This is a genomic window from Candidatus Eisenbacteria bacterium (genome assembly GCA_026388185.1).
In the GTDB taxonomy this organism is placed as follows: Bacteria; Eisenbacteria; RBG-16-71-46; order JAFGJU01; family JAFGJU01; genus JAPLKG01.
In genome coordinates, this window is record JAPLKG010000002.1 from 115344 (window position 1) to 166029 (window position 50686).

A 50686-nucleotide genomic window follows, 5' to 3' on the forward strand; every position below is an offset into this window, starting at 1 on the left:
CCCACCCGGGCTTCCTCGTCCGGCTCACTCTTTGTTCTTCTCGAAAACGAATTGCAGACCGCAATGCTTCTTGCTTTTTGCGAGGGCCTACATCAGTTTAAGCCTGCCTGTCCCGATGTTTTGGGCCCTGTCCCGGGCTCGGACAACGATCGTGTGCTCTCCAGGTGCAAGCGCCGGTCCGTGCGCGACCTCGCCGAGCACAAAGGAAAACTCTTCGCGCGGAGAGTCAAGTAGCCCGTCCGAGGACTGGACATTCCGCCACTCGCCTCCGTCCAGAGAATAGTCGAGCCCCACTATCGGACTCATGTTGTCTGAGACCCTGCCGCCTATTCTGACGCCGGCCTCTTCTCTCGCATACTTGAGGCCGGAAACAGTCGGAGGGGTGTTGTCTATCTCGAAAGGCAGACTCACGCCCTCGGCAGTCAGCGCCTCCGAAGTCGTGTTGTCTGGTAAGTCACTCGCCACTACCTTGAGCAGGTAGGTCCCGTCGGCAAAGGATCCGCTATTCCACGTGAAAATCGGCTCCTTGAAATCCTTTTCCAAAAGTCTCCAATTTGCCTCGTCGATTCCGCGACAGAAGATCGAGAAGATGAGCCTGTCACCATTGGCATCAGAAGCCTGCCAGACTGCGGTACGAAAAACCCTCGCCCAGGTCGCGTCCTCTGGGGCGCGTTCTTCCTCATCCGAGGTCAGAGAGTATTCCACCTTGATCCCGCCCGGAAGCGTCTGGGAAATCCTCTCCGGTATCTTGTCCATGCCGCCCCTCGAAAAAGCCACGCCCTGGGGTAACACCTGAACGGAGGTCACCGTAGGTGCGACATTCTTCTCGAGGTAGGATAGAGTCACCTTTCTGAACGAGGGCGAAGGTCTTCCGCTCGACGAACGCAGTGCGGCCTTCCATTGCAGAAATCTTCCCGGAAACGACTTCCCAACTTCTCCAGACGATGACAGCTCTTCACCCCATTCACTCCAAGTCTTGTCCGGCTTCTCACAATTGCCCGATCTGACGGAAAACGCGAGAGAGGTCCCGGGCGGAACTTGCCCCTCCCAAGTGAGACCCCCGCATCGTGAGACGCCGACGGCATCAAAAACATTGGACACAAGCGTGCCCTCTCTGCAAAAGGACGGTCCGGCAGAATAGACTCTGGCTCTGTTGCCCGTCGAGAAGACGAGGGCACGACCCACTCCAACAATGTCCAGAATCTGCGAATCGGCGACCTTCTCGAGAAGCTCCACCTTTCCGTTCACCAGGCCGTAAATGGTCCCCTCATCGCCGGTCCCCACGATCAGACTGTCCTTTCCGGCAAGATAAAGCGAATAGACGCTCGAACGCGAAGTCGTCCAGAGCTTGAGTGCAGTCCCGTCCTGCCATATCTTGTAGATGGCTGACATCAACTTCGTTTGCTCCTGGACCTCGGAGCCGGTGTCGTCCGACCCCGAATCTGTCTGCTGCGCGACGCCTTTCCTGCTCTGAGACACCGCGACAGCGTACACCACTCCGTCTCCGTCCACCACAAGGTCTCGCACTTCCTTCTCGTCGCAATCGTAGAGAACCTGTCCCTTGCCCTGGTAGGAGACGGATATCACAAGGCCGCTTCCCTCCGTTCCCAGGATCAACTTTCCATCGACATACTTGGCACACATGACGTGCCTCTCGCCCGTCTCGTAGAAGAGCTCTCCTGAGCCGTCGGGCGTTATCCTGTAGACCCTGCCGTGATCGCCGGTCCCGGCGTACAGATTTCCTTTCTCATCGATGGCCAGACACCAGACGTAGCTTTCTCCGGTCTTGAAGAAGACGGAGCTCTCTCCGTTTGGGCTTATCTTGTAGACCAGACCTCCCGGCGAAGTACCTGCGTACACGGCGCCGTTCTTGTCAACCGCAAGACTCAGGACTTCGAGCTCAGGGCTGTCCAGAACGAGAGACGTCTCGCCGCGTGCGTCAAATTTGTACACGTTGCCGCCGTCGCCGCTCCCTGCGTACAAGTTTCCCCTCGCATCCCTCGCGACGCACCAGAAGTAGCTTTCGTCGCCGCTAATGAGGCTGTCCAACTCGAGGGCGAGCGACACGACGTCGGATTGTCTGATGGACACGCATTCGGGAGTGCCGCTCAGAAATTCCGACGCCTTCTCGGTGGTCCAGAAGGACGTCTCTCTTGCCGCGATGGTGCCGGGCAGGCCCGCCACAACAGCGACCAGGATCAGAGATATTGACAGCGCTAGTTCCCAAGAACGAAGCTCTTTTGGCCTCACGTCTACCTCCCGGCCTTTTGATGCTTAATCTTCAAGCTCACCGATCGGCGCCCCTCCAGCGCGTAGTCGGTGTCCGACGCGACTGCGCCGAGTATTCCCAGCGGCGTCTCGGTGAGTGCACCTGAACGAGTCGAGCTATCCAGCACGCTGGAGAAAGAGGAAGGCGGCGATGGGAACGGCTTGCCTTCAATCCCTGCCTCCTCACTCCGCGCAGAAAGCACGCACTCGAGTCGATCCCCTCTCCCGGAACTCTCGATCTGTGACATCAACTGCTCCAGATTCGCCGGAGGAAGTCTCCTGTTCGTCGACTGCTCTTCCCACACCCTCATTTCTGGAGCGGAACACACCAGGATTCGAGCGCGCTCCGCCTCGCACGTCAAGGGAACGACCAGACTGAACCGCCTCAAGAACACTTCCCCCCTGAACGGTTTTAGCTTGACGGTGACGCGTATCGAATCGCCGGGCATTACTTCCTCGGGGCGAACGGACACCTCTTCAATCGAAGCCACCCTCTGCTCTCGCCGGACGAGCAGCGTGCAATCTATGCGACGGACGTCGGCCTCTTCGAACTGGTTGTTAAGGAGAGTTTCTACCGGCGCAGAAACCATTTTCGAGATTGCCGAGGCAGGATCGGTAGTGAAAAGGACGTTCTCGTATTCCACCTCGTGTGTCGCCCCGTGCTTGTCGACGAACTCAATCTCGCCGGCTGCCTTTATGGTCATGTCTCCGACGGCGCCGCACAACGTGAGCGCCGCGCTGGTCGCGCTCCATCCCACAAGCATTCCGGTGAGGAGCTTGTTTTTCACTACGTCGAAGTGAAACGTCCTTTCGCCCCCCGTCCCGGTCTTCACAACGACGCCCACCGGTACTAGAGAAGGAACGGATCCAATCTCGCCTAAGACCCCCGAGAGACTCTCACCGGTTATCTTTCCCACCATCCGCAACGGAGACGCAAGTTTCACCGAGCCCGCAAGGCTCGGGAGCACCGTGTGCACGTACGCGGTACTCATGGGGATCCCGGCGAGATTTCCGAGCATGAGCCCGTGGCCGAAACCAAGTACTCTTGCCCCTTCCGTGTACGTCACGGTCCCTATGGCCGCCACGACACCGTCTCCCCTCACGAACTGCGCCGCCATCGCGGCCCCCGGGACGAGCGTATCGCCTTCGACCGATCCTCCGGCGCCGCCGGTTTGTGCCACCACCATGTTGAGGCCGCTCGCCTCCTGTTCTATCACGCGCAGAACCGCTGGATGAAAGCCCGAAACCAGGAGCGGCGTCTCAATCGCCTTCATCGTCCCCGCAGGGATTTCCCAGTCGCCCGAACTCAAGTCATTCCGGCTCCTCGGCTGGGCCGAGCCTGAGCCGATTCCCGCGGTCTCAAGCCCCAGCATCTCCTTTATCGGCGTGACCCCGACGATAGGCTCTTTTGAGAAAGCCCAGGTGTACGCCATGGCCCCGATCAATTTGCCTTCGACGTAAACAGGCGTTCCACTCATGCCGGCTGCGATTCCTGCGTTATCCACTTGTGGCCCCGACGCTCTCGCAAGTATGAGGTCTCCCCCAGGTCTCCAATTGCGGAGCACCCCGAGTATTTCAACGTCAAATTCCTCAATTCTCGAGCCCAAGAACACGCTCTTTGCCTTCCCCTTCATCCCGGGACGTATTTCATCCAGATTCATGAAGGACGCATCGACAGCCGCGGTCGGCCCCGGCGCACACACCACGAAGCAGCCAAAGAGAAAGACTTGAACGACCAGTCTTGTGACCCAGAGCCCTTTTCTCATTCTCACCGTCCTGTCACAGTACGGCCTTCACCACGCACGCAGCGGTTGTGCTTCGCAGTTGAAAGCCCTCCGTCACCGTTTCTCATTCACGGGCGAGTTCGTCCCGAGTCATTTCCGCTCAAGAGTGTCGACGTTGACGACCTCGTACCTTCGCGTACCCATTCCCAACTCCTCGGCGTACTCTATTTGTCTCTCGCCCTCTATCTCCAGTCTCAGGCCCTTGAACTTGTCCGCGCCGGGACCCACGTCGGGCCCGAGCCCCGAACCCGGCAGGGCCGGCTGGGCGTTGACCATGTCGAGCGACGCCTGCTCCACCGCGACCGGATCGATCGAGCCAAGAATCCCGACGTTCGGGACAATCGCGTTGTCGCTCCAGCCGAGGCAATCGCAATCGGGCGTCACATCGAGCACAAAATTGAAGAACGCGGCTCTTCCCTTCTTGTTCTCGAGCACGCCGTAGGCGGTCTCAACGATTTTCTCGCAAAGGTTCCGAGGTGATTCGTTCCACAGTATTCTGAGAGCTCGCTCCGGACACACGGAAATGCACTCGCCGCAGCCCGAGCACTTCGAGTAGTCGAACGTCGCCTTTTGCGCCACAATCCTTATTGCGCTCGACGGACAGTCTTCAACGCACCTGGCGCATCCCGTGCACGAGCCCTTGTCCCTGAATTCCGGTTTCACAACGGCGTGCATCTTCTGTTTCGCGCTTCTCGAGCCGAGACCCATCCCGATGTTCTTAAAAGTACCCCCGAATCCCGTACCAAGGTGTCCCTTGAAGTGAGAAATGCAGAATAGGGCGTGCGCGTGGTGTGCGTTTGCGCCGTACCGGACTTTCTTGAAATGCTTCAGCCCCACCTCGACTTCGACGTAATCCCGCGACGCTATTCCGTCTGCTATCACGATGGGAGCCCCGATGGTGGCGTGACTGAACCCGTGCCGGACCGCCAGATTGAGATGGTCTATGCCGTTACTCCGCTCACCCAGGTAGAGTGTGCAGGAGTCGGTCAGAAAAGGCTTTCCCCCCCCTTCCTTGATCCAGTCCACCGCCTTCCGCACAAAGATGGGATGAACGAACGTGGTGCATCCTTCCTCGCCGAAAGTCAACTTTACGGCGACAAGATCTCCTCTTTCAAAGATGTTCAACGACATGGCCTCGAGCATGCCACCGAACCTTGCCACAAGACCTCTGTTCGTTTTCGACCTGACCGGGGCGAAATAGACCTTAGCGACTTCCGGCAAGCTTCTCCACCTCCTCGAAAAGTTTCTTCAGGAATCTAATCCCTCTCTTCGCCGCCTCGATGTTGAGACTCTCGTCCATGAGAATCCCTTGATACTGCACCTCAACGAGTCTCGTCACGACTTCTCTCCAGTGAATGTTGCCTTTCCCTATCTCCAGGTGGTCGTCCCTGACTCCACGGTTGTCGTGTACGTGAACGTGAGCCACGAGGTCGCGGCCGAAGTGCTCCAGCATCTTCTCCGGCAAGACCGTGGTCGTGTTGGCGTGGCCGACGTCGAACGTTACTCCGGCTCCTTCCAAGCCCTCCACCAGATGCATGACGCCCGACGCAAGACTCCTATCCAAGAAGGGAAAACCCGAAGGCATGTTCTCGACACATACCCTGATGCCCCTTGGCCTCGCGAAAATGTGGATCTCCTCAAGAGATTCCTTCTCGAGCGCTCTGATCTTCTCACGCTCCTCGATGGAGCCCCGCGTACCGGGGCTCGGATGGACGACTATGATCGAGGCCTCGATCACGGAACCCACCTCGATCGCCTCGAGTATGCGTCCCACGCTCTGCTTTCTCAGTGAATAGTCCAGCGCGCCAATGTCCGTCGACGTGAATGGAGAATGCACCGTGTATTCCACGCCGAGGGCCTTCCTGACGGACTGAAGAAACCGCGTGTTTATGTCGAGCGGCGTTGCGTAGGGGCTGTCGCAGACTATCTCGACCGCCTCGAAACTGTCCTTGGCCCCATCGAAAAACTCCTCGACCCTGCCTTTCATGAGCGTTGAAGCGCCGAATTTCATCCTCGCAATCCTCCGAGTCGCCCTTCTATTCCTTGTCGGCCACGTGAGCCGTTCTTGCATACTTCCGCTTCAGTTCGTCGAGCACGCGCAGCGCTTCCAGGGGTGTCATGCATTCCGTGTCCATCCCGGCAAGCTCCTTCACCATAGACCTCGCGCTTTCGGCGAAGAGGTCAAGCTGATCACCGGGTATTACTGCCTCCGCCCTACCCAGCGGGCTCGGCCCGCCATTTTCGAGGGACGCGAGTATTTCCTTCGCCCTTTGCACGACAGGCTCAGGCAAGCCGGCCAGCCTCGCGACCTGGATTCCATAGCTCCTGTCCGACGCCCCCTCGACGACCTTCCTCACGAAAACTATCCTGTCGCCCCATTCCTTGACAAGCACGTTGATGTTCCTGACTCGTTCCATCTGCGATGCAAGTGCGGTCAGCTCACGGTAGTGCGTCGCGAACAAGGTTCTGGGCCCCAGCCTCTGAAGATACTCGAGCACGGCCCACGCGATGCTCATCCCGTCAAACGTGCTGGTGCCCCTGCCTATTTCATCAAGCACGACGAGGCTTCTTGCGGTACAGTTATTGAGAATGCTCGCGGTCTCGCTCATCTCTGCGAAGAACGTCGAGCGCCCCCTGGCAATGTCGTCCGACGCACCCAACCTGCAGAACACCCTGTCCACTACTCCGATCTCGGCAAGATTCGCCGGAACAAAACCGCCCATCTGAGCGAGCACGACCGCGAGTGCTATTTGTCTCGTGTACGTGGACTTCCCTGCCATGTTCGGACCCGTGACGATCAAGACCTGTGCATTTTCGCCGTCCATGTCCACGTCGTTCGGCACGAACCCCTCGTCTTCGAGCATCGCCTCGACAACCGGGTGTCTCGAGTCGCGCAACAATATTCTTGTGTCCTCACGCATCTGGGGCCTCACGTATCCTCTATCGAGGGCGACGCGAGACAACGACAGGAGCAAGTCTGCCTCCGCAACTGCTGCCGCCGCCTCGAGAAGAGCGGCGGAGGCTTGGGACACCCTCTCCTGAAGCTCTCCCAGCAACCCGAGCTCGATCTCGAGTTCCCGCTCCTCCGCACCAAGGACGAGGCTTTCCCTCTCCTTGAGTTCTGCGGTTATGAAACGCTCCGCATTCACGAGGGTTTGCCTTCTCACGTAATCAGACGGAACACGCGAGAGATTGGCTTTCGTCACCTCTATGTAGTAACCGAACACTTTGTTGTATCCGACCTTGAGCGTGTTTATCCCCGTTCTCTTCCTCTCTCTTTCCTGAAGCGACCTTATCCATTGCTTCGCCTCGAAAGAGGAATCCCTTACGCCGTCAAGCTCTTCGCAAAAACCCGGCCGGATGAACCCGGGAACTCGTGCCATCAGCGGCGCGTCTTCCACGAGCGCCCTCTCTATGACCGAGGCAAGCTCGTCGGTCTCGCCTATTCTGCCGCCGAGCGCCTTGAGAAGAGAGCTGCCGGCGCGCGTCAGGATTTCCCGGATCCCCGGTAGCCTTCTCATGCACTTGCCGAGCGACACCACGTCCCGCGGACCGCCCTTCCGATTCACGATCCTGCTCAAGAGCCGTTCGACGTCCAGAAGTCCTGCGAGCGCCTCAACGAGCGTTTCTCTGGTCCGCGCGTCGGACGCCAGCTCACTGACAGACTCGTGCCGCTCCGATATGACCTCCACGCGCGCGAGCGGCCTCAAGATAGTCATTCGAAGAAATCTCGAGCCCATCGCCGTCTCGGTTCTCCTTATGGTTCCAAGCAAGGAGCCATCTTCGTTGCCCGTCCGAATCGACTGGACGAGCTCAAGATTGCGGATCGTTGTGTCGTCCATCATAAGAAAATCGCGCTGCCTGTATCTCGTCAACTTGAAAATCTGCTTGAGTCGCGTTCCCTTGAGCTCCTTCAGGTACGCCAGCAATGCTCCTGCCGCCACGGCGCCGGCGTCGTCCCCGTCGAAGCCAAACGATCCCAGCGAGGAGGTCCCGAAGTGCGCCTCGAGCTGGGAACAGGCGGCGTGCGCACTGAACTGCCAGCCTTCTCTCTCCGTGATCCTCGCCGCAGAGTGCCCCTTCAGTCTTTCCGACAGAAGGCGCGCGAGATCTGAACCCTCTGGCACGACGATCTCGGCCGGAGAGAGCCTCTCGATTTCCTCGATGGCCTCACCAAGTTTCATTTCACTAGCTTCAAACTCACCCGTTGAAACGTCTGCGACCGCAAAACCGCACGGCTCCCCTGCGGCCACGGCCACGACGTGATTGTTCTTCCCTGCTTCGAGCAGCGAGTCCGAAAGCACGGTCCCGGGAGTGACGACTTCGACCACTTGCCTGGCGACAAGCTTCTTACTCTTGTCCGGCTCTTCGATCTGATCACATATTGCCACACTGTGGCCGTTCTGTATCAGTTTGGATATGTACCGCTCGGCGCTGTGCCACGGAATCCCGGCGAGAGGAATCTTCCCCTCTTCGTCTCTGTCTCGAGACGTGAGAGCGAGCCCCAGCACTTTCGAGGCGGTAATCGCATCGTCGTAGAAGGTCTCGTAGAAATCTCCCATCCTGAAGAGGAGAATGCAGTCGCGATGTTTCTCCTTGATCCGGCTGTACTGACGCATCATCGGAGTTTGCTTCTTCACCGAGCACCGCCAATCTGTTTTCGAGACGCTTCGGCATTCTCTCGAGAAGCCAAATCGTGGGAAAGAGCGCAGTCTCTTGCGGGGCAACTTGGCTGCGCAAGCCTAAGTCACTTTGCAACTATGCTGTAGGAGAGACCGAGGCGAGCCCGAAGCTCTTTGCCCTTGCGCTCGGCGGCCTCCCTCGTAGGAAAATCTCCCAAGCCTACTACGTAGAGAACTCTTCCGCCGCGCTCCTCTTGCACTATTACGACCTCAGTCACACCTTCGTCTCTCAGCAGGGACGCCAGCCCGTTTGCGTTGGTTTCCTGACTGAAAGCACCCAGCTGTAGCGTGTAATTGCCGGCCTGCGTCGAGACGGCCTTTGCCTTTCCTGCGTCCCTTGTCCTCTCACGGACAAGCGTGGCCTCGGAGGTCGCAGGAAACTCTCGTCGAAGCCTCGCGTAAAGGGCGAGCGCCTCGTTCTGCCGCCCGAGCTTGTCGAGGCAGACTCCCGCGCCATAGAGCGCACAGGGGAGCCAGTCGCTCCGGCCGAACTTCGTCACAATTCGTGTGTACTCCGAAAGGGCCAGAGAGTAGTTTCCCTCGGCCCTGAGACAATCACCTACCCCGAGTGTCGCCGGTACCACGAGGCCTGTTCCTGCGTCGTCCGCCTTCACGGCTTCGAAGTGTGGTATCGCCTTTGCGGGATCGCCGGCTCCCTCCAGTGAGAGGCCCAGCCAATAGACCGCCGTCACGCGTTCTCTCTTGGATGGTTTGAGATCTCTCGCCTTCTCAAAGTGCTTCACGGCTCCCAAGTAACTGCCAAGCGCGTAGTAGTGAAGACCGAGTTCCGTCTCGGCGCGCCAACGAAGCGGGTGGCCGGGAAACTCCGACACAAAACGCTCGAGCAGGCCCAATGCGCGTTTTCCGTTCTCTTCGCACAGGCCCTGGATCAACAGAGCCTCGCCCCTGGCCTTCTGATCCTGCGAACTCGCCAGGACACTCGTCGCGATCTCCCTGGCCCGGTCTCTCTCACCCTTGCCCAGTAGCTCCCAGGCCTTCGCGAGTTCCTGAGCGCCTGCCAGGGACTGAAGCGCGACCAGCAGTCCTATCGAAAGCAAGATCACTTTCTTCACCGAAGGCACCCCTACGACAAGAAGCTCTCCCAGGTCTGGCATTTCGGACAGCGCCAGAGTACGTCCGGAGAACGGTATCCGCAAGCCGAACACACATAATCCTCGGTTCTCGCACCGATGACTTCCAAGAATCTCTTCAACTCGTCCATGGCCTCGTCCGTCTCACCCATCTGGTAGAGAAATGCTATCAGCCTCTGCCTGGCGAGAGCAGAAACCGGGTCGTACGCCAGAACCTCTCGCAACACGCGGACCGCCTCTTTGAGATCTCCCTTCTTCTGGTGAAGACCCGCCAGCTCGATGAGCGTTCTCACGTTCTTCGGGCTTTCTCTGAGGATGGCTTCGTACACCGCGACGATGTCGCTGAGGTTTCCTCGTTCAAAATAGGCCCTCTCGAGTCTGCCGAAAACAACGTACGCTATCTTGGGGAACCGGGACGCTATGAGCTCCCAGAGACTGATCGCTCTTCTCAAGTTCCCTTCCTCGAGATAGATGTCACCCAGATAGAGAAGAGCCGGCACGCATTCGCTGTCCAATCTCAGGGCATCCTTGAAGTATCTCTTGGCCTCTTTGGGCTTGCCCCGCCTGAGAAAATCGTGCCCGATGTAACTCTTGTACAACCCCAGGAACGGCCGTCCTTTCCTCCCCTCGAGCTTCTCCAGCTTTTCCAGCTCCTCCTGCATCTCGTAGGCCTTGTCCCACTCCCTCTGTATCTCGTAGACCCGCGTCATCAGCCTCAACGGGAAGGGGCTCTGCTTGTTCATCGCCCTGATTTTCTGCGCACAAACAATCGCTTCCTGGTACTTGCCGCAGGCAAGATTGTCCTCCGCAAGGCTCCTGTAGAGAGCCTCGAGCAGTGTTCGGTCCGAAATCGTCCTGACGGTCAAACCACGATGTATTCGCAGCGCCTTTTCGATCTCTCCCCGCTTGCGCAAGAGGTCGCCAAGTCTTATGTACGCGTCGATGTTCTGGGTGTCCTCGCGAATGGCTTCTCTCAGGTTACGCATTGCGCCTTCGTCGTCGCCTTCCAGAAGGCAATTCAAAGCCCGCGCGTACGTGGAGTGGTTCGAGGAGGAAGGTGTGGGCTTCACTCTCCTGACCCTCCAGATGAGGTAGGCCGCAATGGCCACTGCGAGCACGACTATTACGATTGGCACTTCTAACCACATTTGGGAGGACTCCTTGAGTTCTAGACTAGATCGTCACTCCGACTTGACTGTGACTTCGTCCAAGGGAAGATTCCTGAGTGCGTTCAGTTCCTCGAGTAGCCTCTTGTTCTCCTTGCGCAATCTTGATGCGTCACGACGCACCTTGATGTCGTGCCCCAGCGATATGAAGAACCACACGAGCATTCCTATCACAAACGCTCCGAACAAAGCAAATATGAGATGGACGTTATACGTGTACGCTTCCTGAGGGAAAAAGAACACGATGTCCACGCTCTTACCCTGATTGAGCAGAGCGAAACCCAGAACCACGACGAAAACCACGAGCAGAAGAAACATCCTGACAAACCACAAGAGAATCACCTCCAACCAGGTTACTGATCCAAGAGAGACCCACGAAGCGAAATCCCCTTCGAAGAGTCGATCCGAGCCTTCATGTATCTGCCGACCATCTCCCGGGGTCCGTTCACATGCACCGTCCGGTTACATCTTGTTCTGCCCAGAAGGAATCTCTCCTCTCCCTTGCTCTTTTCAGACTCCACCAGCACTTCCATCACTCTACCGATCAGAGAGGCACTTTTCCCCCGGGACACACGCTGCCCGATGGAAATTAGCTCCGAGAGCCTCCGCTCCTTTTCCTCGCGCGGCACATCATCGTTCATGGAGGCAGCTTCCGTACCCGCCCTCGGAGAAAACTTAAACATGAACGCCGAATCGAACCCCACTTCCTCGACCAACGCGCAGGTTTCCTCGAAATCACCGACCGCCTCCCCCGGAAAACCCACTATTATGTCCGTCGTGATGCTGGCGTCGGGGACAGCGCGCCTGACGGCCTTCACTATCTCCCGGTATCGCGTTGCCGTGTACCCTCTGCGCATCCTCTCCAGGATGCGGCTCGATCCTGACTGCAGGGGAAGATGCAGGTGCTCGCAAAGGTTCTGCTCGCGCGCCATCGTCTCGATCACAGAGTCGGACATGTCCTTCGGGTGCGAAGTGGTGAACCTGACTCTCGAGTCGCGGGCCGCCCCGGACGTCATCGCAAGAAGCTCTGCGAAATCCACCCTTCCGTGGGTGTATGCATTTACGTTCTGACCAATCAGGGTGACGTCCTTCGCGCCTCCGTCCACCAGAGACCTCACCTCTTTCAGCACCTCCTCGTGTGGCCTGCTCACGGCAGGTCCCCTGACGGCGGGAACGATACAAAAGCTGCACGCGTTGTTGCAGCCTTTCATGATGCTGACAAAGGCCCTGAGTCCTCGAGCCGGCCCGTCGCTCGAAGCTTCGAATCGAAATCCAGAATCTCTCGTCGTGTCCAGCGTCTTCGAGCCGGTCGCCAGCGACTTCTCGAAGGCCGGTAGCAGCGCCGAGTAGGCGTCTGGGCCGATGACGATGTCCACCCCGCGCCTTCTCAGAATCTCAGGCCCAAGCCGTTGAGCCATGCAACCGCAAACCGCGAGGACGGCCTTCGTCCTCTGTCTCACGCGGCCCAGCTCACCGATTCTCGCCAGGGCTCTTTCTTCCGCATGTTGCCTCACGCTGCACGTGTTGACAAGAATGAAGTCGGCGTCTCCCGGGTTCGAAGTTTCCGAGAAACAGTGTTCTCTGAGAATATCTTCCAGCTTCCCGGAATCGTACACGTTCATCTGGCAGCCGTAGGTCTCCATGTAGTACTTCACCCCGACTCGCTCCTCCTCAGCATGCCTGAGCCAGCAGACTACTGTCAGTCCTCGCGGTGATTCTCACCCGTATCGCGTCTCTGGGCTTCTTACCCTGCGCCCTCACGAGCACCCTCAGATAGTTCCCGGTGGTTCCCTTGAAGAGTCCGGGCTCGACTTCTTCCTCAAGGATCGCCTCCGCAAGAACCCCCATCTGAGACTCAACGAAAACGGACCTCTTTCTCGCGCCCAACTCTCTCAAGACGCGAGCCCTCGCCCTCTTGACCGAATGAGTCGGCTCCAGCCCCATCTGCCAGGCCTGCGTTCCAGGCCTTCTGGAAAACGGAAACACGTGCAAATAGCTCAGCGGCAGTCTCTCCACAAGTTCACACGTTTTCTCGAACGCGCTCTCGCTCTCGCCGGGGAACCCCACTATCACGTCGCTCCCGAGACAGGCATCCGGAAGGCTGGAGTGAATCGCCTGGATTTTCCCGGCGTACTCGTCCGGTGAATACGGTCTGCGCATCGCCCGAAGGATCCCGGCGTCTCCGCTCTGCATGGGCACGTGAAAATGCCGGCATATCCTTTCCTCCCCAGCCACGTACTCAACGAGCGAAGCAGTAATCTCTCCCGGCTCAATCGAACTGAGACGAAACCTCAATTCCTTCGCCCTCGTCAGGAGAATTCTCAAGAGGCCTTCGAGTGACTGACCGTTTCCCAGGTCGTCCCCGTAGCTGCCCACACTGGCACCGGTAAGCACCACTTCCGCGAAACCCGAGGCCTCCAGACTCTCCACCTGCTTCTGGATCAACTCGACCGGCTCGCTCCTGCTCCGGCCCCTGACCGAAGGAACCACGCAATAGCTGCAACATCCGTCGCACCCGTCTTGAATCTTCACGAGCGCCCTGGAACGGCGCTGAAACCCGGGCCCTGAGATCGTCCGCTCCGGTGCTCCGCCCGCAGAACCTACCTCTGTCCCGGCCTCGCCGGTGGCCTGCAACGACTCCACAAGCCCGGAGAGCGAGGCCTTCTCGGCATTGCCGGCCACAAGCCCCACACCACCGATGCGCGCAACCTCGTGTGGAGCACGCTGGGCGTAGCACCCGGTGACCAAGATCAAGGCTCGCGGATTGGCGCGACTTATTTTCCTGACGAGCTGCCTTGCCTCGTAATCACTTCTCGCAGTGACACTGCATGTATTGACGACGCAGACGTCCGCCGCGAGCATCTCGGAGGTGAGCTCGTGTCCCTTCGAAGCAAAACTCTCCGAAATGACCTGCGAGTCATACTGGTTGAGTTTGCAACCAAAAGTGCCAACGAAAACCCGTCTCATAGAGCTTGTCAGAAACCTCCGGCTCGAAAACCACCCCTCCTGGCGTACCCCCGGATCACTCTGATGTGCCCGCCTCCGGTGCTTGGGGCGAGTCCTCACCCTCAGGCGTTTCCGCTCCCGACTCACCGCCCGGCCCGGGTTGCGTCGCTTCGTCCGGACTCGCCTCGGCCGCCACGTTGCCCTGATCGCCAGACTCTTCAGGTCGCCCAGGTTCCTCCGCGCCGGCCGTCGGGGCTCCATCGGATGTCGCCGGCTCGGAAGCCGACGCCTCCTCAGAGACGACGTTCCTCGACATGTACTTGTTCCTGAAGTCTTCCTGAGCCTCCGGAGACAGCTCCGACAGGTAGGCTCTCAAGCTCAGGACGATCCGGCGAGCTTCCGGATCAACCCTTATGACCTTCAGATCGAGCTCGTCTCCCGCCTGGAAGATGTCCATCGGCTTCCTGACTTCTTCAAAGCCCATCTGGGAGAACGGCACGAATCCCTCGATGTCGTCCCCCAGATCCACGATGAGCCCTCTGTCGAGGAGCCGAACGACGCTGCCGTGCACGGTCAAGTTCAGAGGAAACTTCTCGACGAGGTCCTGCCACGGGTCTTCCGACACCTGTTTCAAGCCAAGTGAAATGCGACGGTTGTCCTTGTCAATGTTCAGAACGATGACCTCGATTTTGTCGCCTTTCTTCAGAACCTCGCTCGCGTGAGAGATCCTTCTCGTCCACGACATATCAGATATGTGAACGAGGCCATCGATGCCTTCTTCGATCTCAACAAAGGCTCCGAAGTTGGTCAGATTCCGCACCTTTCCCCAGAGCCTCGTACCGATGGGGTACTTCTCGTCCAGAGAAAGCCACGGATCCGGTTCCACTTGCTTCAAGCCCAGGGATATCTTCTCGTTTTCCTTGTCCACCTTCAGTACGACGGCCTCTATCGTATCCCCGATGGCAAGCACCCTCGATGGGTGACGGATGTGTCTCGTCCACGACATTTCCGAAACGTGGATGAGACCCTCGACGCCCTTCTCCAACTCTATGAATGCGCCGTAATCCGTGATGCTCACAACTTTGCCTCTCACCTTCGAGCCCACCCCGTACTTCTCTTCGACGTTTTCCCACGGATAGGCAGTGAGTTGCTTGAGCCCCAGGGAAATTCGTTCCCGCTCTGGCTCGAAGCTGAGCACCTTCACCTTGATCTTGTCTCCTATCGCGAGGACTTCCGAGGGATGGCTCACTCTTCCCCACGACATGTCGGTCACGTGAAGCAGACCGTCGATCCCGCCCAGATCCACGAACGCACCGAAGTCGGTGATGTTCTTCACCACTCCTTCCCGGACCTGATCCTTCGCAAGTTCCTTCAGTATGGTCGACTTCTGCCGCGCTCTCTCCTCTTCAAGAACCACTCTGCGGGAGACGACGATGTTTCTGCGCCGCTTGTTCAGCTTGATAATCTTGAAGCGCAGCGTCTGACTGAGGAGTTGGTCTATGTTTTGAACTTGGCGTAGCGCCACCTGAGAACCGGGCAAAAATGCTTCCACTCCAAAGAGGTCAACGACAAGACCTCCCTTGATCTTCCGCAGTAGCCTGCCCTCGACAATCGCTCCACTGTCAGATGCGTCCTTGACGCGATCCCAGACCCTTGCAAAGTCGGCCTTCTGCTTGGACAGAACGACGAGCCCGTCCTGATCCTCCATTTTCTCGAGGTAGACCTCCACCTCCATGCCCGCCTTCAAGCTGTCCCGATCCGGAAACTCGGAGAGCGGTATGGTCCCTTCCGACTTAAAGCCGACGTCCACGAGCACGTCTTCTCCCTCGATTCTCACCACAATGCCCCTCACGATTTCCCCCTCCGTTATGTCCTTCAGGGAATCCTCGTAAAGCGCAAGCATCTCCGGGGAGAGCTGCGGCGTGTCGTCGTCATCAAGTTCGGTGTTTCGCAGACTTCCCCTCGAACGATCACGCCGTCGGTCAGACCCGACCGTCCCTGCGCCGCCCTCCGGAGATCCTCTTTCTTCACCAACCTCCCTTCCAGTTTTCTGCTTCTCCTCCTCGACCGGGAGGCCTTCATCAACCCTGTTTTCCGCCATTACACTGATTCTCCCTTCTTCAGTAATTCTTCTCGGGCAATTGTGCCCTCACTGGAACTCTTTTCCCGTGAGCTCCAATCGAAGCTATCCGATCGGCCACCTCTCGGATGAGCCAATCGGGCGTTGAGGCGCCGCCGGTCACGCCAACGTGAACGGCTCCCCTGAACCACGAGCGTTTAAGTTCTCCCGCGGTCTCGACCCAGAGAGTACGCCTCACCCTTTTGCGACAGATGTCATAGAGTCTGGCGGTGTTCGCGCTTTTCCTTCCCCCTACAACCACCATCACGTCCACTTTTCCCGCCAGTTTGAGCGCTTCTGCTTGACGCCGAGAAGTTGTCTCGCACGTCGTGTTGTGAACACGGAGCTCCTGGGTCTTTCCCACGAGTATGCTCACAATGTTAGATAGAGTATCAAACGACTGTGTAGTCTGAGCAACCACCCCCAATTTTTTGGCTTTCTTCAGGCGCAAGGCCTCTGCTTCCGTGCCGACGACTGACACCTTTCGCAACCCTCCCGCTATTGCCTCCACCTCGGGATGGCCGCGATCTCCCACGACAACGATCCAGTAGCCGGCGCCGGAAAGAAAAGAAGCAAGCTCCTGCGCCTTCTTTACAAAAGGACACGTCGCGTCTACTACTCGAAGTTTTTTCTTACTTGCCTCCTCGATGATGCCAGGAGAAACCCCGTGGCAACGAATGACTACCGTACCTCTCTCAATCTCAGAGATCGCGTTGGCAACCCTGAGTCCCCTATTCTCAAGCTCACCCACGACCTGCGGGTTGTGTATCAGCTCTCCCAGAGTGTAGAAAGGTCCTTTCGACTCTTCAAGCGCTCTTTCCGCAAGTCTGATCGCCCTCTTCACTCCGAAGCAAAACCCCGAGCCGGGTGCTACCGTAACTCTTATCGCGGGTTTGTGTTTCTCCGCCGCAGGCCGGCGCGCCTTTCTCGGCTGGCGCGTCGAGGACTCCCGCTTTCGAGTCTCACGCCTCGCTGTCGACTCTTGCCTTGAGCTCCGCAATTCTCCTCATTACCTCCTGGCCGACCGTCTTGTACAGCTCTTTGTTCCCGCCACCCTGTTCATCCGCGGGTGGAAAGTAGGGCTCTCCGAAAGCAATGTCTATGTGCGCCAGTCTAAGCATGGCTCTCTTGATGCCGTCCGAGCCCCTTATGTATGCGGGCACAACCGGCGCCCCAGCCTTCACTGACAGCATGCCGACGCCGGGCAGAGCCGGCCTGAGGGTCCCGTCTCTCACCCTTCCTCCTTCCGGAAACATGACGAGGCCTTTCCCGTGAGAGATGGCTTCCAGAGCAGACTTGATCCCCCTTGGGTCCACAACCCCCCTCCGTATGGGAATCGCGTTCACGCTTCCGATAAGCCACCCAAACGCCCTGTTCCTGAAGAGCTCTTCCTTCGCGAGGAAATGCACCTCCCTCGGAATTGCATCTCCCACCAGAGGCGGATCCCAGAACGAAATGTGATTGCATGCAACGATGAAGCCACCCTCCCTTGGAATGGACTCCCTTCCCCGCACTCGCCTGACGAAAAGAAGAGTGAACAATACGTTCACCACCTCCCACGCGGCCTTGTATCCCCTTCTCATCAACGCTCACTCGGTCCTGGTTGCGAGGACCTTCCTCACTTCTCTCAAGACTTCCTCCACTTGCTCATCAACGTTGAGCCGGGTTGTATCTATCTTGATCGCGTCTGCCGCCATCTCCAGAGGTGAGTGGGCGCGCGTCATGTCCCTGTGGTCTCGCGCCGTGAGATCTCTGAGCACCTTTTCCCGAGACTTGCCTTCCTCTGCGGCGTTCTCCTCCAGCCACCTTCGCTTGGCCCTCTCTTCCGAGGAGGCATCCAAATAGATCTTGAGATCAGCGTCCGGCAGAACCACGGTGCAGATGTCCCTTCCTTCCATAACCACTCCACCCTCGGCAGCGAGTCTCCTCTGCCTCTCTACCAACCAGCGCCTCACCCGAGGTAGCGCTGCAATCTCGGAGGACTTGAGGCTCACGTCGCCCTCCCTTATCTCCCTCGTCACGTCGGCACCGTCCAGCAGGACGCGGAATGACCCGGCCCTGGACACGCAGTCTACCGAACTCCCGGCGAGCAAGGCATCCAGCTCACGTGCGTCGCCCAGATTTACGGCCTCCCTTTTCGCCTTCAGGGCAAGCGCGCGGTACATCGCGCCGGTGTCGATATGGATGTACCCCAACCTCTCCGCCACGACCCTGGCCGTGGTGCTCTTTCCGGAGGCAGAGGGCCCATCTATGGCAATGATCAACCTTCTCTTCGATGCGGTCATGATTCTCCGCACCTGCCCGTTGCCACAAGATTCAACTCTGCAATTCGTGGAGATAATCCGATGATGTACGAGGGGCCCACGATCCGTGAGGGCTCAACGCTAATCAAGATGCGAGGGAAGGGAGCGGTCCTTTTCAATCTCCTGAGAGGGAAGAAAGCCAACGGGAAACTCGCACGAATTCACGCGCAGATCCACACGAAAGCCTCGGGAATCCAGGAAAGGCCTTATGCATAGGCTTGAGGAATCATGGCAGACGCAAAAACGCTTACGGTTTCTCAACACGGGCCACACGAACCCGTCGTGGTTCCTTCTTGCGCTTTTTCCCTCTCAACACCTCCTTCAGGCCCTCTACGAGCCTCTCGTTTTCTCTTTGTGTTCCCACGGTTATCCTGACGAAACTTGCCGGGAGCCCGAGCCCCACAGCTCTAAGGATGAGCGCCTTGCGCTCAAGTTCTGCGCACGCCTCTCTTGCGTCGGTCTTGAGGTCAACGGCCATAAAGTTGGCGTAAGATTCAACTGCCTCGAGCCCCATGTCCGTCAGTTTCTCGCGCAAGAACTGCATTCCTTCAGAAGTCACCTTAAGACTGCGCGATATCTGCTTGTCATCAGCGAGGCTAGCCAGTGCGGCCACCTGCCCGATACACGTGGCCGTGAAAGGTATGGAGACAGAGTTCAACAGAAAGATCATCTCTTCCGAGGCAACTCCGTAGCCCACACGCAACCCGGCCAGTGCGTACACCTTGGAGAACGTCCTGAGCACGATGACCAGCTTGCCCTCTCTCAGATATTCCATGGCGTCGGGGTACTCGCTGTGCTCCACGTATTCGTGATAAGCCTCGTCGAAGACAACGACGACACTTTCGGGTATCTTGCTCAAGAACTGCTCGACCTCGGACTTCGTGACGATGGTCCCAGTTGGATTATTGGGATTACAGACAAAAACAACCTTGGTTTTCGGCGACACGGCCTTGGCCATCGCCGAAAGATCGTGCTTGTGGTCCCTGAGGGGCACCGACACGGCCCTGGCGCCCATGAGCTCTATGCAGATCGGATACATGAGGAAGGAAGGCTCTGCAATTACGGCCTCGTCGCCCGGCCCGAGGAATAGGTGACAGACGAGCTCAATGAGCTGAGTCGTACCGTTCCCCACGATAAACTGTTCCATGGGAAAACCGAAATGCTCTCCCAACTTCTCCCTCAGAAAATAGGAACTGCTGTCCGGGTATCTGTTCAGGAGATGATTACTCTCTCTGATCGCCTTGAGCGCCAGAGGGGAGGGTCCGAGCGGGTTTTCGTTGGACGCGAACTTGAGGGCGTTCTTGACGCCCAGTTGTCTCTCGAGAATCTCCACGGGCTTACCAGGGACATAGGGCCGCAGCCTATAGACGTTCTCCCTCACAAGAGACTTTAAGGCGACGCTCAAACGTGGCTCCTTTCGAGGCAGGGCAGCGAATGCCCAAACCTCATACCGCAAACAAACATGATGACTTTACTACATTGACGGTGCGCGGGCAAGGGGATTTTTCCTCTTGCCGGTCTCCGTCGAGGCATGTGCGTGGCCCTTGCCCCGATCGCTCAGGACCAATCCGGTTCTTCCGCCCTCAGTTCTTCTCGAGCGCCATCTCGTTCACTGTCCCGAAATCGCCGAGCGGCCGGTCAAACAGCTTCGCGTTCCCCACAACAAGAAGCGTGAGCTTGTCCGGATGCAGATATCTCTGCGCCGCGCCCCTTATGTCGGCCACCGTGAGCTTGGCGTACGCCTCCATGTCCTTCTGGGGCGTGTCGAGAGGCCTTCCCTCGAAACGAAGCTGAACGAGCCTGCGGACGACCTGCGATTTCGACTCGTAGTCGAAAACATAGCTATTCACGTAAGAATCGACCGCCTTCTTGACCTCGTCGGCAGTCGGACCGACGTCACGCATCCGCTTGATCTGGTCCATCATGATTGTGATGGCACGACCGCAGGCGTCGGCTTTGGTCTGAGCCGAGGCGGTGAACAGCCCATTCACCCACGGATCCGAGGAGTACCGAGAAGCCGCGTGATAGGCCAGTCCCTCGTCGCTGCGCACCTTTTCCATGATCCACGACGTGAAGCTCCCTCCGCCGAGAATGAAGTTCATGACGTCCACGGCGCAGCGCTCGGGATCGTTGGAGTTGATTCCCTGATGCCCCATCGAGATGTAGGCCTGGTTTATGTCCATGTACGTGTAGGTACAACTCGGCGCAGGGGCGACGGGAAGGTCGGGCACTTTCGGGATCGAGACGTCGGCGGGCCGCCAGTTTGCGAAGACCTTCTCGAGTCCGGCAACTATCTCGTCCTTCGTCACGTCACCGCTTATTCCGATGATTGCGTTGTTCGGATGGAAGTAAGTCTTGTAGAAGTTCGTGAGATCATCTCTGGTTATTGCATTGACGCTTTCCGTCGTCGTTTCCCAAGCGTACGGATGGTCCCTGTAGACGAGTTGCGCGAACTCCCGCCGCGACACGGAATTCGGCTCGTCGTTCCGGCGTCGAATCTCCTCGATCATGGTTTTGCGTCTCATCTCGACTTTGTCGTCCGGAAACGCCGGGTTCGTCACGAGATCGCCGAAGATCTCCATGACGCGCGGCAAGTCCTTCTTCAGACAGTTGAACGAGAACGTCGTGTTGAGACCGCCTCCGGACACTTCAATGTTCGCCGCCAGATACTCCATCTCGTCGTTGAGCTTGTCGCCAGGCCAGGTGGTCGTCCCGCCGTTTCGAATCACCCACTGGGCCATGTCGTTGAGTCCGTATTTCGCCTCGTCGGCGAAATACGTCTTCACCAACAGCACGACGTCCACGACGGGGATCTCATGATCCTCCACCAAGAAACCCGTGAGGCCGTTGGAAAGGGACACGTCGATCACCCGCGGTGTCGTCACCTTGAGGGGCGAAAAGCCGAGCTTACTCGGATGGGGCCGAGTCGCCGCATAGGCCGCCGGCGTGAGCGCAAGCGCCGCGAGAAAGACGGCAGACGCCGCCAGGACGGTCAGCATCATAATGAAGGTTTTCTTCCGCATTGCCTTTCTCCTCATTGTTTCACTGCTTCCAGTCTCACTCCTCTGTTGCGCCGCCCCTTCACTTCTTGCCCTGGGCCGCCTTCATGCGCTCCCAGAGTTCCTTTCCGAACGCCTTGCGTTCCTCGTCGGATTTCAAGCCCTGGAATCTCTTGAAGATCTCGGCCTGCTCTTCCTGTGGCAAAGTCTGGACGTATTGCATTATCGCCTGCCTGTCTACCTCTTCCTCCTTGCCCTCCTCCTTCGGCGCCTCGATCTGTACGCGGTAGGCAACAGTGCGGTTTTTCGTCGTCAGATACTTGTTCGCCACAAGCTGAACGTCCTCTGCTGTGACTTTCTTTATGCGCTCGATATTTCTGAACATCACGTGGTAGTCGCCGTAGAAAAGCTGTCCGAAGCCGACCTGGAAGGCAGTGCCGATGTTCGAGCCGAGCGACCGAATCATGGTCGCGTCGAGTTGATTTTTCACTCGCTGAAGCTCGCGTTCGGTGACGGATTCCCTCTTGAACTTCTCGACCTCGTCGAGAATCGCCTTCTCCACCTCCTCCAGCGTATACGGGTTGCGCGGCTCCGCTTCGATCACGATCAAGTTCTCGTAGCGGTCACCGGGACCCTCATACACGCTCGGCGGCTTTGCAGTAAGCTGCTTTTCTTCAAAAACAGACTTGTAGAGTCTCGACGTGCGTCCGCCTGCAAGGACGCTCTCGAGCACACTGAGCGCTGCCACGTCCGGGTCGGGGTAGGCGGGCTTGTGAAAGCCTATCATCAGCTTCGGATTGGCACTGTGTTCGACCACCACGCGGCGCTCACCTCTTTGTTCCGGCTCGCGCGTCTCGATGCCGGCAGGCTCAGGTTGAGACGGTATGGGGCCGAAGTAACGTTCGGCAAACTTTCTCACCTGATCGACCGTCACGTCGCCCACGACAACTGCCAGGGCGTTGTTGGGCGCGTAGAAAATTCGGTGGTAGTTTTCCAGCTCCCTTCGGTCGATCGTCTGGAGATCGCTCATCCATCCCACAACCGGCCACTTGTACGGACTCGCCGTGAACGCCACGGAATAGAAAGCCTCTCCAAGAACTTCCTCAGGATCATTCTCGCCGAGACGGCGCTCTTCCATGATGACGTCGCGCTCGGACCAGAATTCCCTGAACACGGCCGATTCCATTCGATCGGATTCGAGGTCCATGAACAGCTCGACCTTGTTGGCCGGAACGTACGCGAAATAAACGGTCGCATCGTTGGACGTGAAGGCGTTGAGGAACCGTGAACCATTATTCATGTACGTTCCCCAAAGCTCGTCCTTCACCATGTACCGGCGCTGGTCGTCGAGTAGTTTCGCGATCTCTCCCCAAGCGAGCTCGTATTCCAGGTACTTGTTGAGATAATTAACGCCCCCGTCCTCTATGAGATATTGAACGGTCGTCAGAGAGTCGGGCAGCTTTGCCATCGCGCGGATTTTCCGGGCAAGGAGGTTGTTCGTCTCAAACTTGCTGGAGCCGATCCTCTCCTTCTCCTCTTTCGTGAATGATTCGAGTACCTGCTTCGAGAAGTCGTGGAAGCGGTTGAACCGCCACTCCCCCATCTCTTTTCGTAGCGCTATCGTCTTGTCGCCAAGCTCGTCGGTCTTCGCAATGTACGGAATTTCCTTCCTGTAATCCTTGGTTCCCATCATCTCAGTGCCCTTAAACATCATGTGCTCCAGCAGATGGGAAATGCCGGTAACGTTCGTCCACTCGTTTGCCGCGCCGACGTTGAAGGTGACTACGCAGAGCGCCACCGGCGCCTCGTGGCGTTCGACAACGAGGAACTCCATGCCGTTCTTGAGCGTGAACACCTTGATCTTCTCTTCGAGGGTCTGGGCGCGCACCTGAACCTGCGCGATGGCCGAGAGCAAGAACACCGCCAGAACGATTGCGAGGAGAGATGACGTCCTCTTTAGCCTGGGCATACCGCCTCCTTCCGGCTGGAAATCCCGGTTGAATGTCAGCGAGCGAATCTATCCATCATACACCGATTCGAGAAGAACCTCATCTGCAAACGGCGACCCCGCCCGTCTGTCTCGCCGCGTGGAGCGCTGCGCTCTTCTCGCCCAATCGATCCTGTCCGGCGCAAGCCACCGGCTACTTCCGGGGTCACTTGCTATCGTGAACTCCTTCCCGCTCCCTCGGGCTTCTCCCTCGCACACGCCTTGAGGGCCTCCAATTCCGAGCCCGTCAGTTCTCTCCAGGAACCTCCCGGCATGCTCCCCAATTCGAGAGGGCCAAGCGCCGTTCGCCGAAGAGAAAGAACCGTCAAACCCACGGCCCTGCACATGCGTCTTACCTGCCTCTTCTTGCCCTCACAAATCGTCAGTCGTATCAGATGCCCTCTCTCTTGCCCCCCAACGTAACGCACCTTTGCAGGAGACGATCTCAATCCCTCGCCGAAGTCAACGCCCTCCCCAAGGACCGTGAGAGCTCTCTCTGCCGGCCGCTCCCTCACAAGCACTTCGTAGACTTTTTCCACGCCAAAGCTCGGATGCGTGAGCCTGAATGCAAGGTCTCCGTCGTTCGTGAGGAGCAACAACCCCTCGGTATCGAGGTCCAGCCTGCCTACCGGAAAGAGTCTCCCGAGCGAATCAGGAACCAATTCTGTGACGGCTTTCCGTCTTCGCGTGTCTTTCGCAGTGACAATCACGCCCGCCGGCTTGTTAAGCATCACATATATGGGCTCCGGTTTCTCGGCCACGGCACGCCCGTCCACCTCGATCACGTCCTCCCCCGGCGTCACATTCGTCCCGGGCGACAGCACGCCTGTCCCATTGACACACACGCGGCCCGCTCTGATGATGTCGTCGCACGCCCGGCGGCTCGCAACTCCCCTGGAAGCCAAGAACCTGTTGAGCCGGCATCCTTCCATCTTTCCTGCGTCTCTCCCGTGACTACAGCCTGACGCGGGTCGCTTCAGTGTCCTCAGGCGGCCCGTTCCTACTTTCTTTCTCCGTCTCCCGGCCCCCGGCGCAATCCGGCGAACTCGACGGCCTTCTTGATCGAGCCACTCGCCTCGGGCACGCGGAGCGCCGTTGCCATTCCGAAATAGACAACGCCGTACAATCCCAGTGACACCAGCCCGACCACGATCGGGTGGCCGTGACTCATGAGCAGTTTGCCCGCCCAACCGGCGGCAGCTCCCACCCCCGCCGAGACCCACAGTTTCGCGATGAACGACCGTGCGAGGCCCGTCTTGCCGATCCGTCCGTCGAGCGTATTCTGAAGCAGCGCCAACTCCAGCCATCCGCAGAGGCCGGCCGATGCGGTGAGTCCCACCACCCCCCAACGAGGATTCACACCCAGGAGGGGCGGCAACGCCATCGAAAACGCGTAGCCGGAGACTGCGGTCAGAAGAACGCGTATGACTGCATAGCGCAGGGGAGTGCGCGTGTCCTTCAAGGCGTAATACACCGAAGCGTAGAGCCTTCCCAGGGTCGTCGCTAGCAAGCCCACGGCGGAGCCCGCCAGAATCGCCCACACGTACACAGAATCACTCCGGCCGAATTGACCTGTCTGGTAGATCGCACCTGCTATTACGTCACCCAGGCTGAGGAACGCCATGGCAGACGGGATCACAAGAAATGCGATCTGACGCAGACCGGCATTGAGCCGATTCCGCAAGTACGCATTCACCTCGTCTGCTTCGCCCAGGAAACTCGAGAGAGCGGGCAGCTCGGACGCCGACACGGACATACCAAAGAGGCTCACCGGCAAGGTGTACAGAGTCTGGGCGTAGACCAGACCCGCGAGAGCACCGGTCGGCAAAAGACTCGCCAACAGCGAATCCACGTAGGCACTGATTTGCACCACCCCGCGGCCGATAAACACCGGGATGAAATTCCGGATCACGCTTCGAACGCTTTCCATTTTCAGCCCCAGCCCCACCCGGAACCTTCCCATCAGCCGAGCAACCTGCGGCAGTTGCACCCCGACCTGCAACGCACTACCGACCACCGATCCCCACGCCAGCGCCCTGGTCAGTGGAAATTGCTCCAGGTGCCGTCCGAACCCGACGAGAGACGCGATCATCACTAGATTCCACGCCACGGGCGCGGTGTAGGAGATGAAGAACTTCCGGTGGCTGTTGAGGATCCCGAGACACCATGCGGACAACGCAAGAAGGCCGGAGCCGGGAAACAGGATTCGCACCAAAGAGATGGTTAATTCCCGTTTGGCTCCCTTGAATCCCGGCGCGATGGCGTCGATCAGAAACGGCGTGGCCAGCACGCCGATCAGAACCAGACACGAAATCGTCAGTGACAACAGGCAGAACACTGCCGAGGCCACTCGATCCGCTTCCTCACGTTCCTCGCGGGCCAGAAGATTGGAGTAGGCCGGAATGAACGACGCCGAGAGGACTCCTTCACCGAACAGGTTTTGGAGGAAATTCGGTATGCGAAAGGCCGCCCTGAACGCGTCGGCGGCGTCAGAGCTTCCGAAGTAGTGAGCAAAAACGCGGTCCCTCACCAGCCCGGCGATGCGGCTGAGCAAAATGCCCGTCGCCACGAGCGCCGCGTGGCGACTCATGGCCGCCGGTCGCTCCGACTCCACTCCCGTTGGCTCTCTCTTAGTCTCCCGTCCCAAGACAAGACTCCGATGACAGTCGCTTTGAGTAACGCGCAGCAGAAGCAGCTACCCCTCGGTCTTGAGGTCAAGCCTTCCCGGCGAAGTGTTCTCCCCAGGGAAGCAGGCGAGAAATCTATTGAGGCTCCGTGCCTGCATTTTCCTCGGCGCCGGCGGATTCCTTTTCGTCAAGGATCTCCTTGAGCTCGGAGAGTTTCGGAAGTTCATCAAGCTCGTTGAGGCCGAAGTGGAGGAGAAACTGTCTCGTCGTTCCGTAAAGTAACGGCCTTCCCGCTCCGGGCGCCCGCCCCTTTATCGTCACCAGCCCCCGTTCGAGGAGAGTGTGCAGCGTCCCGGTCGAGTCCACCCCCCTTATCTCTTCTATCACGGCTTTAGTCACCGGTTGCTTGTACGCGATTATGGCCGCGGTCTCGAGGGCCGCCCGGGAAAGACGCGTCGAGCGCCTGCTTCTCTTGAGCTTCTCGAGCCAGGGAGAGTATTCTTCCCTCGTGCACACTTGGAATCCCCCGGCGACCTGCATTATCTTGACGGCGTTCGGCTTCGTGTCGTAGTCACGAGAAAGCTCTTCCACGGCCTTGAGGATGCTGTCCTTCGGAACAGACTCAAGAAGCTCTTGCATCTCCTTCACCGCCAGAGGTGAATCGCTAGCAAAAAGCAATGCCTCGATAACCAGTCTCAATTTCTCCTGTTCCACTTTTTCTCCCCTCTAGTGGGGTTCTCCTTCTTCCAACGGTTCTTCTTCTGCCGGCGATTCGCCTTCCTCCAGCGATCTCGTCTCCCCTGCCGGCTCTCCCTCTCCCCGCGCCTCTCCTCCCTCCAATGAATAGATCCAGATGTCACCGAATAGGAGTCGTTGCACCGCGCCGGCGCGACCGGTGCGCACGAGTTCGAGGATGCTTATGAAAGTCCCTATTATCTCGAGGCGCGTCTCACATTGCTCCAGCAATTCAGAGAAGCGCACCCTGCCCTTTGCCTTCAGTAGTTGCGAGATCTCGGCAATTTTCCGGACCACGTCCAGCTTTTCCGTTTCGACTTCATGCACGGGCGCTTCGCTGACCCGTGCGAGCGCCTGTCTCAGGGCGCCCATCAGGTCAAAGAGCGTGGACTCCTCCAGGAGGACCTCGCCATTCTCGGAGGCTATCTCGGAGAATCCTCTCTCAAAGACGTGTCGCCTCTGATCCTCTCGTTCCCTCAGAGTTTGCGCCGCCTCCTTGAATCTCTTGTATTCAAGCAGTCTCCTCACCAATTCCTCGCGAGGGTCTCCCTGTGCTTCTTCCTCCTCGACGGGACTCGCAGGAAGAAGCATCCTCGCCTTGATGCGCATGAGAGTGGCGGCCATCACAAGAAACTCACCCGCAACGTCGAGATCGAGCATCTCCATCAGCTCTATGTACGAGAGGTACTGAAGCGTGATGTGCGCAATCGGGATGTCGTATATGTCGATCTCTTCGATCTTGATGAGATGAAGCAGAAGGTCGAGCGGACCCTCGAATTTCTCAAGCTTTATGTGATACGGTGTCGACATCTAGTCCCACAACTTCATGGCCGTGCGCACGTCGTGCATGGTCTCCCTGGCGATGGCCCGCGCCCTGTCGCTTCCCGCCTCCATTATGTCCTCGATCAAATGACGCTCGGACATGAGACGCGCCCGCCTCTCCCGCAAGGGAGCAAGCACGTCGGCCAGTTTGCGGGCGACGTTCTCCTTGCAGGCCACGCAGCCGAGGCTCCCCGAGCGGCAGTCTTTCTCGATCTCGTCCTTCCGGGCGGCGTTGAAACTCTTCTGATAGGTGAAGATCGCGCAAACGTCCGGATGTCCCTCATCGCCGCGCCTGATCTTCTTGGGGTCGGTCACGGCCGTTCGCACCTTCTTCATGATCGCTTCGGGATCATCCGCGAGGTCGATCGTGTTGCCGACCGACTTGCTCATTCTTTTTCCGTCGAGACCCGGAAGTCTGGCAAAGAACGTGAGCTTTGGCTGCGGCTCCGGAAAGACGTCCCCGTAGAGAGAATTGAAGCGCCTCGCAATCTCCCGGGTCAGCTCCACGTGCGCCACCTGGTCCTCGCCTACCGGCACGAGGTCGGCCTTGTACATCAAGATGTCCGAGGCCTGAAGCACTGGATAGCCGAGCAACCCGTACGACACGTTTGAACCGAGGTGAAGATCCCTGATGACCTCTTTGATCGTGGGGTTTCTCTCGAGACGCGCTTTTGTGACCAGCATGGAAAAAAGCAGGTGAAGCTCCGCGTGCTCCTTCACCTTTGACTGCACAAAAATCACGGCTTTCTCCGGGTCTATTCCGGCGCTGATCCAATCGGCCACCATCTCCATCGTGTCTTCCTTGATTCTATCCGTCTTCTCGTACGCCGTCGTGAGAGCATGCCAATCGGCCACCATGTGAAAACTCTGATACTCGTTCTGGAGTTTGACCCAGTTCTCGAGCGCGCCTACGTAATGCCCCAGATGGAGTCTTCCGGTGGGACGCATCCCACTCAGGATTTTCCCTTTCGCCATCCGTTTCTACACCTCTCTACACGTTGCTTGCGCTCCAGCTGCCCGTCACTTCGGAGCGCGCACACCGTGATTGTTCCTCGCCGTACGCCTCACATTGTCCACATTGTCAAGTATGGACCTGCCACAAGCATAAAGAATCTCTCCAACAACGTCACTGGAACAGACAGAAGTATCGTCCTCAAGGGAGCGAACATGAGCACGCCGATGAGTATCCACATCCCGTAGCCGGAGATCCTTCTGTAATAGAACGCCGCGTTGGGCGGCAGAAGAGCCGCGAGAACGTGCGAACCGTCCAGCGGAGGAATGGGAATGAGGTTGAACACCGCAAGAAGGCAGTTTATATGCATGCCGTAGAGCATCATCCACTTGAGCGCCAACAACGGCTCGGCTCCCCGATCCCATGCCGGGAGGAACCTGGAGGCCAGAGCAAACACAAACGCAAGCGCGAGGTTGGAGAAAGGTCCCGCCAGTGAAACCTCAAGCTCACTTCTGTTTCCCTTCCTGAAGTTGTACGGATTGACGGGAACGGGCTTGGCCCAACCTATGAGCACCGTAGGCTGAAAACCCTGGGCCAGGAGGAAGAAGAACGGAACGATGATGCTCCCGAAAAGATCGATGTGCGGGAGTGGATTGAGCGTGATCCTCCCCGCGTCCTTCGCGGTCCTGTCACCGTTGACCAGCGCGGCGACACCGTGGGCACTCTCGTGCACGACGATTGAAAAGAGAAAGACAGGAAGGCTCAAGATCACGAAGGCTGGCGACACGCTGCTATTCTCCTAGCATATCCTATAATGCTCAAGCATGTTGGCTGCAATGGCGGAGACTCTAAAGATACCGGTGTCGCCGTCCAGAACTCTTCGCCAGCTCACCGGCACTTCGTTCTCCTTTCTGACGTCGCTGTGGGCCACGCAAATCATGGCCGAGAGTTCGATCGAGCCGTTGCTTCCGTTTCGCAAGAGGGCCACCGGTCCCGGCAGTGGAAACGTCGAGAGTATGACGTCCCCGTCCCCCGCGAGGGATTCGAGTCTTCCGTTTTCTTCCTGGTCCCTGCCCACGATGAGTTTTGCAGAGTCATCGAGCCTGAAGTGCCTGCCGATTCTTAGAAGCTCCACGTTCTCCATGGTGAACTCACGGCGTTCTACAAGGTCTCTGACCTTTCTCGCATAAACCGGATCCGTGAGCAGGCAGCCCCCGGCGGGGCACGGATACTCCGTGACGCTCATCGCCTCAGCGAGTCTCATCTGCGGCTTCCTGGACCTCCCGCTGATCGCGAGCAGCTTTGATCTGTCGACCACGCCTTCTTCCTCTGCAAGAATAGGAGGAAAGAGCTGCGCGCTCAAGGGTCTGAGCAGTCGGCCCACCAAGCCGGACTCCTTCTCTATTACGCGCATGGAATCTCGACGCTGGGACATCGGCCGCTCTCCGAGGACTTCGCCGGTAAAAACGAAAGAAGCACCCTCCTCTTCCATGACTTTCCTCGCCTTCGAGAAAATCAGGATGCGACAGTCCACGCAAGGGTTCATGTTCTTGCCGTAACCGTGCCTGGGATTCCTGACGACGGCCAGGTATTCCTCGCCAAGGTATTCGACTCTCAGCTCAACGTCGAGCTTCTCGGAGGCCTTCACCGCCTCGCTGCGACAGCCCCTCTTCGAGCATCGACAGAAGGGCGTCACGAAGTTCAGTGCAATGACTTCTATGCCCTGCTGCACTATTAGACTGACGGCCAGCGTACTGTCCAGTCCCCCGGAAAGAAGGGCGATCGCCTTTCTACTCGTGAGTCTCTCGTGATCCGCCGCCACTATTTCTGCTCCATTCCCTCTGTCGCTCCGCCTTCAGCGGGGCCGGCTTCCGGAAGAATGCTTCCGAGGGCGTAAGAATCAAAATTCGTCTTGGCCGCCTTCAACACCTCGTCTTTCGTGACTTTCCCTATACCGTCTAGATAACGGTCGGCGAAGTCGTATCCCACCCCGATGCACTCGTTCGTAGCGAGGTTGCCGGCCTGGCTTGCGTTCGACTCCATGTTTATGATGTACATCCCTCTCAGGTACTTCTTCGTACTGACAAGCTCGTCGTCCGTTATCCCATCAGCGCGCACCTTGCCCACTTCTTCCAGAACGCCGTCTCTGGCAACTTCGAACTTGTCGGGTTTCGTTCCGATGTACGCTCCGACGAACGCGTCTCGCGAATAGCCTGCGTAGAAGGAGCCCACCTGATACCCGAGCCCCTTCTTGTCCCTGAGCTCCGTGAAGAGCCTCGAATGCATCGAGCCGCCAAGCGCGGAGTCGAGAACCTGCGTGGCCAGATAATTGCTCTGTGAAGGACCGGGTGCCGGATATGCAATGACTATCCACGCCGACGAGCTTTCCTTGCGCGCCAGTTTCGTTCTGGATTCAGTAAGCGTGACCGCTGGCAATTCGACCGTTAGCCTCTTGCCCGCGCTCTTCAGTGTCTTTAGCCTCTTCCCGACCTCCTTTACGAATCTCTTCGAATCGAGATTCCCCACGGCCGCTATGACCATGTTCTCGGGTCTGTAGAAGCGCTCGTAGGCCTCCAGGACTTGCTCCCTTCCCAGCGTTTCCACGGTCTCCTCGTAGCCTTCTCCAGGCTTGTGGAACGGATGGGACCCGTAGAGAACCTCCTGCGCCAGGTCCACGGTGCTCGCGAGCAACTGGTCTTTTCTTTCCCTTATCCTGCGTATCTGGAGATTCTTCTCCTTGTTCACCTCTTCGGCGGGGAACGTCGGATTCAAGATCACGTCGAAGAACACGTCCAGGATTTTCTCCAGGCCTTCGGTCGTGCACGTCAGCTGTATGTATCCCACTTCCTTCGTGTTTCCCGCATTTATTCTCCCGCCCACGGACTCTATCTCGTTCGCTATCTGCTCCGCCGTCCTCGTCTTCGTGCCCTTGAGCAAGGATTGCTGAAGAAGCCTGGAAATTCCGGCCTCCTTGTCGCTTTCGAACTTTGCTCCCATCCCCAGACCCAACTGCACCGCAACGACGTCGTTGGCCTTCGACTCCTTGACAAGAATCGTGACTCCGTTCGCCAGCACCGTCTTAGTGACGCCGGCGGTGAGCTTTGTCCCGCCCGCGGCCTCGACGCCCGCGGTGACGAAAAGACTCGCGGAACATAAAAGGGCAATCACAAGACCTAACAACGCCGACTTCCCGAGCATGCTCATTCCTCCGTTTCTCACTCCGCTTCCTCCGCTCTTACTTCGACTCCTCCACGCCTTCTTCCGGGAGAATCATGGCAAGGGCGTGATGTTTGTCTGAAGTGTATTTCCTGACTATCTCCTGAACGTCAGAGGCTCTGACCGAATCCACCCTCTCTCGATAGTGCAGAAAGTCATCGAGCAGACCTTTTGTGTGCCCTTCGCCCAACATCGAAGCTCGGCCGTCGGTGGTTTCCGTTGAGAAGGCGAAGGACGTCTTGAGGAGAGCCTTGGCCTTCTCAACTTCCTCGGGAGAAGGGCCCGCCGTTGCCAGGGCCTTCAACTCCTCCAGAAGAGCCGCCTTCAGGCTATCTTCTTTGCCCGGCTCAAAGGTTGCGTCAAAACCGAAGACGCCCGCGTTCGTGAGGGGCCAAGACCACGCTGAGACGGAAGTGGCGAGTCGCTTATTCTCGACGAGTGACTGGTAGAGCCGCGAACTCTTGCCCTCGCTCAATATCGCCGCGGTCACTTCGAGCGGAAAGTACTCGCGGGGATTCTTGAGACCCTGCGTGACGAATCCAAGCATCATGTAGCCCTGCTTCACGTCCTTCCGCTCTATGCCCACTTTGTCGGTCGTGAGCTCCTGTACCTCGAAATCGGGGAAAGGACCCTCTCCCTGCTTCATGGGCTCGAAGTATTCGCCGATGGCCTTCGCGATCTCGGCGGTCTTCACGTCCCCCGCCACGACCACGACGATGTTTCCGGTCGTGTATTTCTCCGCCAGATAGTCGAGGAACGCCCGAGAGTCAATCGCGTTCAAAGTCTCGAACGTCCCGAGCACCGGTCTTTCGTACGGAGTGCCGGTTCCGAATTGCTTCTGAAACACGACGAACACGAGACTTGCAGGCGAATCCTCCTTGCGCCTTATCTCGGCCTTCACCACTTCCCTCTCGCGCGCCAGCTCGTCCGCATCGAAAACGGAATTGATCAGGGCGTCCGACAGGACATCGACGCCGACCAGGTAATTCTCGCTCGGCACGGTCACGTAGTAGTGAGTATATTCTATGGAAGTCCCGGCATTGTTGAGGCCGCCGAGTCCTTTCACGATCTTGTCCATCTCCCCGGCCGGGTGCTTCGGAGTTCCTTTGAAGAACATGTGCTCAAAGAAGTGTGAGATACCACCGACGCCTTCTTTCTCACATGCAGACCCGGTGTGACACCAGGCGTCTACGGTCACTATCGGACAAGCGTGCGACTCCTTGATGAGAGCAACGAGACCGTTCGAGTAGGTCACCTTGGTGACCGGCACGAGCGCTCCCGCGGCACCCTTGCCGAGTGTCTCGACGGTGTACGAGACGGCGGCCGGGCAATCGCGGTAAGAGAGCGCCGGCACGCAAGCAGCAAAGACCCAGAGGAACAGGAACACGCGCACAACGCGCACGGCGACGACGAACAAATCATCACATGGTTGCAATTGCTTGCTTCCCAGAGACATCAGATGTCCTCCTCATTCTAAGTTCCGTCGAGAACAACGATTCCATTTGCGTCGCAACGTACAAGGCTTCAATACGCCAAGAGTCTAGGCAGCCAGATACGCTATGTCAATCGTTATCTCACACTTGCGAGAGATGGGAAGAGTGAACCTCGTGAGTGGCGCGCTCACGCGACCTGTCCTCGGGCATCGCTTCCGGAGCTCTCCGGACTAAAGAGGAGCGTGAAAGTTGCCGAACACTAAAGAGGATAGGCATTGAGGAGAAAACAATCCTAGGGACAAGGAGGTGGCTCCCATGAAACACGCACGCTCTGCCGTGCCACCCTTCCTCACGTGTATCCTTTCGCTACTACTGATGCTGCTTCTTTCTCCGAACGTCGGGTTGCCGGCGCCGGAAAGGACGCGCGGGACCCAGGCAACCGCCGTCGCCAATCTCGATACCGCAAACCCCAGCGATTCGAGCGAGACGCGAAACGTGAGCCCGAGATGGTACGAAAGCGTCTTGAAGCAGCAGCAGATCATTGCGGAGCAAGTCGACGATCTGAGAGACAAGCTCAATCAGAATCTCATGACCACGCAGGAGTTTCTGGACGGCGTGAGTTCTCTCTTCGAGAGAACCGACAGGCTGTACTCGCAATGGAAGAAGCTGGGTTACCCCGTGGACGCCAGGACGATCTCTCAGCCGGTCAGCGAGGCCGCGCTTATCGCCAGAAAGGACATGGCGGTCGGCAAGTCGCTAAACTACCTGAGGCTCTCTCTCGTAAACTTCTTCCTGGGCTACGCCGACTCCAACGGCAGTCAGATCGCCGATGCCGAGGGGCAGGTCGCCCTCTCGAAGGCGTGGAGAACCCGCTCGCTCCTGTTCATCAAAGCGCTGGATTCGTAGGAACAACGAGGACCGCAAAGCTGCGTCCCGCCTTCTCGACGTCATCGGCCGGCAAGGGTGTAGGCCAAAGCGGCTATGGCCGCAGAGCACGGAATCGTTAAAAGCCAGGCCCAGACGATTCGCCCGGCCACTCCCCATCGCACCGCGCTCAACCGCTTCAGCGAACCCACTCCCATGATGGCGCCGGTAATCGTGTGTGTGGTGCTCACCGGTATCCCAAACATCGAAGCCGTGAACAACATGATGGCCGCGCCCGACTCGGCGCAGAATCCATCCACGGGTCTGAGTTTGGCCACCTTCTGTCCCATCGTCTTGACTATGCGCCATCCGCCAAACATGGTCCCCAGCGCAATGGCGGCATGGCACGCAATCACGTTCCAGAACGGGATGTGAAACTTGTCGCCGAGCAGTCCCGCGCTGAAGAGAAGACTTGCGATGATGCCCATCGTCTTCTGCGCGTCGTTGCCGCCGTGTCCCAGGCTGTAGAGCGCCGCCGACACCAGTTGTCCCTTTCGGAAAATGTGGTCTACCTTCCGCGGGCTGCTTCGCCGAAATATCCAGTAGACGGCAGTGCCCAGCCCGAGCCCGAAAACCAATCCCGCAATCGGGGAGACGAATATGAATATCACGGTCTTCAAGATGCCGCGCAGTACGAGCGCACCGGGCCCAGCCTTCACCAACGCGGCGCCCATCATTCCGCCGATGAGCGCGTGCGAGGAACTCGTGGGCAGGCCGAAATACCACGTGATGAGATTCCAACCGCAGGCGCCCACGAGCGCGCCGAATATGATGCGCTGGTCCACGATGGATATGTCGATGATTCCCTTGCCCATCGTGTTGGCGACGTGCAGCCCGAGGAAGAGGAAGGCGACAAAATTGAAAAAGGCGGCCCAGACGACCGCGTAGCGCGGCGAGAGCACACGCGTCGAAACGACGGTGGCGATGGAATTGGCGGAATCGTGAAAGCCGTTCAGAAAATCGAAGGTAAGCGCGAGCCCTATCAGCAAGACAATGCTTAACGTCATAGGTCAGGCTTGTTTCACGAGTATGGACTGCACCACGTGGACAACGTCCTCGCAGATATCGAGGACCGTTTCTGAATCCTCGTAGATTTCTTTCCACTTGATCACGAAGATGGGGTCCTTTTCAGTCTCGAAGAGCTCTTCGAGCACGGTATCCCTCATCGCGTCGCCGACGTTTTCAAGCCTGTTGACCTCGACGCAGGCTTCCGAGACGGACTTGTGGTGTTTGAGATTACGCAATCCCTTGACCGCGCAGGACACGGAGCGGACCGAGTCGCATATCACCTCGGCAAACTCCACGAGATGCTTGTTGACGCCCGCGAGCTTGTAAACCGCGAGGCGATTCACAATCGTGTAGATCATGTCGATGACGTCGTCCAACTCCTTCGCCAAGGCGTGAATGTCCTCTCGGTCGAACGGCGTGATAAAGGTCTTGTTCAACTGCTCAAGAATGGCGTGCGTGACCTCGTCCGCCTGACGCTCAATCTCATGCATGCTCTGGACCGCCTCTTGATTCGCCGTTCCAGTCGAAGTGATCTCTTTGAGGAGGGCGCCGGCAGCCACGGCATAATCCGCTTGCTTGTCGAAGAGGTCAAAGAAATTGGAAGATTTAGGCAAGAATGCTAGAACCATATGGGTCACCTCTTACCCTTGTTCGTCCCTTCCGTTGCGGGCTTCCCGCGTCCCGGGACGAAACAGCCGAAAGCAGACACGAATCAACTGTTGCCAGCGAACGCTCGGCCAGAACGTAACATCATAGAAGCGCGAAAGGCAAATGGCAAGAGAATACGACGGGCATCTTTTGAGGCTGCGATTTGGTGGAGCTGACGGGGATCGAACCCGTGACCCCTTGACTGCCAGTCAAGTACTCTCCCAACTGAGCTACAGCCCCACCCGAGGATGGTCGTGCATGATTGTCTGCTGCATATTCTAGTGTGAAAGCTCGTGCGCGTCAACGCTTAAAGAGAGAGCGCAAGCTCCGGAAAGCAGCGTGGGCAGCAAAGAAACTCTTGACGGCGCCCGGTCGAAGTGGATATTGTTATTGAGTTTTGGTCGGGTGCGGGGGCCGACAAGGCTTCTCGACCGACCACATGACGAGGCGAAGCCCGTGCTGCTCTTGCCCTCCGAGACACTCGGGGGGTCATTGCAGTTGCCCTTTCCCAAAAGGAGGAGTCTCATGGTTTGCTCGAAGCGAAAGCTCTATTCCCTTCTCACCGTTCTTGTCGTGGTTGCCCTGACAGCCCTGGCCACCTCCCTCACGGCAGCGACGTACAAGGACTTAGAGAAGAACGTCGTGGAGAAGGTCCTGCCGAACGGCATAAAGGTCATCATATTGCCCAGATCCGTGGCTCCGGTGATCTCCATGGTGACGTACGCCGACGTCGGTTCCGTCAACGAGATCACGGGAATTACCGGGATGGCCCACATTTTTGAGCACATAGCATTCAAGGGCACCGAGAAAATAGGCACAAAAGACTACGCAAAGGAAAATGAAGCCCTGAAGAAGGTGGACGCTGCCTTTCTCGCCGTCAAAGCCGAGAGAGACAAGAGTCGTTTTGGCTCGACCGAAAAACTGAAGGAACTCGAGGAAGCTTTCAACAAGGCCCAGGAAGAGGCGGAACAGTATGTAATACCCAACCAGGTCGGTGAGATAGTGGAGAAATCCGGCGGGGTTGGCCTGAATGCTTTCACGTCGCTCGATCAGACGGTCTACCACTACTCCCTCCCTTCCAACAAGCTCGAGCTCTGGGCAGCACTTGAGGCCGACAGGTTCTCCCATCCAGTGCTGAGAGAATTCTACAAGGAGACGTCCGTCATCAGAGAAGAGAGAAGGATGGCGTTCGAGAGTTCGCCGTCAGGCAAGATATTCGAGGAGCTCTTTGCAGCAGCGTACAAGGCGCATCCGTATCACGTGCTCGTCATAGGCCACATGTCCGACCTCGAGTCGATCACCCGGCCCGAAGCCATGGATTGGTTCAGCAGGTACTACTGCGGCAGCAACCTGACCATGTGCGTCGTGGGCGACATAGACCCCGCGACCGCGATGCCCATTCTCGAAAAGTATCTCTCGCAGATCCCCGCCGGGACCAAACCAACTCCCGTCGAGACCGTTGAGCCGCCTCAGAGAGGAATCAAGAGGGTCGCCATTGAAGACAAGGCCCAACCTCTGTTGGCCATCGCCTACCACAAGCCGGAGAGAGCGAACCCGGACAACGCGGCGTTCGAGGTCATCACCACCATTCTGGGACAGGGCAGAACTTCCAGACTTTACAAGAGGTTGGTGAAAGAGGAGAAGCTCGCTCTTGTCACGGCCTGCGAGACGATGGGAGACAAGTATCCGGGCCTGCTCATAGTGTTCGCTCTTCCCAACAAGGACAAGACAACCGCAGAGAATGAAACGGCGATCATGGAGGAGATCGATCGCCTCAGGAAAGAGCCCGTGCCCGCAGACGAGCTCAAGTCAGTCAAAGCCAGGAAGAGATCGGAATTCGTAAACTCCATGGACAGCAACATGGGTCTTGCCATGAATCTCACAGAGTTCGACAACCTGAACGGTTCCTGGCGAGAGATGTTCAAGAGGCTCGATCTGATAGACAAGGTGACCGCCGAGGACGTACAGCGAGTGGCAAGAGAATACTTGTCGCTCAAGAATGCCACCGTCGCCCAAATAGTGAAGCCGGAGAGCGAATAGATCGCTCCCACTGCGAACCGGGATACTTCGCTCGTCGTTCGTTGATGTCGTTTGTCGAAAGGAGTTGGCTATGTCACAGAGAATGAAGGTGCTGAGCGTGGCGGGCGCCGTCCTGCTTGTCGCTTTCCTGTCAAATCTCGTGGCGGCCGCAGAGCCCGCCGATTTGACCCAACTGCAGTACCCGAGATTGCACGAAATAAAGATACCGAAGGTCGAGAGACTGACGCTGAAGAACGGGATGACGCTCATGCTCGTGGAAAATCACGAGCTTCCAATCGTCCACCTGAATGCTCTTGTGAAAGCGGGGACCGTCTACGAGTCCCAGGGACGCGCCGGACTCTCCGAGCTTTTCAGCGAGGTTTGGAGGACGGGGGGCACGACTTTCAAGACCGGCGATGAGCTCGACGAGATGCTCGAATCCGTTGGGGCATCGGTCGAGGGCTTAGTCGACAAAACGTCTGCAAAACTGGAGGCAAACTGCCTGGTTGAGAACACTGACGCCGTGCTCAACATCTTTGCCGAGATTCTGATGCATCCCGCTTTCAGGCAGGACAAGATCGACCTTGCCAAGACGCACATGAACAGCGGCATTGCCAGGCGCAACGACGAGCCGATGAGCATATTGATCCGTGAGTACTTCAAGCTTCTCTACGGGGCCACGTCCCCTTACGCAAGACAATACGAGTACGCGGACGTAGAAAAGCTCTCGAGGAACGACCTCGTCGAATTCCACTCGCATTACTTCCATCCCAACGCGGTTATTCTCGGCGTCTGGGGTGACTTCAAGGCATCGGACATGAAGAAGAAAATAGAGAGGGCCTTTGCGACCTGGAATTCGGCCAAGATCGACTATCCCTCTGTTCAAAAGGTGGATCTCACCTGCAAGCCCTCGGTCAACTACATCCAGAAGACGGACATAGAGCAGAGCTTCGTCCTGCTCGGCCACATGTGCATGAGACTGGACGACCCGGACTATCCCGCCTTCTACATCATGTGCGAGATCCTCGGAAGCGGATGGTCGTCCAGGATATTTACCAAGGTGAGAACGGAAAAGGGGCTGGCGTACGCCGCCGGCGGTGGTCTCATGGCGGACTATGACCACCCCGGACCGTTCTATGCATTCGCATCCACGAAATTCGCCTCGACTCACGAGGCCCTTGCCACAATGATGGACGAAGTAAAGAAAATCACCGAGTCCGAGGTCACCGACCGGGAACTCCAGACCGCCAAGGACGCCTATCTCAACTCCTTCGCGTTTCAGTTCGACTCTGTTGGAAAGATCGTGGGACGCCTCATGACGTACGAATACTATGGCTATCCGCAGGATTTCCTCCAGAAGACCAGGGCCGCCATCGAGAAGCTCACGAAGCAAGATGTCTTGAGAGTCGCCAAGGCGCGCCTCTATCCGGACAAGCTGACCATCCTGGCCGTGGGCGACGCCTCGAGGTTCGACAAACCTCTTTCTTCGTTCGGCGCGGTCAGCACAATTGACATAACGATCCCACAGCTGAAGGAAGAGCTTCCGAAGCCCACCGAAGCCTCCGCCAACAGGGCTCAGGAGATAATGACAAAGGCACTGGCCGCGACCGGAGGGGCCGAGAGAGTTCTCTCAGTAGAGTCCATTCGTACCGTCTTCAAGGCCACGATGTCCACCCCCGGCGGTGACATCGGCATGGACATGGATCTCACAATGGTCTATCCGGACAGGTTGCGCCTGGACATGCAAACCCCGATGGGAGCCATCGTTCAGGTCCTCGACAAGGACAAGGGATGGATGAGGACGCCTCAAGGCATGGTAGAGCTTCAGGGCAGCCAAGTCGCCGAGCTCAAGAAGCAGATTCAGTTTGAGACCATCACTTTGTTCAAGGCCTTCGTGGGCGGGCACCTCGACGTTCAGTACGTTGGAGAGAGCGATCTCGACGGCCGCAAGGTCCTCGATATCCTCATCACTCTTGGAGAGGGAGCGACGCAGCACCTCTACGTGGATGCCAATGACTACACCATTGTCGGCAGCATGAAGAGAGGAAACACGATGGAAGGACCCGCGGAATTGACCGAGACCTACTCCGATTTCAGGGACGTCGATGGGTTGAAGGTGAACTTCGCCTCCGTCCAAAAGGCTGGAACAAAACCGGTGTCCTCCACCGTCGTGTCGGAAGTGAAAGTGAACCCGAAAGTGGACTTCGCAATCTTTGCCAAGCCGCAGAAATAGGCTTGTGAGGTCTGCCACCTGAAGAGAAGTGTCCGGTGAGGCGCCGGCGAGTGGTCCGGCGCCTCTCTTCTTGGCTGGAACAGCGAGCCCACTCCCCTCCTGTCAGTTCTTAGAGAGGCTCACGATGACCAAGACGAAGAGCCATTCCGCAAAGAGACGCGATCAGGAGAGAGGACGTCGTTTCTCCAAGAGACATCCCAGGACGGCGGAGCTCTTGAGGGACGCGCTCTGCTTCGGCACGATTGCCGCGGCGACGCTACTCGTCTACCACAGGGCGACGCACTATTTCTTCGCACAGGATGACTTCACGAGCCTCTGGATTGCCGGAGAGGCGCCGAAGACCTTCTGGAGAATTCTCTCAAGCTTCGTCTACTTCCGCGCCGCAGGCTCGCTATTCGGCCTCAATCCAGTCGCCTTTCACGTGGCCTCTCTCTTGCTGCACATGGCAAACGGTGCTCTCGTCTTTCTTCTCGCCAGAGCGTTCTCCGCCGGCAGAATGGCCTCGCTGGTGGCGGCAATACTGTTCGTCGTGCACCCGGCGCTCTATTTTCCGATCTATGCAATCTCGTCGATAGGAGAGATTCTCAGTTGCCTCTTTGTCTTGTCGGCATCGCTCTACCTGCTGAGGGCCAGGAAACCCGAGGCCCCGGCCGCGATTCCCATTGTTTGCATTCTTTTTGCCGCCTCGCTACTTTCAAAGGAAACGACCATCGCCTTTCCTGTGCTTGCCATCTTCATTTTTGCCGCGAGGGGGGTAAGAATCAGGAGGGCGCTCCCTGTTCTCCTGGCCCTGGCACTGGTGGCCGTGGTCTACGGAGCCCTATTCTACTTCGCCGACGTCTTCGGGATAAAGCAAGTCGTCTCCAACGCCTTCGGGACGAAGGAAGCCCCTTCGCCGGGAGGGGCAGCGTATGCAACATCCCTGGGACCTGAGTTGCTCACCTGCCTTCAGACGTACTTCAAGTGGACCTTCAACGTTTTTGAGGGGTGGCGCCACTTTCAATTCAACGTTCTCGACAAACGCGCGCTTGTTTGGCTACTTCTCGGCGTCGTCTTGTTCCTGCTCCTGCTTGGTCGGCGCGGCGCACACAGAGTGAAAAGTGCGTACGGCGTATCCTGGTTCCTTCTCATGCTGCTTCCCGTGATCCCCCTCACGAACCACCCCTATCACTACTACCTTTACGTCCCTCTCGCCGGTCTGTGTCCGGCAGTCGGGGTAGTGCTTGCCCGGTGGCTCAGGAAGAGTTCAGGCGAGACTCTTGCCTCGGTGTGCATAATTGTGTTTTTCGTCGTGAATTCCGCGCTCTTGATGTCAAAGACCGAAAGCGCCACCGTCTCGAACAGCGACAGGAGAAAGGATTCCGTCTTCGACCGGGCAATTGTGGCAGGGAATCTCATCGGCGACCTGCGAGACGTCGAACTCTCCCGGGGAACGAAGCTCGTTCTGATAAGTCCCCTCAGGGAGATAACGAAGGGAAGAATGGCGGAGAATCGCTGGCTTGTCATGGGAGGTTCCTACTGGGACACGAACTTGCGTTCTGCCGTGGCCGAGGGACTTGGTGTGAGGCTATTCTTTCCCCAGGTGGACACCGTGGCCTTCGCAGAGGAGCTGACCCCCGAGTACAACGGGTTTCTCGCCTTTGGCTACTTGTGGAACGGTCACTTGAGGCCTCTCTCGCCCCAAGAGACATCCCCTCGGCCAGGCCCTTAGAGAGAGGACACCCGGTCGAGAGCTATCCTCTCTTGTCTTGACGGAAGCCTCTAGGCCGTCTTGCCGCGCTCCCTCATCGCTATCCAAAAAAGAGCAGCCATCGAGCCCGCGAACAGAATCAGTGAGAGCAGATTACTATCGATGAGCGTCCTCGGGAGCTTCAATTTGAGGAATATCAGGAGAGCCACAATCACGCCCGTTATGGACTCGCCCGCGATCAACCCGGAGCTGAAGAGAACGCCGTTGTGAAGTGCCCGCTTCTGCTCGCCCTCTCCCCTCTTTCTCAGCAGCCTAAACACAACGAGATTCAGAAGGCCGCCGAAGAGGATCGGTACGGAAAGGCTGAAGGGAAGGTAGATGCCCACCGCCACCGGCATCACGTATGTTCTGAAGGGCGAGTTCGCCTTCTTGAGGAAGGCGTCAACGATCACCAGGAGGAGGCCGATGCCCGCGCCTATCGAGACCATCGTCCACGGGAGTGATTGGCCGCTGAACATGGTCTTCGTGATGCTGGCGAAGAGAGTCGCCTGAGGCGCGCGCAACGCAGGCACACCCTCTCTCACGGCGACGCCGATTCCGTGAGCCGAGTGAAGGACCGTCAGAATCGGAGCGATTATGAACGCGGGCAAGATGACACCTATGATTTCACCCACCTGCTGCTTCCACGGCGTGGCGCCCACCAAGTAGCCTGTCTTCAGATCCTGGGAGATGTCGCCGGCAGTGCACGTAGCGCAGCACACGACTCCGGCCACGCCCAACGCCCCCACAATACCGCCCGCCCCACGCATTCCCAAAAGGAGAAGCATTCCGGTTGCAAAGAGAACCGTGCATATCGCCATTCCGGAAACAGGATTGTTCGAGCTTCCGACCAGACCGACGATGTAGCTCGAAACGGCCACGAAGAAGAAGCCTGCAACAACCATGGCTATGCCCGCTACAACGGCGATACTCCCGCTGCCGGTCAACTGACCGTACAGAAAGAAGGTGGGGACAATGGCAGCGAGAGCTATGCTGACAAGTAGTTTGCTCTTCATGTCCTGTTCCGTGCGGAGGAGGAGCTCAGATGAACCCGAACCCGAGTAGCCCAGGACGGTGTGTCGGAGTCCGCTCATTATCCCATGCCTTACTTCGATGATCGATGTGATTCCACCCACAACCATGGCGCCAACGCCCATGTATCTTATCTGGCTCTCCCACAGACTATTCAGACCCTCGAGGAGATCTCCACCGCCTGTGCCTTGGTGAGCCACGAGAATTGGAATGCCTGCTACCCACGCAATGGCGCCGCCCAAGAAAACCAGCGCAGAGACATTCGGCCCGATTATGAAACCCACGCCTAGAAGGGCGACCGACATGTCGCAACCGGCGTAGAACGCTGTCTGACCCACACTCCAGGCGGCCTGCACGGTTCCCTTTATGACGGAATACGCCGAGACCAGGAACTTGAAGACGACGCTCAGACCTATCGCAGAGAAAACGTACAAGACCCCTGAGCCCTTCGTCTCTCCCACTTCCAGCACCTCGGCGCAGGCGACACCCTCGGGATAAGGAAGCCCGCTCCGCTCGACTATGAGAGGCCTTCGTAGCGGTATCATGAAGACCACGCCGAGAACGCCTCCGAACATCGCAATCAGCGTCACCGGCCAGAACTTGAAATTCGTCCACACACCCGCTATCACGAGGGCCGGAATGGTGAAGATCGCCCCCGCAGCCAGCGACTCCCCTGCCGAAGCGATGGTCTGCACCATGTTGTTTTCGAGAATCGTTCCCCTCTTCATTATTCCCTTGAGTATTCCCATGGAGATCACCGCAGCCGGGATACTCGCAGAAACAGTCATTCCAGCGTAGAGACCCAGATACACGTTTGCCGCCGTCATGATGAGGCCCAGTGCCAGGCCCAGCACCACGGCCTGAACTGTGAACTCGGGGATTCTCCTCTCTGCCGAAACGAAGGGACGAAACTGCTCCGTACTCATTCGGTCTCCTTTTTAGTCGTGCGCGTCGTCCGCGGAAATTACCATCATGGACCCGTAGTGGTCAAGCAATAAACCGGGACACTACTTCACGACCAGTGCTACAATTTGGTTGAGAGGAAACACCACCATGGGAAGAAGTGACGGACCTGTTTTCCGCCGTCGAGGAGTCGCCGTTACGGAGCGTTAGAACGGTGCGCCTTCACCCCGGAAGGTCGCCGGTGCCCGGCGCATTCTCGTTTTGATAGCGGTCCAATTGCAACCTGCATCCCTGCGCGAAGTCCCTTTCCCCCATCCTGCTTCGTCCCCATCCCACAGTCTTCTCGCGCACACCGCCCCCAAAAAAAGGTTCCCCACCGTAATGCCGTGTGCCTGGTAAAGATAAACTGCATCTTCAGATTCTGGGGGATCAGCCCTCCACCGGGACAAGCACGGGCACAGCAGGGAACCCAATTGCTCTCGTTTTTCTATAGATAGTTAAGAGCAATTGGCATGCCACGACGCGGTGAAGCGTCGAGCGAAACTGGCCCTCCGGTGGCTTCTTGGCAACGATCCTAATCTCTTGACATTCAGTAGATTGCGGGAGGATCTTTGAGCGTTGCAGGAAAGTAGCCGAGACACAGGACAGGAAGACGGCGACCCCTCGTCACAAGGAGTCGGAGTGTTGCGAGTTATTCCCCACCCGTGTGGGAGATTCCCCCAAAACCGGCAGCGGCGCGCCGGCCGGTTCCTCTCTCTCGGTGGAGCGAACGAACCCCGCGATTGAGACCAGAAAAACGACCGCCATAAGAACAACGAAGCTGAGGGGCAGTGAAATCTCCTTTCCACCTTCGATGCCGAAGAGGTTACCCCCCGCGACGCTGGTCGCGTTCGTTATGGCGTGAGCGATCATTCCGTAGTAGATGCTGTGCCCCCTCGACACGAGAAATCCGAAGAGTCCCCCTAAGAACAGTATTGGAAAAAACCGCCACGGGTCGTGGAGGAAGGCAAAGAGCAAAGACGTGAGCAATATTCCTCGCCATCGACCGTATCGCTTTTCCAGCGAACCCTGAAGCAGGCCTCTAAAGAGAAGCTCCTCAGCCACGGCCGCGGCGATCACAACGCCACTTGCCACTATCACAAATTGTGAGAGACTTCGCACACGCGTTATCTCGATGAGAAAGTCCTGAATCCAAACGGGCATCGGAAAGAACTTCTCTATTAGACCCGCCACGTTGTACTGAAGAATGATAAAACTGAAAGAAGCCCCGACGGAGAAAACCAGAGGGAGCGGACGAACGGGCAAGAGTCTAAGAAAGGATCGTGCCGACCCCGTCATCCACCGTGTAAGGACCAGCACAGGAAGAATGCCTCCCACGACGAACGCCGGCACGAGGGCGTAGGAAACCCCGAGAAGGAAAGAGAAAAGCACCGCGAGAACCTGAAGCAGGACGAAACATTCAAGAACTATGGCCAGCGCAAAAAGCGGCCGCAGGAGAAGTTCGGTCGTCTCCTCGTCGGGGCGAACAGAGTCCGCCATCGATTCATGCTTCTCGCCGGATTCCATCTCTCAAAGTCCTCGTTTTCCCCCGGAGGATCGCTATTGCCGCAACGATCATCGCCCAGGAAATCACAACGGGTACGATGACGGGAGCCACCCACGGGACGGGGATGAGGAACAAAACGTCCGCGCTAAGGAGGGACGGCGGCCACGCAATGAGCGCGTACAGCCACACGTAGTAGAAGATGTCCCAGATTCCAAAGCACCAGAGGAAATAGGCGAGCCGATCCCACCAGCCCTTTCTTGCCGAAAGAAGCGCCACGGAACAGAGCATCACGATTGTCGCAGCTTCCCTCCAAATCTCAGTTGCATAGTAGAACCGCGGGAAGGACGTGAGAGAGACCGAGAATCCCTCGGGGTAGAAGAGCGCGCGCAAGTAGACCACCACGGCGGACTCCACGAACGCCATCCCCACGGAGAAGAGAGCCAAGAAAAAGAGCCTCATACTGAGAACCTCACCTGGCCAACAACACCCTTCGCACCCTCTCTGTCCTGTCTCTTTGCTAGAGAGAGCGCGCCGGCCGATTCCTCTTCGTGGCGTGAGAGTCGTCCCTCTACGAGTGAAAGCCCGAAGCTCGTCTCGACTCCCCTCTTGAGCTCACGCCCCACGATCTCAAGGCAGGGCACACTCGGGAGGAGGTCCGACAGACAGACGCTCCTCTCCCTCAACATGGACGCGCTCATACCTGACGCCCTCTCTCCCACGACCTCTACTATCCGAATGTGAGCGGCACCGGTCATCGTCGAGCCGTGGGAGAAAAAGGCCTCCCTCGTGAACTTGTGCGCACAACCCGCGAGCTTACGTCCTCCGACCGTCACCTCGTTTTCCGTTCCCGAACTGAAGCAAAGCGACGACCTGGCGACCCCGGAGGACCGGATGCCGTTCGGGGTGGCCCGACCCTCGACCGGCGAGCCCCGAGAAGATCGGACGCCGTTTGCGCCCCTCGGCTCCGCGGCCGGTGAAAGCGAGGCCTCCACACCGAGCGACCTCAGAGCCTCGCACAGAGCCGTACCCGTGAGCCTCGCAAACTGCCTGGGCCATTTTAGCGCCGGCAACGCCTCCTTCCTGAGGACAAGACAGTAGGTGACCTCTTCCCAATGCAGGACCGCGCCACCGCCCGTAATCCTTTTCACCAAGTCTATGCCGAGCTCTCTGCACCTTACCGGGTCAACGAGATCAATCGACTGAGCGTAGCCCAGTGAAACGGCAGGAGGCGCCCACCCATACACTCGCAACGCTCCGTCAATCACTCCCCTCTCACATTCCCCCAGCAACACTTCGTCCACGGCCATGTTCGTGAACCCGTCAATAGCGCCCGACAGTATGTATCTAAGCCGCGGCGTCATCACGGAACCTCACCTCTCGGGTGTGACCGTTACGCGGCGCGACCGGTCCCACACCGGCAGGAACCACGAACGAACACTGACACCGAGTGTTTTGAAGCGGAGTCTTGAACGGTGAGCAGAAAGCGATCAGTGCACAAACTGGATGCCGAACGAGGCCGGCCAGTCCATCAGCAAGAAAAGCAGTCTTCCCACGAGAAGAGAGATTCTGGCCATGACCGTGAAGCCGTAGGAAGCTCCAAACGATACCATGAGAAACCATATTCCTAATCTGGCAGAGGCACCCAGAACTCCTTTGTGTTCCTTCGAGAAAAAGAAATAGACGAGACTCACCAGCAGCCCCAAAACGATTATGCAATTACTGAACGTGTCGATCAGTGAGTGCGCGTGCAACGGAAGCATGTTTGCTTGAATCTGCGCCACGAGGTCCCCCTGGGCAAAGCCAATGATCGCGAGCCCGGAGAACGTGCCCACCATGAGCCCGATGGCCCACCTGCTCAGCCAATTGAAGCGATTCGTAAACCTGGAGAACATCAGCACGCCGAGAATGAAGGGAATTATGAGCACGTACTGGCCGGCCGTGAGAGGTCTCCAGAGGTTGGGAAGAAAAACATTTTGATACTCTATGGCAACCACGTATCCGGCCGCTATGCCGACGAAAACGTGCTCGGCGAACTTGTAAAAAGGATTGTCCTTGTACAGAAAGGTGAAGACCGCGATAGTGAGCACAGCCGCCATCGTAGTTAGAACAGGGAGTGGAAGCAAACCGCTACCTCCTCGTTAGTCTTCCCGTCTTCTTGAGGTAAAGATACATGACGTTGCCGAGCACAATGAATACGATGATGGCAAGGTGCCCCAGTGATTGAGCATCCATTCCCCTGGTGGCAGTGCCGGGGACACCCACAAGCTTCTCATATTCGGCGGCTCCAGCAAGCCCGCCCAACAGACCCACCAGCTGACCCGACTGATAGTACGGGTAGTACTCGGGCGCACTCACGGCCGTGCAACCGGCAGCGAGCGTTATATGATATCTCGACTGGACCTGCTGCACCCACTCTTTCGTGCCCGGATAACCGGCAGAAATGTTCACTATCATGTCGAGGTCGTTCAGGCTGCGCACACCCCTCATCACGGGTAACTGACCCACCGGGGTTCCGTAGAAATCCGCCGGGAAGGTCGCGGGAATGTCCCTTCCGAGGCTCACCATCACCACTTCGCGACCCTCTTTGTAGCCGAGGTTCACAAAATCAACGCCGTACTTCTTCCCGAATTTCTGCACGGCCACCTTGTTGAAAGCGTCCTCGAGCAGCGGCGGCCCGCCGGGCCAGAGACACGCACCGACCACCTTGACGTCGTGGGAAAAGAGGTGATAGAGAATGGCCATTGTCATTGGATGTAGCTCGGGCATCGAGCCGGGGTCGTAGTCGCAGGCAAAATATATCTTGGAGCCCGGAGGAATCTTATCAATCGCCTCGTAGGCGCCACTCACTTCTTTGCTCACCCTAATAGGCAGCCCCAGCGGCATAAGCAGAGGAAACAAGACTATTAGGAAAATGACCAAGAATATGTATCTTCTGTCAAATCTTTCCATCTATCGCCGCGATCCTCCGGTTCTACGACTCCTCACAGCAATGCACTCCCGCTACTCGCCGCCGAGATAGTTTCGTTCAATGCCCAGAATTATCTTTAGACCAGTCGATATTGCACCAAGCGCAGCCCCTATCATGATCGCCCGCTTGGCGGCCATTTGCGGCACGTTCATGATCCAGTCGGAAACGACCGGGAGCTTGTCCCACATGAGCGTTCCCACGGGTACCCTTCCCAGCATGACGATTATTGCGGCTATCGCGAGCAGTGCCGCCTCGAAACTCCTCAGGCGGAATGCCCTGAACGCGGCAGACGCTATGAAAAACGCGAGCAACGAGAACATCGTCCCCTGCATGGGGGAATATGCGTAGAGGTAGAAATCGTTGAACAAGGTCCGTTCGCCCACGCCCCACACCACGCCGACGGTCAGCATGAAGACCAGACCCGCGAGCAAAGGAAACTGATAGAACCAATCTCTCGAGCGTCTCGATATCTTCTGCCCGCTGATGCGAGCGATGTTCGCGACTCCGAGCACGTACGCGAACGCGACCACTATGATCGCCCACTGCTGGAGCGTTTCCCCAATGCTCGACACCAGGGGATGGGGGACGAAAAAGTCTATGACCATGAAGCATCCGAAAATGGCGGTGATTATCAACGGAACTTCGCGTTTCAACTTTCTACCTCTTCCATCACTCTTTCCGGCGACTGAGTCTCATCGCGCGGTCACAACCCACACGGTCCGGAGACTCGATTCGATCTGTGTGCCTATAACGTTCCCGATTTCGCGGTCCCCTCTCACTGAGCCGTAAACCACCGAGTGAAACTCGTCACGCCGAATGTCTCCAGGAGGGCTCCCGTGACCAACGCCAGCATGAGGAGAATTTTCATCCAATCCGAACCCTTGAGCGTTCCCACCAGCTTGGGATCTCCGGAAAGATAGGCAGTCGCGGCAAAGAACTCTTCGCCTATGAGCGTGTAGTCGCACGCGACCACGAAGAACGGAAGCTGATGTATGTTGGCCGTGCCGGCGATCTGGATGGCGCCCGTACTGAAGCCGGTCTCGGCCAGAATGAGCGATTCCGCAAAGAAAGAACCCAGGAACAGGTTGGCCGCCGGCTTCTCTCTCATCATTATGCCGTCCACGCCGGCCGTGAATGCGAATTGCTCGTCGGAAAGATAACGGATGTTGTTGGGATTGTAAGCCTCGGGATGTCCGGCGTCCAGATAGCCCTGCTTTACGGTCTCCTCGGCCAGGGGGACGACGAACGCTCTGCACACCGGCACGATGAGAGGAGTCCCGTACCTTGCCACGAGCTTTGCCACGTTGCCCAAAATCACCATGCTGTAAATCGTCTGGATGTTGTTGACGTCGTCGATTCCCGGCACGTAGAGAACGGGTTTACCCATCTCGGTGGCTCTTCCGACGGCCTCCTCAATTGCATCCAAACCGGCAATCTTTCTCACGAAAAGCGAGGCTCCCCTGCTTGCCCTTCTAATATAGATAAAGATCAAGATGAAAAACACGACAATCACGATGAGGATGTTGGCTCTGGCTGGATCAAACCAGTTGGATCTCGCGGACACGGGTCCCGTGAGGGCCGCGGCAGAATAGGCAAGGCCGTCGGTGAGTCTCACCCTGTAGAAATAGTTTCTGTTGTTTTCGACTCTATGATCCTGGCCCGAATCTGCGTCCACGTACGCCGTCGTTCCGGCGGGCACGCTGCCGACGAGCGAAAAGCCGGTGTCGCGACTTACCGAGCGAAAAATCTCGTACGTTATCTTGGTTCTTTGAGCTCCTTGTTGGACGTCGGAGGGCGAGCGCTCCCAGGTGAGCGTGATGCTTCCGCCTCCGTCTCCGCGCGTGTCGCGAGAGACCAACCCCGATGGAGGTTCGAACCCATCACCCAAAGCACCCGGCGCCAAGCCGAGGCTCGAGAAGAAAAACGTGGCAGTGATAATGAGAAGGTGTCTAGACTTGTTCACTATCCTTACCAGACTAACCCCTTAGACGCAACTTGAGCAACCGGAAGGATAGCAGACTCAGGAAGGACGTGTCAATACTCCGCTAATCCGTGTTTTCTCTCTTGGTCTTTCCCCAGTCTCTCTTACCGAGCAGGAAGTCAAACGTCGCCTTGACTCTGAAGAGGAGTGTAAGCTGGCGATAGCCGAAGTTCTCAAACATGGCAAGCGACATCAGGCGAGCAAAGTCGCCCCACTCCCTGTAGAGACCGAAGCTTGCCTCCTCCAGAAGCACGGCCAGCGTGGAAAGGAGCGTGCCTGCGGCCACTGCCAGAAGAAGAAACGTTATCAGGTAGGCAGTCGAGAGGATTCCAAGAAAATAAGCGAGAGGAATGAGGAAATATCCGATGAGCTCGACCAGAGGCCCGAGCATCTCGAAGAAGAAATAATACGGCATACCCACGACGCCGACGCTTCCGTACCTCGGATTGAAGAGCATCCCCATGTTGCGGGTGAGAGATTGAATGAGACCCCTGTGCCACCTGTTCCTCTGGCGGGAAAGATTGCCCACGGAAACAGGGACTTCCGTCCAGCATATCGGGTCGGG

The 50686-nt window shown here is 57.7% G+C and carries 42 protein-coding genes and 1 tRNA gene; 5 read left to right on the plus strand and 38 right to left on the minus strand.

Annotated features, from left to right (window positions below; genetic code table 11):
• Positions 1 to 87 precede the first annotated feature (87 nt).
• The 14 genes from NTX17_00630 to cmk all read right to left on the minus strand — a co-directional run bounded on the left by NTX17_00630 (position 88) and on the right by cmk (position 18341).
• Entirely contained in the window at positions 88 to 2250 is a 2163-nt protein-coding gene (locus tag NTX17_00630; GenBank protein ID MCX5799884.1) for a hypothetical protein, read from the minus strand.
• Between the two features lie 2 nt (positions 2251 to 2252).
• Positions 2253 to 4034, minus strand: a complete 1782-nt coding sequence (locus NTX17_00635) for a hypothetical protein (GenBank protein MCX5799885.1) — start codon at positions 4032 to 4034, stop codon at positions 2253 to 2255.
• 108 nt (positions 4035 to 4142) lie between these two features.
• Entirely contained in the window at positions 4143 to 5273 is a 1131-nt protein-coding gene (locus tag NTX17_00640) for a DUF362 domain-containing protein (GenBank protein MCX5799886.1), read from the minus strand.
• Positions 5257 to 6063, minus strand: a complete 807-nt coding sequence (locus tag NTX17_00645) for a sugar phosphate isomerase/epimerase (GenBank protein MCX5799887.1) — start codon at positions 6061 to 6063, stop codon at positions 5257 to 5259. Before NTX17_00645 ends, NTX17_00640 begins: the two co-directional genes overlap by 17 nt.
• A gap of 25 nt (positions 6064 to 6088) precedes the next feature.
• Complete coding sequence (gene mutS, locus NTX17_00650) at positions 6089 to 8692, minus strand: DNA mismatch repair protein MutS (protein MCX5799888.1); 2604 nt, start codon at positions 8690 to 8692, stop codon at positions 6089 to 6091.
• A gap of 107 nt (positions 8693 to 8799) precedes the next feature.
• Entirely contained in the window at positions 8800 to 9849 is a 1050-nt protein-coding gene (locus tag NTX17_00655) for a tetratricopeptide repeat protein (GenBank protein ID MCX5799889.1), read from the minus strand.
• Positions 9819 to 10973 (minus strand): tetratricopeptide repeat protein, encoded by a 1155-nt coding sequence (locus tag NTX17_00660; GenBank protein MCX5799890.1) that lies wholly within the window; start codon positions 10971 to 10973, stop codon positions 9819 to 9821. The genes NTX17_00655 and NTX17_00660 overlap by 31 nt, the downstream gene beginning before the upstream one ends.
• 33 nt (positions 10974 to 11006) lie before the next feature.
• Positions 11007 to 11324 (minus strand): LapA family protein, encoded by a 318-nt coding sequence (locus NTX17_00665; GenBank protein ID MCX5799891.1) that lies wholly within the window; start codon positions 11322 to 11324, stop codon positions 11007 to 11009.
• 20 nt (positions 11325 to 11344) lie between these two features.
• On the minus strand, positions 11345 to 12646 hold the full coding sequence (gene miaB / locus NTX17_00670) for a tRNA (N6-isopentenyl adenosine(37)-C2)-methylthiotransferase MiaB (GenBank protein ID MCX5799892.1): 1302 nt from the start codon (positions 12644 to 12646) through the stop codon (positions 11345 to 11347).
• 16 nt (positions 12647 to 12662) lie between these two features.
• The gene (mtaB, locus tag NTX17_00675; GenBank protein MCX5799893.1) at positions 12663 to 13958 is read right to left on the minus strand and encodes a tRNA (N(6)-L-threonylcarbamoyladenosine(37)-C(2))-methylthiotransferase MtaB; all 1296 of its coding nucleotides are present in this window, start codon (positions 13956 to 13958) and stop codon (positions 12663 to 12665) included.
• Positions 13959 to 14013: 55 nt separating this feature from the next.
• The gene (locus NTX17_00680) at positions 14014 to 16038 is read right to left on the minus strand and encodes a 30S ribosomal protein S1 (protein MCX5799894.1); all 2025 of its coding nucleotides are present in this window, start codon (positions 16036 to 16038) and stop codon (positions 14014 to 14016) included.
• Between the two features lie 19 nt (positions 16039 to 16057).
• Positions 16058 to 16942, minus strand: coding sequence for a 4-hydroxy-3-methylbut-2-enyl diphosphate reductase (ispH, locus tag NTX17_00685; protein MCX5799895.1), 885 nt, complete (start codon positions 16940 to 16942; stop codon positions 16058 to 16060).
• A 76-nt stretch (positions 16943 to 17018) separates the two neighbouring features.
• A complete protein-coding gene (locus NTX17_00690; protein ID MCX5799896.1) occupies positions 17019 to 17639 on the minus strand; it encodes a lysophospholipid acyltransferase family protein in 621 nt (206 codons plus the stop codon).
• A gap of 6 nt (positions 17640 to 17645) precedes the next feature.
• On the minus strand, positions 17646 to 18341 hold the full coding sequence (cmk, locus tag NTX17_00695; GenBank protein ID MCX5799897.1) for a (d)CMP kinase: 696 nt from the start codon (positions 18339 to 18341) through the stop codon (positions 17646 to 17648).
• Between the two features lie 60 nt (positions 18342 to 18401).
• Between cmk and NTX17_00700 the strand changes: the two genes are divergently transcribed.
• Complete coding sequence (locus NTX17_00700) at positions 18402 to 18575, plus strand: hypothetical protein (protein MCX5799898.1); 174 nt, start codon at positions 18402 to 18404, stop codon at positions 18573 to 18575.
• Between the two features lie 31 nt (positions 18576 to 18606).
• Here the strand turns inward: NTX17_00700 and hisC are convergent, their stop codons facing one another.
• The 12 genes from hisC to NTX17_00760 all read right to left on the minus strand — a co-directional run bounded on the left by hisC (position 18607) and on the right by NTX17_00760 (position 33153).
• Positions 18607 to 19764 carry a histidinol-phosphate transaminase gene (hisC, locus tag NTX17_00705; protein ID MCX5799899.1) on the minus strand — a complete coding sequence of 386 codons (1158 nt, stop codon included), beginning with the start codon at positions 19762 to 19764 and terminating at the stop codon, positions 18607 to 18609.
• Between the two features lie 178 nt (positions 19765 to 19942).
• Positions 19943 to 21382: a pitrilysin family protein gene (locus NTX17_00710; GenBank protein ID MCX5799900.1), complete on the minus strand. Its 1440-nt coding sequence runs from the start codon at positions 21380 to 21382 to the stop codon at positions 19943 to 19945.
• Between the two features lie 58 nt (positions 21383 to 21440).
• Positions 21441 to 23327 carry a pitrilysin family protein gene (locus tag NTX17_00715; protein ID MCX5799901.1) on the minus strand — a complete coding sequence of 629 codons (1887 nt, stop codon included), beginning with the start codon at positions 23325 to 23327 and terminating at the stop codon, positions 21441 to 21443.
• A 191-nt stretch (positions 23328 to 23518) separates the two neighbouring features.
• Positions 23519 to 24277 (minus strand): pseudouridine synthase, encoded by a 759-nt coding sequence (locus tag NTX17_00720; GenBank protein ID MCX5799902.1) that lies wholly within the window; start codon positions 24275 to 24277, stop codon positions 23519 to 23521.
• A 68-nt stretch (positions 24278 to 24345) separates the two neighbouring features.
• Positions 24346 to 25935, minus strand: a complete 1590-nt coding sequence (gene murJ, locus NTX17_00725) for a murein biosynthesis integral membrane protein MurJ (GenBank protein MCX5799903.1) — start codon at positions 25933 to 25935, stop codon at positions 24346 to 24348.
• 172 nt (positions 25936 to 26107) lie between these two features.
• Positions 26108 to 26686: an SMC-Scp complex subunit ScpB gene (scpB, locus tag NTX17_00730; GenBank protein ID MCX5799904.1), complete on the minus strand. Its 579-nt coding sequence runs from the start codon at positions 26684 to 26686 to the stop codon at positions 26108 to 26110.
• A gap of 12 nt (positions 26687 to 26698) precedes the next feature.
• On the minus strand, positions 26699 to 27517 hold the full coding sequence (locus tag NTX17_00735; GenBank protein ID MCX5799905.1) for a segregation/condensation protein A: 819 nt from the start codon (positions 27515 to 27517) through the stop codon (positions 26699 to 26701).
• A complete protein-coding gene (gene trpS, locus NTX17_00740; GenBank protein MCX5799906.1) occupies positions 27518 to 28504 on the minus strand; it encodes a tryptophan--tRNA ligase in 987 nt (328 codons plus the stop codon).
• A gap of 89 nt (positions 28505 to 28593) precedes the next feature.
• A complete protein-coding gene (locus tag NTX17_00745) occupies positions 28594 to 29268 on the minus strand; it encodes a site-2 protease family protein (GenBank protein MCX5799907.1) in 675 nt (224 codons plus the stop codon).
• A gap of 12 nt (positions 29269 to 29280) precedes the next feature.
• Positions 29281 to 30303 carry a hypothetical protein gene (locus tag NTX17_00750; protein ID MCX5799908.1) on the minus strand — a complete coding sequence of 341 codons (1023 nt, stop codon included), beginning with the start codon at positions 30301 to 30303 and terminating at the stop codon, positions 29281 to 29283.
• Entirely contained in the window at positions 30303 to 31700 is a 1398-nt protein-coding gene (locus tag NTX17_00755) for a pitrilysin family protein (GenBank protein MCX5799909.1), read from the minus strand. The genes NTX17_00750 and NTX17_00755 overlap by 1 nt, the downstream gene beginning before the upstream one ends.
• 16 nt (positions 31701 to 31716) lie before the next feature.
• A complete protein-coding gene (locus NTX17_00760; protein MCX5799910.1) occupies positions 31717 to 33153 on the minus strand; it encodes a pitrilysin family protein in 1437 nt (478 codons plus the stop codon).
• Between the two features lie 292 nt (positions 33154 to 33445).
• Between NTX17_00760 and NTX17_00765 the strand changes: the two genes are divergently transcribed.
• Complete coding sequence (locus tag NTX17_00765) at positions 33446 to 34036, plus strand: hypothetical protein (GenBank protein MCX5799911.1); 591 nt, start codon at positions 33446 to 33448, stop codon at positions 34034 to 34036.
• Between the two features lie 41 nt (positions 34037 to 34077).
• Here NTX17_00765 and NTX17_00770 read toward each other — a convergent pair whose 3' ends face one another.
• From NTX17_00770 to NTX17_00780, 3 genes are all read right to left on the minus strand, one after another.
• Positions 34078 to 35061 carry an inorganic phosphate transporter gene (locus tag NTX17_00770; GenBank protein MCX5799912.1) on the minus strand — a complete coding sequence of 328 codons (984 nt, stop codon included), beginning with the start codon at positions 35059 to 35061 and terminating at the stop codon, positions 34078 to 34080.
• Between the two features lie 3 nt (positions 35062 to 35064).
• On the minus strand, positions 35065 to 35691 hold the full coding sequence (locus NTX17_00775; GenBank protein ID MCX5799913.1) for a DUF47 family protein: 627 nt from the start codon (positions 35689 to 35691) through the stop codon (positions 35065 to 35067).
• Between the two features lie 183 nt (positions 35692 to 35874).
• Positions 35875 to 35950: transfer RNA gene (locus NTX17_00780), tRNA-Ala, on the minus strand.
• A gap of 285 nt (positions 35951 to 36235) precedes the next feature.
• Here NTX17_00780 and NTX17_00785 point away from each other — a divergent pair.
• The 3 genes from NTX17_00785 (at position 36236) to NTX17_00795 (ending at position 41673) form a co-directional block, all read left to right on the plus strand.
• The gene (locus NTX17_00785) at positions 36236 to 37750 is read left to right on the plus strand and encodes a pitrilysin family protein (GenBank protein ID MCX5799914.1); all 1515 of its coding nucleotides are present in this window, start codon (positions 36236 to 36238) and stop codon (positions 37748 to 37750) included.
• Positions 37751 to 37820: 70 nt separating this feature from the next.
• Entirely contained in the window at positions 37821 to 39962 is a 2142-nt protein-coding gene (locus NTX17_00790; protein ID MCX5799915.1) for a pitrilysin family protein, read from the plus strand.
• Positions 39963 to 40086: 124 nt separating this feature from the next.
• On the plus strand, positions 40087 to 41673 hold the full coding sequence (locus NTX17_00795) for a glycosyltransferase family 39 protein (protein MCX5799916.1): 1587 nt from the start codon (positions 40087 to 40089) through the stop codon (positions 41671 to 41673).
• Between the two features lie 50 nt (positions 41674 to 41723).
• Here the strand turns inward: NTX17_00795 and NTX17_00800 are convergent, their stop codons facing one another.
• The 9 genes from NTX17_00800 to NTX17_00840 form a co-directional block, all read right to left on the minus strand.
• Positions 41724 to 43649: an oligopeptide transporter, OPT family gene (locus NTX17_00800; GenBank protein MCX5799917.1), complete on the minus strand. Its 1926-nt coding sequence runs from the start codon at positions 43647 to 43649 to the stop codon at positions 41724 to 41726.
• 643 nt (positions 43650 to 44292) lie between these two features.
• Positions 44293 to 45192, minus strand: coding sequence for a type II CAAX endopeptidase family protein (locus tag NTX17_00805; GenBank protein ID MCX5799918.1), 900 nt, complete (start codon positions 45190 to 45192; stop codon positions 44293 to 44295).
• Positions 45170 to 45631 (minus strand): hypothetical protein, encoded by a 462-nt coding sequence (locus NTX17_00810; GenBank protein MCX5799919.1) that lies wholly within the window; start codon positions 45629 to 45631, stop codon positions 45170 to 45172. Before NTX17_00810 ends, NTX17_00805 begins: the two co-directional genes overlap by 23 nt.
• Positions 45628 to 46533: a hypothetical protein gene (locus NTX17_00815; GenBank protein ID MCX5799920.1), complete on the minus strand. Its 906-nt coding sequence runs from the start codon at positions 46531 to 46533 to the stop codon at positions 45628 to 45630. Before NTX17_00815 ends, NTX17_00810 begins: the two co-directional genes overlap by 4 nt.
• Before the next feature lie 126 nt (positions 46534 to 46659).
• Positions 46660 to 47295, minus strand: coding sequence for a hypothetical protein (locus NTX17_00820; protein ID MCX5799921.1), 636 nt, complete (start codon positions 47293 to 47295; stop codon positions 46660 to 46662).
• A gap of 4 nt (positions 47296 to 47299) precedes the next feature.
• On the minus strand, positions 47300 to 48121 hold the full coding sequence (locus NTX17_00825) for a hypothetical protein (GenBank protein ID MCX5799922.1): 822 nt from the start codon (positions 48119 to 48121) through the stop codon (positions 47300 to 47302).
• A 51-nt stretch (positions 48122 to 48172) separates the two neighbouring features.
• On the minus strand, positions 48173 to 48793 hold the full coding sequence (locus NTX17_00830) for a hypothetical protein (protein MCX5799923.1): 621 nt from the start codon (positions 48791 to 48793) through the stop codon (positions 48173 to 48175).
• Between the two features lie 122 nt (positions 48794 to 48915).
• Positions 48916 to 50103 carry a hypothetical protein gene (locus NTX17_00835; GenBank protein ID MCX5799924.1) on the minus strand — a complete coding sequence of 396 codons (1188 nt, stop codon included), beginning with the start codon at positions 50101 to 50103 and terminating at the stop codon, positions 48916 to 48918.
• Between the two features lie 82 nt (positions 50104 to 50185).
• Positions 50186 to 50686, minus strand: a 501-nt coding sequence (locus NTX17_00840; GenBank protein ID MCX5799925.1) for a glycosyltransferase family 2 protein, incomplete at its 5' end; no start/stop codon positions are given.

Coding starts and splice junctions, on each gene's coding strand:
- NTX17_00810 (MCX5799919.1), bottom strand. CDS start 45,631: ATGAGGCTCTTTTTCTTGGCTCTCTTCTCCGTGGGGATGGCGTTCGTG.
- NTX17_00760 (MCX5799910.1), bottom strand. CDS start 33,153: ATGTCTCTGGGAAGCAAGCAATTGCAACCATGTGATGATTTGTTCGTC.
- NTX17_00655 (MCX5799889.1), bottom strand. CDS start 9,849: ATGCCAGACCTGGGAGAGCTTCTTGTCGTAGGGGTGCCTTCGGTGAAG.
- NTX17_00785 (MCX5799914.1), top strand. CDS start 36,236: ATGGTTTGCTCGAAGCGAAAGCTCTATTCCCTTCTCACCGTTCTTGTC.
- NTX17_00700 (MCX5799898.1), top strand. CDS start 18,402: ATGATGTACGAGGGGCCCACGATCCGTGAGGGCTCAACGCTAATCAAG.
- NTX17_00795 (MCX5799916.1), top strand. CDS start 40,087: ATGACCAAGACGAAGAGCCATTCCGCAAAGAGACGCGATCAGGAGAGA.
- NTX17_00770 (MCX5799912.1), bottom strand. CDS start 35,061: ATGACGTTAAGCATTGTCTTGCTGATAGGGCTCGCGCTTACCTTCGAT.
- NTX17_00815 (MCX5799920.1), bottom strand. CDS start 46,533: ATGACGCCGCGGCTTAGATACATACTGTCGGGCGCTATTGACGGGTTC.
- NTX17_00790 (MCX5799915.1), top strand. CDS start 37,821: ATGTCACAGAGAATGAAGGTGCTGAGCGTGGCGGGCGCCGTCCTGCTT.
- NTX17_00825 (MCX5799922.1), bottom strand. CDS start 48,121: ATGGAAAGATTTGACAGAAGATACATATTCTTGGTCATTTTCCTAATA.
- murJ (MCX5799903.1), bottom strand. CDS start 25,935: ATGAGTCGCCACGCGGCGCTCGTGGCGACGGGCATTTTGCTCAGCCGC.
- NTX17_00660 (MCX5799890.1), bottom strand. CDS start 10,973: ATGTGGTTAGAAGTGCCAATCGTAATAGTCGTGCTCGCAGTGGCCATT.
- NTX17_00775 (MCX5799913.1), bottom strand. CDS start 35,691: ATGGTTCTAGCATTCTTGCCTAAATCTTCCAATTTCTTTGACCTCTTC.
- NTX17_00645 (MCX5799887.1), bottom strand. CDS start 6,063: ATGAAATTCGGCGCTTCAACGCTCATGAAAGGCAGGGTCGAGGAGTTT.
- NTX17_00805 (MCX5799918.1), bottom strand. CDS start 45,192: ATGGAATCCGGCGAGAAGCATGAATCGATGGCGGACTCTGTTCGCCCC.
- NTX17_00690 (MCX5799896.1), bottom strand. CDS start 17,639: ATGAGAAGGGGATACAAGGCCGCGTGGGAGGTGGTGAACGTATTGTTC.
- NTX17_00710 (MCX5799900.1), bottom strand. CDS start 21,382: ATGCGGAAGAAAACCTTCATTATGATGCTGACCGTCCTGGCGGCGTCT.
- cmk (MCX5799897.1), bottom strand. CDS start 18,341: ATGACCGCATCGAAGAGAAGGTTGATCATTGCCATAGATGGGCCCTCT.
- NTX17_00715 (MCX5799901.1), bottom strand. CDS start 23,327: ATGCCCAGGCTAAAGAGGACGTCATCTCTCCTCGCAATCGTTCTGGCG.
- NTX17_00720 (MCX5799902.1), bottom strand. CDS start 24,277: ATGGAAGGATGCCGGCTCAACAGGTTCTTGGCTTCCAGGGGAGTTGCG.
- NTX17_00765 (MCX5799911.1), top strand. CDS start 33,446: ATGAAACACGCACGCTCTGCCGTGCCACCCTTCCTCACGTGTATCCTT.
- NTX17_00800 (MCX5799917.1), bottom strand. CDS start 43,649: ATGAGTACGGAGCAGTTTCGTCCCTTCGTTTCGGCAGAGAGGAGAATC.
- NTX17_00635 (MCX5799885.1), bottom strand. CDS start 4,034: ATGAGAAAAGGGCTCTGGGTCACAAGACTGGTCGTTCAAGTCTTTCTC.
- mtaB (MCX5799893.1), bottom strand. CDS start 13,958: ATGAGACGGGTTTTCGTTGGCACTTTTGGTTGCAAACTCAACCAGTAT.
- NTX17_00680 (MCX5799894.1), bottom strand. CDS start 16,038: ATGGCGGAAAACAGGGTTGATGAAGGCCTCCCGGTCGAGGAGGAGAAG.
- NTX17_00735 (MCX5799905.1), bottom strand. CDS start 27,517: ATGTCGACACCGTATCACATAAAGCTTGAGAAATTCGAGGGTCCGCTC.
- trpS (MCX5799906.1), bottom strand. CDS start 28,504: ATGGCGAAAGGGAAAATCCTGAGTGGGATGCGTCCCACCGGAAGACTC.